The 57,671-nt window shown below is 64.1% G+C and carries 51 protein-coding genes and 1 pseudogene; 24 read left to right on the top strand and 28 right to left on the bottom strand.

The genetic code is table 11. The features are described 5' to 3' along the window. Positions 1 to 136 precede the first annotated feature (136 nt). Complete coding sequence (locus tag B2527_RS17595; RefSeq protein ID WP_293716684.1) at positions 137 to 619, top strand: hypothetical protein; 483 nt, start codon at positions 137 to 139, stop codon at positions 617 to 619. 14 nt (positions 620 to 633) lie between these two features. Then, positions 634 to 909: a DUF4031 domain-containing protein gene (locus B2527_RS17600; RefSeq protein WP_293716685.1), complete on the top strand. Its 276-nt coding sequence runs from the start codon at positions 634 to 636 to the stop codon at positions 907 to 909. Between the two features lie 137 nt (positions 910 to 1,046). On the opposite strand, the gene B2527_RS17605 is transcribed toward B2527_RS17600, so the two are convergent. Continuing rightward, on the bottom strand, positions 1,047 to 1,589 hold the full coding sequence (locus B2527_RS17605; protein WP_293716686.1) for a DUF6630 family protein: 543 nt from the start codon (positions 1,587 to 1,589) through the stop codon (positions 1,047 to 1,049). A 130-nt stretch (positions 1,590 to 1,719) separates the two neighbouring features. Here B2527_RS17605 and B2527_RS17610 point away from each other — a divergent pair, with 130 nt between their 5' ends. Then, the gene (locus B2527_RS17610) at positions 1,720 to 1,968 is read left to right on the top strand and encodes a DUF3297 family protein (protein ID WP_293716687.1); all 249 of its coding nucleotides are present in this window, start codon (positions 1,720 to 1,722) and stop codon (positions 1,966 to 1,968) included. Positions 1,969 to 2,120: 152 nt separating this feature from the next. Here B2527_RS17610 and B2527_RS17615 read toward each other — a convergent pair whose 3' ends face one another. Together B2527_RS17615 and B2527_RS17620 are read right to left on the bottom strand one after the other, a co-directional pair. Further along, positions 2,121 to 3,764, bottom strand: coding sequence for a Na+/H+ antiporter (locus tag B2527_RS17615; RefSeq protein ID WP_293716688.1), 1,644 nt, complete (start codon positions 3,762 to 3,764; stop codon positions 2,121 to 2,123). A gap of 158 nt (positions 3,765 to 3,922) precedes the next feature. Continuing rightward, on the bottom strand, positions 3,923 to 4,735 hold the full coding sequence (locus B2527_RS17620; RefSeq protein WP_293716689.1) for a DODA-type extradiol aromatic ring-opening family dioxygenase: 813 nt from the start codon (positions 4,733 to 4,735) through the stop codon (positions 3,923 to 3,925). A gap of 100 nt (positions 4,736 to 4,835) precedes the next feature. Between B2527_RS17620 and B2527_RS17625 the strand changes: the two genes are divergently transcribed. Next, positions 4,836 to 5,738, top strand: a complete 903-nt coding sequence (locus B2527_RS17625) for a LysR family transcriptional regulator (RefSeq protein ID WP_293716690.1) — start codon at positions 4,836 to 4,838, stop codon at positions 5,736 to 5,738. Here the strand turns inward: B2527_RS17625 and B2527_RS17630 are convergent. Further along, a complete protein-coding gene (locus B2527_RS17630) occupies positions 5,730 to 8,678 on the bottom strand; it encodes a bifunctional diguanylate cyclase/phosphodiesterase (protein WP_293716691.1) in 2,949 nt (982 codons plus the stop codon). The genes B2527_RS17625 and B2527_RS17630 overlap by 9 nt on opposite strands. Before the next feature lie 328 nt (positions 8,679 to 9,006). Between B2527_RS17630 and B2527_RS17635 the strand changes: the two genes are divergently transcribed. Then, positions 9,007 to 11,109 carry a M13 family metallopeptidase gene (locus tag B2527_RS17635; RefSeq protein ID WP_293716692.1) on the top strand — a complete coding sequence of 701 codons (2,103 nt, stop codon included), beginning with the start codon at positions 9,007 to 9,009 and terminating at the stop codon, positions 11,107 to 11,109. A gap of 436 nt (positions 11,110 to 11,545) precedes the next feature. Here the strand turns inward: B2527_RS17635 and B2527_RS17640 are convergent, their stop codons facing one another. After that, complete coding sequence (locus B2527_RS17640) at positions 11,546 to 12,463, bottom strand: oxygenase MpaB family protein (protein WP_293716693.1); 918 nt, start codon at positions 12,461 to 12,463, stop codon at positions 11,546 to 11,548. A gap of 321 nt (positions 12,464 to 12,784) precedes the next feature. Between B2527_RS17640 and B2527_RS17645 the strand changes: the two genes are divergently transcribed. Both B2527_RS17645 and B2527_RS17650 read left to right on the top strand, forming a co-directional pair. Beyond that, complete coding sequence (locus B2527_RS17645; RefSeq protein ID WP_293716694.1) at positions 12,785 to 13,387, top strand: hypothetical protein; 603 nt, start codon at positions 12,785 to 12,787, stop codon at positions 13,385 to 13,387. Positions 13,388 to 13,541: 154 nt separating this feature from the next. Then, positions 13,542 to 14,018, top strand: coding sequence for a hypothetical protein (locus tag B2527_RS17650; RefSeq protein ID WP_293716695.1), 477 nt, complete (start codon positions 13,542 to 13,544; stop codon positions 14,016 to 14,018). A 78-nt stretch (positions 14,019 to 14,096) separates the two neighbouring features. Here B2527_RS17650 and B2527_RS17655 read toward each other — a convergent pair whose 3' ends face one another. The 10 genes from B2527_RS17655 to B2527_RS17700 all read right to left on the bottom strand — a co-directional run bounded on the left by B2527_RS17655 (position 14,097) and on the right by B2527_RS17700 (position 24,249). Further along, a complete protein-coding gene (locus tag B2527_RS17655) occupies positions 14,097 to 14,423 on the bottom strand; it encodes a hypothetical protein (protein ID WP_293716696.1) in 327 nt (108 codons plus the stop codon). A gap of 27 nt (positions 14,424 to 14,450) precedes the next feature. Further along, positions 14,451 to 15,224 (bottom strand): LytR/AlgR family response regulator transcription factor, encoded by a 774-nt coding sequence (locus tag B2527_RS17660; RefSeq protein ID WP_293716698.1) that lies wholly within the window; start codon positions 15,222 to 15,224, stop codon positions 14,451 to 14,453. Further along, a complete protein-coding gene (locus B2527_RS17665; protein WP_293716700.1) occupies positions 15,214 to 16,548 on the bottom strand; it encodes a sensor histidine kinase in 1,335 nt (444 codons plus the stop codon). Before B2527_RS17665 ends, B2527_RS17660 begins: the two co-directional genes overlap by 11 nt. Before the next feature lie 238 nt (positions 16,549 to 16,786). After that, complete coding sequence (locus B2527_RS17670) at positions 16,787 to 18,751, bottom strand: hypothetical protein (RefSeq protein ID WP_293716702.1); 1,965 nt, start codon at positions 18,749 to 18,751, stop codon at positions 16,787 to 16,789. 553 nt (positions 18,752 to 19,304) lie between these two features. Further along, positions 19,305 to 20,954 carry a M28 family metallopeptidase gene (locus B2527_RS17675; protein ID WP_293716704.1) on the bottom strand — a complete coding sequence of 550 codons (1,650 nt, stop codon included), beginning with the start codon at positions 20,952 to 20,954 and terminating at the stop codon, positions 19,305 to 19,307. A 141-nt stretch (positions 20,955 to 21,095) separates the two neighbouring features. Then, on the bottom strand, positions 21,096 to 22,370 hold the full coding sequence (locus B2527_RS17680; RefSeq protein ID WP_293716706.1) for an RNA polymerase sigma factor: 1,275 nt from the start codon (positions 22,368 to 22,370) through the stop codon (positions 21,096 to 21,098). A gap of 153 nt (positions 22,371 to 22,523) precedes the next feature. After that, positions 22,524 to 22,880 (bottom strand): DUF1428 domain-containing protein, encoded by a 357-nt coding sequence (locus tag B2527_RS17685; protein ID WP_293716708.1) that lies wholly within the window; start codon positions 22,878 to 22,880, stop codon positions 22,524 to 22,526. 65 nt (positions 22,881 to 22,945) lie between these two features. Continuing rightward, a complete protein-coding gene (locus B2527_RS17690; protein ID WP_293716710.1) occupies positions 22,946 to 23,350 on the bottom strand; it encodes a VOC family protein in 405 nt (134 codons plus the stop codon). A gap of 3 nt (positions 23,351 to 23,353) precedes the next feature. Next, positions 23,354 to 23,791, bottom strand: a complete 438-nt coding sequence (locus B2527_RS17695; protein ID WP_293716712.1) for a VOC family protein — start codon at positions 23,789 to 23,791, stop codon at positions 23,354 to 23,356. 26 nt (positions 23,792 to 23,817) lie between these two features. Next, on the bottom strand, positions 23,818 to 24,249 hold the full coding sequence (locus tag B2527_RS17700; RefSeq protein ID WP_293716714.1) for a YciI family protein: 432 nt from the start codon (positions 24,247 to 24,249) through the stop codon (positions 23,818 to 23,820). Positions 24,250 to 24,412: 163 nt separating this feature from the next. Between B2527_RS17700 and B2527_RS17705 the strand changes: the two genes are divergently transcribed. Continuing rightward, the gene (locus B2527_RS17705; RefSeq protein ID WP_293716716.1) at positions 24,413 to 24,772 is read left to right on the top strand and encodes a YciI family protein; all 360 of its coding nucleotides are present in this window, start codon (positions 24,413 to 24,415) and stop codon (positions 24,770 to 24,772) included. Positions 24,773 to 25,082: 310 nt separating this feature from the next. Then, complete coding sequence (locus B2527_RS17710; protein ID WP_293716718.1) at positions 25,083 to 28,100, top strand: TonB-dependent receptor; 3,018 nt, start codon at positions 25,083 to 25,085, stop codon at positions 28,098 to 28,100. A 78-nt stretch (positions 28,101 to 28,178) separates the two neighbouring features. On the opposite strand, the gene B2527_RS17715 is transcribed toward B2527_RS17710, so the two are convergent. Further along, complete coding sequence (locus B2527_RS17715) at positions 28,179 to 30,260, bottom strand: gluconolaconase (RefSeq protein WP_293716720.1); 2,082 nt, start codon at positions 30,258 to 30,260, stop codon at positions 28,179 to 28,181. 87 nt (positions 30,261 to 30,347) lie between these two features. Here B2527_RS17715 and B2527_RS17720 point away from each other — a divergent pair, with 87 nt between their 5' ends. Next, entirely contained in the window at positions 30,348 to 30,815 is a 468-nt protein-coding gene (locus B2527_RS17720) for a hypothetical protein (protein ID WP_293716722.1), read from the top strand. 169 nt (positions 30,816 to 30,984) lie between these two features. On the opposite strand, the gene B2527_RS17725 is transcribed toward B2527_RS17720, so the two are convergent. Beyond that, on the bottom strand, positions 30,985 to 31,758 hold the full coding sequence (locus B2527_RS17725; RefSeq protein WP_293716724.1) for a lytic transglycosylase domain-containing protein: 774 nt from the start codon (positions 31,756 to 31,758) through the stop codon (positions 30,985 to 30,987). 121 nt (positions 31,759 to 31,879) lie between these two features. Here B2527_RS17725 and B2527_RS17730 point away from each other — a divergent pair, with 121 nt between their 5' ends. Then, the gene (locus tag B2527_RS17730) at positions 31,880 to 32,188 is read left to right on the top strand and encodes a hypothetical protein (RefSeq protein WP_293716726.1); all 309 of its coding nucleotides are present in this window, start codon (positions 31,880 to 31,882) and stop codon (positions 32,186 to 32,188) included. Positions 32,189 to 32,580: 392 nt separating this feature from the next. Here B2527_RS17730 and B2527_RS17735 read toward each other — a convergent pair whose 3' ends face one another. After that, a complete protein-coding gene (locus B2527_RS17735; protein ID WP_293716727.1) occupies positions 32,581 to 33,651 on the bottom strand; it encodes a chitinase in 1,071 nt (356 codons plus the stop codon). A gap of 188 nt (positions 33,652 to 33,839) precedes the next feature. Further along, on the bottom strand, positions 33,840 to 34,775 hold the full coding sequence (locus B2527_RS17740; protein WP_293716729.1) for a hypothetical protein: 936 nt from the start codon (positions 34,773 to 34,775) through the stop codon (positions 33,840 to 33,842). A gap of 186 nt (positions 34,776 to 34,961) precedes the next feature. Here B2527_RS17740 and B2527_RS17745 point away from each other — a divergent pair, with 186 nt between their 5' ends. Beyond that, entirely contained in the window at positions 34,962 to 36,710 is a 1,749-nt protein-coding gene (locus B2527_RS17745; protein WP_293716731.1) for an acyl-CoA dehydrogenase family protein, read from the top strand. A gap of 111 nt (positions 36,711 to 36,821) precedes the next feature. Here B2527_RS17745 and B2527_RS17750 read toward each other — a convergent pair whose 3' ends face one another. Beyond that, a complete protein-coding gene (locus B2527_RS17750; RefSeq protein ID WP_293716733.1) occupies positions 36,822 to 38,315 on the bottom strand; it encodes a SulP family inorganic anion transporter in 1,494 nt (497 codons plus the stop codon). A 299-nt stretch (positions 38,316 to 38,614) separates the two neighbouring features. Between B2527_RS17750 and B2527_RS17755 the strand changes: the two genes are divergently transcribed. The 3 genes from B2527_RS17755 (at position 38,615) to B2527_RS17765 (ending at position 40,601) form a co-directional block, all read left to right on the top strand. Next, positions 38,615 to 39,457, top strand: a complete 843-nt coding sequence (locus tag B2527_RS17755; protein WP_293716735.1) for a class I SAM-dependent methyltransferase — start codon at positions 38,615 to 38,617, stop codon at positions 39,455 to 39,457. Positions 39,458 to 39,637: 180 nt separating this feature from the next. After that, the gene (locus B2527_RS17760) at positions 39,638 to 40,279 is read left to right on the top strand and encodes a CDGSH iron-sulfur domain-containing protein (RefSeq protein WP_293716737.1); all 642 of its coding nucleotides are present in this window, start codon (positions 39,638 to 39,640) and stop codon (positions 40,277 to 40,279) included. 25 nt (positions 40,280 to 40,304) lie between these two features. Then, positions 40,305 to 40,601 (top strand): hypothetical protein, encoded by a 297-nt coding sequence (locus tag B2527_RS17765; RefSeq protein ID WP_293716739.1) that lies wholly within the window; start codon positions 40,305 to 40,307, stop codon positions 40,599 to 40,601. A gap of 53 nt (positions 40,602 to 40,654) precedes the next feature. On the opposite strand, the gene B2527_RS17770 is transcribed toward B2527_RS17765, so the two are convergent. From B2527_RS17770 to B2527_RS17780, 3 genes and pseudogenes are all read right to left on the bottom strand, one after another. Beyond that, positions 40,655 to 41,905, bottom strand: a complete 1,251-nt coding sequence (locus B2527_RS17770; protein WP_293716741.1) for a serine hydrolase domain-containing protein — start codon at positions 41,903 to 41,905, stop codon at positions 40,655 to 40,657. Between the two features lie 560 nt (positions 41,906 to 42,465). Beyond that, a complete protein-coding gene (locus B2527_RS17775) occupies positions 42,466 to 43,521 on the bottom strand; it encodes an SDR family oxidoreductase (protein WP_293716743.1) in 1,056 nt (351 codons plus the stop codon). 347 nt (positions 43,522 to 43,868) lie between these two features. Further along, positions 43,869 to 44,342: pseudogene (locus tag B2527_RS17780) on the bottom strand (phospholipase D-like domain-containing protein); the annotation flags it as partial. Between the two features lie 56 nt (positions 44,343 to 44,398). Between B2527_RS17780 and B2527_RS17785 the strand changes: the two are divergent. The 4 genes from B2527_RS17785 to B2527_RS17800 all read left to right on the top strand — a co-directional run bounded on the left by B2527_RS17785 (position 44,399) and on the right by B2527_RS17800 (position 46,559). After that, entirely contained in the window at positions 44,399 to 45,037 is a 639-nt protein-coding gene (locus tag B2527_RS17785) for an EAL domain-containing protein (protein WP_293716916.1), read from the top strand. 219 nt (positions 45,038 to 45,256) lie between these two features. Continuing rightward, entirely contained in the window at positions 45,257 to 45,466 is a 210-nt protein-coding gene (locus B2527_RS17790) for a hypothetical protein (RefSeq protein ID WP_293716745.1), read from the top strand. A gap of 6 nt (positions 45,467 to 45,472) precedes the next feature. Beyond that, a complete protein-coding gene (locus B2527_RS17795; protein WP_293716747.1) occupies positions 45,473 to 45,760 on the top strand; it encodes a hypothetical protein in 288 nt (95 codons plus the stop codon). Positions 45,761 to 46,022: 262 nt separating this feature from the next. Continuing rightward, complete coding sequence (locus B2527_RS17800) at positions 46,023 to 46,559, top strand: hypothetical protein (protein WP_293716749.1); 537 nt, start codon at positions 46,023 to 46,025, stop codon at positions 46,557 to 46,559. Positions 46,560 to 46,706: 147 nt separating this feature from the next. Here the strand turns inward: B2527_RS17800 and B2527_RS17805 are convergent, their stop codons facing one another. The 3 genes from B2527_RS17805 to B2527_RS17815 all read right to left on the bottom strand — a co-directional run bounded on the left by B2527_RS17805 (position 46,707) and on the right by B2527_RS17815 (position 48,797). Further along, positions 46,707 to 47,309, bottom strand: a complete 603-nt coding sequence (locus B2527_RS17805; protein WP_293716751.1) for a hypothetical protein — start codon at positions 47,307 to 47,309, stop codon at positions 46,707 to 46,709. Positions 47,310 to 47,611: 302 nt separating this feature from the next. Beyond that, positions 47,612 to 47,857, bottom strand: a complete 246-nt coding sequence (locus B2527_RS17810) for a hypothetical protein (protein WP_293716753.1) — start codon at positions 47,855 to 47,857, stop codon at positions 47,612 to 47,614. Between the two features lie 316 nt (positions 47,858 to 48,173). Continuing rightward, the gene (locus tag B2527_RS17815; RefSeq protein ID WP_293716755.1) at positions 48,174 to 48,797 is read right to left on the bottom strand and encodes a lipocalin family protein; all 624 of its coding nucleotides are present in this window, start codon (positions 48,795 to 48,797) and stop codon (positions 48,174 to 48,176) included. A 463-nt stretch (positions 48,798 to 49,260) separates the two neighbouring features. Here B2527_RS17815 and B2527_RS17820 point away from each other — a divergent pair, with 463 nt between their 5' ends. Then, complete coding sequence (locus tag B2527_RS17820; protein WP_293716757.1) at positions 49,261 to 52,182, top strand: bifunctional diguanylate cyclase/phosphodiesterase; 2,922 nt, start codon at positions 49,261 to 49,263, stop codon at positions 52,180 to 52,182. Positions 52,183 to 52,299: 117 nt separating this feature from the next. Here B2527_RS17820 and B2527_RS17825 read toward each other — a convergent pair whose 3' ends face one another. Beyond that, complete coding sequence (locus B2527_RS17825; protein ID WP_293716759.1) at positions 52,300 to 53,217, bottom strand: magnesium transporter CorA family protein; 918 nt, start codon at positions 53,215 to 53,217, stop codon at positions 52,300 to 52,302. A gap of 339 nt (positions 53,218 to 53,556) precedes the next feature. Here B2527_RS17825 and B2527_RS17830 point away from each other — a divergent pair, with 339 nt between their 5' ends. Beyond that, entirely contained in the window at positions 53,557 to 55,047 is a 1,491-nt protein-coding gene (locus tag B2527_RS17830; protein ID WP_293716761.1) for an FAD-dependent oxidoreductase, read from the top strand. Between the two features lie 103 nt (positions 55,048 to 55,150). On the opposite strand, the gene B2527_RS17835 is transcribed toward B2527_RS17830, so the two are convergent. Next, positions 55,151 to 55,513 (bottom strand): hypothetical protein, encoded by a 363-nt coding sequence (locus tag B2527_RS17835; protein ID WP_293716934.1) that lies wholly within the window; start codon positions 55,511 to 55,513, stop codon positions 55,151 to 55,153. Between B2527_RS17835 and B2527_RS17840 the strand changes: the two genes are divergently transcribed. From B2527_RS17840 to B2527_RS17850, 3 genes are all read left to right on the top strand, one after another. After that, complete coding sequence (locus tag B2527_RS17840; RefSeq protein WP_293716918.1) at positions 55,418 to 56,806, top strand: SDR family oxidoreductase; 1,389 nt, start codon at positions 55,418 to 55,420, stop codon at positions 56,804 to 56,806. The genes B2527_RS17835 and B2527_RS17840 overlap by 96 nt on opposite strands. Continuing rightward, positions 56,787 to 57,260, top strand: a complete 474-nt coding sequence (locus B2527_RS17845) for a DUF2269 family protein (protein WP_293716763.1) — start codon at positions 56,787 to 56,789, stop codon at positions 57,258 to 57,260. The genes B2527_RS17840 and B2527_RS17845 overlap by 20 nt, the downstream gene beginning before the upstream one ends. An 83-nt stretch (positions 57,261 to 57,343) precedes the next feature. Further along, complete coding sequence (locus B2527_RS17850) at positions 57,344 to 57,517, top strand: hypothetical protein (RefSeq protein ID WP_293716765.1); 174 nt, start codon at positions 57,344 to 57,346, stop codon at positions 57,515 to 57,517. Positions 57,518 to 57,671 lie beyond the last annotated feature (154 nt).

A 57,671-nucleotide genomic window follows, 5' to 3' on the forward strand; every position in this document is an offset into this window, starting at 1 on the left:
CATGCTCGGCAGGGGGCTTTCCCAGCCAACAGCACCCCTCCCCAACCCTCCCCCTTCGCTACGCGAAAGGGAGGGGGTAAACGCCAAATCCGCCAGGTGCCTACAATAGGTACCGTTTTTCCATCAGCCAGAACTCATGTCCAAGCTCTCCAAAGCCAAGCGCGACAAGCGCAAGAAGCAGGCCCCGCGCCGTCCGTTCGCTCGCCTGAATGCCCAGCAGCAGGTGCAGAACCACGCCGTGCTGGTCAACGAAGAAGGCCAGGTGGTTGCCGCCATCGGCCTGCAGCGCAACGAATGGCTGCTGGCCATCGGTGGCCAGACCATGGGCAATGCCGACAACCCGGTGCCGATGCTGGCCATGCTCAAGCACCTGGCCAACGTGCAGGAGAAGGAAGGCCGCAAGGTCACCTTGGAATACTCCGCCGCCCTGCAGCAGATGATCGACGACCTGGCCGCCGACGAAGGCAAGACCGCCGACGATTACCTGGCAGGCCTGGTGGCCGAGTTCGAGGGTGTGGAAGGCGAAGAAGCCGTTGACGCCGCCGAGGAGCCCGTCGCCATCGCCGAGGAAGTGCCCGAGGCCGGCGCCGCCGACAGCAACGACCAGCCCAAGGCCTGAGCCACAGGCCTGCCGTGACGGTCTATATCGACGATGCCGTACACCCCTGGCGCGGCGAGCGCTGGGCGCATCTGATGGCCGACACCTTGCCCGAGCTGCATGCGCTGGCGCAGCAGCTCGGCATCCCCCGCAGGGCGTTCCAGAACCGCCCCAGCGGCGTGCATTACGACGTGCCCGCACCGCTGCGCGAGCAGGCCATCGCACTGGGCGCGCAGCCGATATCGCGGCACAGCGATCGCGCCCTGGTACGCCGCGTGATCGCCAATGCGCGAGCGTTGTACCAGCCCTGATGAATGCACCGTAGTGCCGAGCCATGCTCGGCAGAAGCGTTACCGGTAGAACCCTGCCGAGCATGGCTCGGCACTACATATTGGTTTATCGGTACCCCCCCAGCCGAGCATGGCTCGGCTCTACCGTTGCTGCCGGCTTAGAACGGGTCGCTGCCCGGGCGCACTTCCACCCCCAGCAGGGAACAGAGCGCCAGCATGGCCTCGTCATCGCGGCTGAGCGCGATCCAGCCGGCATAGGCATCGCCACCGGTGTTCCAGTTCCACACCGAGTAGCCGTGCTCGCGCAGGCGGTCGTAGGCGGTGCTCATCAGCGCCGGCACATCCAGATCGTCGGCGAAGTCCTCATCATCCAGATCGCCGCCCCAATCGATGCGCAGGTTCCAGCGCGCGGCCATCTCCTCGAGTGCGGCGACGAAGGAGTCGGTGTCCTTCCAGTCCACGTAGAAGCCTGAACGCCAGTCGATGGCGTCCTTCAGGTCCCACAGCCACTGCTCGTCGCTGCCGTCCTCCTCGGCGCCGGCGCGGGCTTCACGCCAAGCATCGAACTGCTGCAGCGCCGCGTCCTCGTCGCCGGGGTTGATCAGCCACAGCAGGTTCCAGACCCGCGCGGGATGGTCGTCTTCGTCGAAGTCCGGTTGCAGTTCGTCGGAATCTTCGTAATCGGCGCTGTTGTCGGGCATGGGGCGGTTTCCACTACAGGTTTGGCGCGCATTCTGCCGCCCGCGGCGTGACAGCGAAAGCCTCAGGCCGTCACAGCGGTTATCCTTGCGCCCCGAAGAGGGCCACGGTGGCCTTCAGTGAAACACTGATATGAGCGATACCCCTCCCGATCATCTGGCGGTCAACCCGCAGAGCCCGTTCCACAATGCCGAAGCACTGCAGCGCGGTGTCGGCGTGCGCTTCAACGGCATCGAGCGCGATGACGTCGAGGAATACTCGGTCAGCGAAGGCTGGATCCGCGTGCAGGCTGGCAAGGCCCGCGACCGCCGTGGCAACCCGATGACCCTGAAGATCAAGGGCGCGGTGGAGCCGTATTTTCTTGAGTTGAAGAACGCTTAAGGGCTGACGGCCTGCCCTCACCCCAACCCCTCTCCCGCAGGCGGGAGAGGAGCTAGTGCACTGGCAGCCGTCACGATCCGAGCCCCTCTCCCGTTTACGGGAGAGGGGTTGGGGTGAGGGCAGGCTCTGCGAGCAAAGCCCGCAACAGCCGCTCAATCCCGCTGCCGGCTTTCCAGCAGATCCAGGTTGCGGATCAGCTTGCGGGCGATCTCATCGGATACCTGGCCGCGCCGGGTCAGCCGGAACAATTCCTCACGCTCGGCATTCAAGCCGGCGGTACGCAGGCTGCGATAGGCCTGCTCCATGCGCCGCACTTTTTCCGGGTCTTCGTCCGGACTCTGCCCCTTGTCCAGGTTGCGCTGGTAAAGCAGGCTGACCCGCGCCGCCGCGTCGTTGAGCAACTGCACCGCGCCGGTGGACTGCCCTTCCACCAACTGCTGGCGCGCCTTTTCCACCGCTGCCAGCGCCGCCTTTGACGAAGCCTTGCGGGCCAGATCCTCCTCGCGCCGGCTGCTGTCGTCCTTGGGCAGCTCCAGCCCCTTGAGCAGGCGTGGCAGCAACAGGCTGGCGGCGATCAACGAGACCAGGATCACCGCCGCCGCCAGGAAGATCACCAGGTCGCGCGCAGGGAACGGCTCACCACCGGGAATCATCAACGGCAAGGTCAGCACGCCGGCCAGGGTGATGGCACCGCGCACGCCGGCCACCGACATCGCCAGCACCACCCGCCACGATGTCACCGTCTCCTGCTCGCCACGCATGCGGGCCTTGAGCAGGTTCCAGCGCAGCGACAACCACACGAACGCCAACCGCAACGCGATCAGCATGCCGTTGATGGCCAACACGTACACCAGCAGCCACCATGGGCTGTGGTGACCGGTGACGTTCATGGTCTCCACCGCGCGCTCGACGATGCCCGGCAACTGCTCGCCCAGCAGCACGAACATGATGCCGTTGAAGGTGAACTGCACCATGTTCCAGACCGCGTTGCGCTGCACGCGCATGCTGCCGCTGATGCGGCCGGTCAGTTCCACGTAGCTCATGGTGATGCCGGCCGCCACCGCCGCCAGGATGCCCGAGGCCTGCAGTTCTTCGGCCAGCAGGTAGGCGGCGAAGGGGATCAGCAGGTTGACCAGCAACGCCGCACCCGGCTCCTCACCGAAGCCGCGCCATAGCCACCGCTGGAAGGTGGACACGCCCCAGGTGACCGCCACGCCGATCGCCAAGCCGGCAAAGGCCACCCACAGGAAGGTCAGCGAGGCCTGCGCGAGCGAGAACGTGCCGGTCATCACTGCCGCCACCGCAAAGCGGAAACAGACCAGGCCGGAGGCGTCGTTCAACAGCGACTCGCCTTCCAGGATGTGCATCAGCCGCTTGGGAATGGGCGCGCGCGAGGCAATCGCACTGACCGCCACCGGGTCGGTTGGCGAAATGATCGCCGCCAGCGCAAAGGCCACCGCCAGTGGCATGGCCGGAATCAACCAATGGATCAGCAGGCCGGCACCGACCACGGTGAACACCACCAGGCCGAAGGCCAACTCAAGGATGGCGCCCTTGTCACGGAACAGGCCCTGCTTGGGAATGCGCCAGCCATCCAGGAACAGCAGCGGCGGCAGGAACAGCAGGAAGAACATGTCCGGTTCCAGCGCGTGGCCACGCTTGAAAACACCGGATATCAACGCGCCCAGGCCAATCTGTACCAGCGGCAGTGGCAGTGAAAACGGCAGGATCCGGACCAGATAGCCACTGGCGACAACGGCTACCAGCATCGCCAGGACGACTTCGATCGTATGCATGTGTGTTCCAGAAATCGGCGCGGGCATCAGCACCGCGCCACAGACCCGGAAAAACTAGCACAGCGTGCGTACGCTGCGGATGTTGAATGAATGCGCGCAGGCCTCAAGCCCAACGCGCATTCATCACCTCACCCCTGCTGCTGCGGGCCGGCCGCCACTCAGGCCGCAGCCTTCACTGCCTGATCGCCGTCGAAACGGTAGATATCCATGGCCAGGAAGCCCATGTCGATGCCGGCATCGATGCGCTGTGCTCCCATGTCACCAGAGCCGGCCGCGCCCATGGCGAAGTACAGCGGCAGCAGGTGTTCATCGGTGGGATGGGCCTGCGCGGCGAACGGTGCCTGCTGGCGGTAGTCGAACAGCGCCGGCAGGTCATCGTCACGCAGTTTCTGCTCCATCCATTCGATGAACGGACGTACATACGGCGCCTCCTTGCCCTGCGCGTAGTTATGCCAGTCGTGCAGGTTGTGGGTGATGCTGCCCGAGCCGATCAACAGCACGCCCTGCTCGCGCAGCGGCGCCAGTGCACGGCCGATCTCGAACTGGTGCCGTGGCCCCAGCATCGGTTGGACAGAGACCTGCAGCACCGGGATATCAGCCTGCGGGTACAGATAACGCAGTGGCACCCACGCGCCGTGATCGAGGCCACGATCGGGGTCGATCACCGGCCGCAGGCCGGCCCTGGCCAGCCGCGAGGCCACTTCCTGGGCCAGTACCGGAGCACCCGGCGCAGGGTACTGCAACTGGTACAGCTCCTCGGGAAAGCCGCCGAAATCGTGGATCGTCTGCGGTTGTGGGGACGCGGACACCATCGGCGCCCGCCCCAGCCAATGTGCCGACGCCATCACGATGGCGCGCGGACGTTGCAGGCCGGCGGCCAGTTCGGCCAGACGCGGACCCACCTGGCCCGGCTGCAACGCCGTCATCGGCGAACCATGCGAGATGTACAGGGACGGCAGCGGCGTGCTCATGGCAGGCTCCCAGTGGAAAGAAGACGGTGCACAGCTTATTGCGCGGGGTGTGGACAACAAATAATCTCGGCGTCAACGTTTTATTGCGGAAACGGAAACAATGGACACCATCGATGCCATGCGGGTGTTCGTCGCGGTGGTCGAGCGCAACGGCTTCAGCGCCGCAGCCGACGCCCTGGACCTGTCCACCGCCGCGGTGACCCGGCAGATCGCCGCGCTGGAAAAGCGGCTCTCGGCGCGCCTGCTGAACCGCACCACGCGGCGGGTCAGCCCGACCAGCATCGGTGCCATGTATTACCAGCGCTGCGTGCAGTTGCTGGCCGAGTTCGATGCCATGGAGGCCTCGGTGGGCGCGCAGGCACTGCAGCCTTCCGGACGCCTGCGGATCAATGCACCGGTCAGTTATGGCATTGCCCGGCTGGCGCAGCTGCTGCCCGGTTACAGCGCGCTGTACCCGCAGGTGGAACTGGACCTGCAGCTTTCCGATCGTCTGGTGGACATGGTCGAGGAAGGCTTCGACCTGGCCATCCGCATCACCCGCCAACCGGCCCCCAGCCTGATCGCACGGCGCCTGGCCGAGGCCCGCATCCTGCTGTGCGCGGCACCGGCCTATCTGGCCCGCCGCGGCCAGCCGGCAGGCCCCGAGGCACTGGCCGAGCACGATTGCCTGTCCTATACCTACCTGGCCGGCGGCGAAACCTGGAGCCTGCAGGGGCCGCAAGGCGAAACAAGCGTGGCGCTTCAGCCACGCATGCGGGCCAACAACGGCGAAGTGCTGCGGGAGGCCGCCATTGCCGGCATGGGCATCATCAGCCAGCCGGATTTCATCGTCGACCAGGCATTGGCCGACGGCCGCCTGGTGCCGGTGCTGCCGGGCTGGGAAGCCGCCCCCATCGGCATCCACGCGGTGTATACCAGCCGCAGCCATCTGGCGCCGAAGGTGCGCAGCTTCATCGACTATCTGGCGCAGCACCTGGACAACGGCAACGAAGGCTCACTCTGAGCGGCGGCTGCGGTCCAGTACGGTGAGGATATCCTGCAACGGCATCGGCCGCCCCAGCAGGTAACCCTGCACCTGGTCGCAGCCGTGTGCGGCCAGCCAACGGTGCTGGCCATCAGTCTCCACGCCCTCGGCAATCACCGAAAGACCCATGCTGTGGCCCAGCGACAACAGGGCGCGGCAGATGGCGGCGTTGCGCGGGTTGGTTTCCACGTCCTTGACGAACACCCTGTCGATCTTCAGCGAATCCAGGGGCAGGTGCTGCAGGTAGGACATGCTGGAGAACCCGGTACCGAAATCATCCAGTGCCACGCCGATGCCATTGGCATGCAGGTACCCCAGGGTCTGCAGTGCCTGGGTCGGGTTGCGCATCAGCACGCTTTCGGTCAGCTCCATCTGCAGGGCTCCCGGTTGCAGGCTGAACTCCTGCATCGCACGGCTGAAGTCACCCACCAGGTCGCTGTTGAACAACTGCACCGCCGAGACATTGACCGCGATCGGCAATTGTCCCCAGCCTGCACTTACCAGCTGCCGCTGTGCCCGTGCCGCGGCATGGATCACCCAGCGCCCCAGCGAGATGATCAGGCCGGTGTCTTCGCACAACTGGATGAAATCGGTCGGCGCGATGTAGCTGCCGTCGGCCTGCGGCCAGCGCAGCAGTGCCTCCAGCGCGGCCGGGCTGCCATCGGCGGCATGCCGGATCGGCTGGAAGTGCAGTTCGAACTCGCCATGGTCGATCGCCATGTGGATGCGGCCGGCCAACTGCAACCGCTCGGTGTAATGCGCAGCCATGCCCGGTTCGAACCGAAGCAGGGTCGCCCCGCTCTCGCGGGCGGCATGGGCGGCCTGCGCGGCGCGGCCCAGTACCTGCTCGGCCAACTCGCCATCGGTCGGGCAACTGGCCACGCCCACCCGCGCTTCCAACTGGTGCAGGGTGTCGCGGCCACGCACCGGCTCGGCCACTGCCGCCAGCAAGGTATCCAGTACCAACTGCACGTCGGCACTGCCCTGGATGGCCAGCACGAAATCCTCGGCCGGCTGGTGCGCCAGCATGCCGTAGCGGGCCGCAAGACCGCCCAGCCGCACCGCCACCGCGCGCAGCACGTCCTCGCCGGCCTCGCGACCGAGGGTGTCGGTGATCATCTGCAGGCCGCGCAGTTGCACATGCGCGATCGTGTAGCCGTTGTCACCGGCGTCCAGCTTTTCGGCCAGGGCGCGCACGGTCAACAGGCCGGTACCGGCATGATGGCTGGCCCGGTAGGCCAGCTCGCTTTCATAGCGCAGGCGCTGGCTGACGTCCTCGGCCAGCACCAGGCTGGCGTTGCGGCCGGCAAACTCAAGATTGGCGAAGTGGCTCTGCACCTGGAAGGCGGTACCGTCCTTGCGCAGATGGGTACTGATGTTGATCCCCTCCTGCTCACCGCGCAGCGCGCGCGCCACGCTCTGCCGCACTTCCGTCCATTCTTCCGGTGGGCGGATGTCCAGTATCGACATTGCCAGGAACTCATCACGGCTGTAACCGTACTGCGCCACCGCCGCCTGGTTGACCTCGATGAAGCGCAGGGTGACCAGGTCGAAGATCCAGAACGGCGCCGGGTTGCGGTCAAATACCAGGCGGAACTGGCGCTGCGCCTCCAGTGCACGTTCCTCCATCTGCACGCGCTCGCTGACGTCCACCACCACGCCCGCCAGGCGACGCGCCGAGCCCTCGGTACCCACCAGCTCACCGCGCGCGGACAGCCAGCGCCACGAGCCATCGGGCAACTTCAGGCGATAAACGGCGTTCAGCGCCCCATGGCCGGCCTGCGCCGACTCCAGCTTGTCCTTCAGCGAGGCGCGGTCGTCTTCATGCACCAACGCCAACAGCTGCTCCGGCGAGGCACTGTTGCCCTTCAGGCCAAGCATCTGCCGGGTCAGCTCCGACCAGACCAGCCGCGGCGGCAGCCCCTGCACCGACCACGTCCCCACCTTGCCAACCTCGTACGCCAATGCCAGTTCCGCATTGCCCGCGCGCAGTTCCTCGGCCAACCGCGCCTGATGCCTGGCGCTGCGGTCCACCGCGTACAACAGGAAGGCCAGGCCCAGCAGATAGATCAGGTAGATGCCGATCGCCGCGTAAAGAAATACATACCAGCGCGCCATCACTTCCTGGTAGGACAGCGCGGTATACAGGATCAGGGGGTAATCCGGCGGCACACTGATCGCGGCAATGCGCAGCTGTCCATCGGACGGGCTGGTCACCACGCCCCCCGGAATCACCTCGGTGGAGGGCGGCACCATCACCATCGGCGTGGGCAAGGTCCTGCCCACCAGGCGACCCGGGTCGCGGCTGTGTGCCAGCAATTGCCCATAGCGGTTGCCGATTGAAGCCACGCCGTCGCGGCCCAGGTCCAGGCCGCTGACTACTTCCTGGAACGTGCCCAGCCTTACCCGTGCCAGCAACCACTGGTCCGGCTGCACCGGCAGGGCCGTGCGCACCGTCCAGTGCCCGCCGGGCAGTTCTTCCAGCGCACCGACATACAGCTCACCGCTGAGCACCCGGTTCTGGGTGGTGACCCATTCCGGCAGGGTCGGGTCGCCGCGTCCGGACAACAGTGGCCGCCCGCGGCCATCGACCAGGGTGATCGATACCAGGTCGTGGTTGCGCTCAAGCACACCGCGGATGCTGGCATCGAACAATGCCGGGGCCTGTTCCGGCACCCGCGCGAACAGCTCGCGGCCGTCGTTGGCGGTACCGCGCAGGGCGCGTTCCATGGTGATCAGCTGCGCCCGCAACAAGCGGTCGCTACCACTGGCGATCGCAATGCTCTGCCGCTGCGCCGCCTGCAGGCGGGTGTTGCGGTCGTTCCACAGCATCGACGCCAGCGCCACCGCCAGCAGCACCGCCACCAGCACGCCGGCAACGGCGATCACCCGCACCGGATGGGCAGGCGTCCGGGTCACCGGAACTTCCGGAGCAGCAGTGGGCGACGTTCAGTGTTCACGGTTGTTGATCCAGCTACTACTTCGGCAACAAGGGTGTCGCCGGCTGGGGACCGACGACGACATCACGCAAACGTGGCACCCCCGCGCTGCCAACGCCTCCCCAGACGTCACCTGCAGCGGGTTGCGTGCAAGCATGCAGCACAATGGCCTCTGCCGTGAAGAGTTCGTGATAAAAAAAATGGCACCGGCACAAGCAGACACGCAGAGCAAGTGCCAGAATCGGTATCTGCCACGGCGTTGGCACGGGTCTAGACTTGGCAGCCTGACTCTTTACCTGGAAATTGCCATGGCTTTGCAACGTTCCCTGCTGATGCTCGCAATCGGCGCCGCCGTCGCACTGAGCGGCTGCGACAAGGACGGCACGGCGCCCACTGCCGCCAACGCACCCGAAACGCCCGCCCAGGCCGCTGCCAAGGCGCAGCTGGGCAGCTTTGGCTTCGATGCCAGTGGCATGGACCGCAACGTCGCTGCCGGTGACAACTTCTTCGACTTTGCCAACGGTGGTTGGGTACAGCGCACCGAAATCCCGGCTGACCGCTCCAGCTATGGCAGCTTCAACGTCATCGCCGAGAAGACCCTGGCCGACACCCGCGCGATCATGGAGGAAGCCGGCACGTCCGATGCCGTCGACGTCCGCCGGATTGGTGACTATTACGCGGCGTTCATGGATGAAGCGGGCATCGAGGCCCGCGGCGTGGCACCAGTGCAGCCGCAGCTGCGGGCCATTGCCGGCATCGCCGACAAGCAGGCACTGGCGCGCACCCTGGGCACCACCCTGCGCGCCGACGTGGATCTGTTGAACGCCACCAACTTCTACACCCCGCACCTGTTCGGCGTCTGGGTGTCGGTGGACCTGCTGCAGCCAGACCGCAATGCGCCCTACCTGGTGCAGGGTGGCCTGGGCATGCCGGACCGCGACTTCTACCTGCAGGACGGCCGCATGGCCGAGCTGCGCACCGCCTACCAGACCTATGTGGCCAAGCTGCTGGAACTGTCCGGTGACAAGGATGCCGCCGCCAAGGCCACACGCATCGTCGCCCTGGAGACAAAGATCGCCCGCGCCCACGCCACCCAGGAAGAGACCAACGACGTGCAGAAGGGTGCCAACGCCTGGAAGCAGGCGGACCTGGCAGGCAAGGCACCAGGTATGGACTGGAACGCCTTCCTCGATGGCGCCAACCTGGGGGCGCAGCAGGATTTCATCGTCTGGCAGCCCAAGGCCGTCGCCGGCCTGTCCAAGCTGGTCGCCAGCGAGCCGCTGGAGGTATGGAAGGACTATATGCGCTTCCACGCCCTGGATGAGGCCGCCGCCTACCTGCCCAAGGCCTTCGCCGATGCCAGCTTTGCCTTCCACGGCACCACGATGAGCGGCACCCCGCAGCAGAGCGAGCGCTGGAAGCGCGCTGTCGCCGATACCAACACCGCGGTTGGCGAAGCGGTTGGCAAGATCTATGTTGAACGCCACTTCGACGCCAACACCAAGGCGCGCGCCGACGAGATGGCCAGGAACATCATCGCGGCCTTCGCCAAGCGCATCGATGCGCTGGAATGGATGTCGCCTGAGACCAAGGCCCGCGCCAAGGCCAAGGTTGCCGGGCTCAAGGTGGACATGGGTTACCCCAGCACCTGGCGTGACTACAGCGCGCTGGAAGTGAAGCGCGACGATGCATTGGGCAATGCCCAGCGCGCGTCGCTGTTCGAGTACCAGCGCAATATCGCCAAGCTCGGCAAGCCGGTGGACCACAGCGAATGGGCGATGCTGCCGCAGACCATCAATGCGATGAACGTGCCGCTTGAGAACCGCCTGGTCTTCCCGGCGGCCATCCTGCAGCCGCCGTTCTTCGACGGTGCGGCTGATGATGCGATCAACTACGGCGCCATCGGTGCGGTGATCGGCCACGAAATCAGCCACGGCTTCGACAATGCCGGTGCGCTGTTCGACGAGACCGGCAAGCTGCACAACTGGTGGACGCCGAATGACCTGAAGCAGTTCAACGCCGCCGGTGATGCGCTGGCGATGCAGTTCGACAGCTATGAGCCGTTCCCCGGCGTACACGTCAACGGCCGCCTGACCCTGGGCGAGAACATCGCCGACGTGGCCGGCCTCGGCACCGCCTACGATGCCTACCGGCTATCCTTGCAGGGCAAGCAGGAGCAGACGCTGGAAGGCTTCACCCCGGACCAGCGCTTCTTCCTCGGCTTTGCCCAGGCCTGGCGCAGCAAGGCGCGTGAGCAGGCGCTGCGCAATTCGCTGCTGACCAATGTGCATGCGCCGGGCCAGTTCCGCGCCTTGACGGTGCGCAACATCGACGCCTGGTACCCGGCGTTCGAGGTCAAGGACGGGCAGAAGCTGTACCTGACACCGGACAAGCGGGTCAAGGTCTGGTAACAGGGCCGGGTTCGGGTTTGGGAAACAGGCGCCGTTGGCGCCTGTTTCTTTTTGGGGGAGCTATGCCCCCTCCCTTTGGCCGCAGGCCAAGGGGAGGGTTGGGGAGGGGTCGCTTTTGGCGCTGGCTGGTAAGGCCCCTGCCGAGCATGGCTCGGCACTACAACGCTCCCTCCCTTTGGCGGAGCCAAGGGGGGTGAAGAAGGCCTGCTTGCACGCCACCGGCGTGCGCCTGATGAACGACCGAAGGCCATGCCTTCGGGCCGGGCGGGCTGGGGAGGGGTGCTGTTGGCGTTCGCTGGTAACGCCCCTGCCGAGCATGGCTCGGCACTACAACGCTCCCTCCCTTTGGCCGCAGGTCAAGGGGAGGGTTGGGGAGGGGTGCTTTTGGCGCTGGCTGGTAACGCCCCTGCCGAGCATGGCTCGGCACTACCGCAGGTCAGGGCCAATGCGCCAGCAGCGCCGGGTCCTGCCCTACCCGTTTGCAGGCCCGCGTCGAAATGCCATCGTTCAAGGCAATCCGGAACAAGGGCGCAACACTGCGCAGCACGCGCGCGGCCACCACCGACTGCAACTGCTGGCCACGGCTGCGTCCCAACAACTGCACCGCCCAGTCCGGCAGCAAGGCGGCACCTGCGGCCAGGAACACATCCCGCGACACCCCCGGCAGGGGCACCGGCAGGCGGACCTCGCTGAGCACCTCCAGTACCTCGCGTGAGCGCGCATCCATGCACAGCTGCGATTGCTGATCCTGGAAATAGGCCTGCACCTGCGCCTCACTGGCAGGCACATCGCGCGCACCCAGCGCTTCGGCCACGCGCCGATACTCAGCGTAGTAACGATCGGCAATGGCTACCGGCACCTCACGGCAATAGCGCCGGCAGCCCTCCAGGAAACCGTAGGCCTCGGTGACATGCACCCAGGTAAGCAACTGCGGATCATCGGCGGCATAGGTACGCCCATCCGGCAACGTGCCCACCACCTGGGCGTGGATGCGCCGTACCCGAGCTACCAGCTTGTCCACCTCCGCCGCCGGCGCATAGCTGGTACCGGCCACGAAACTGGTGGTGCGGCGCAAGCGGCCGACCAGGTCCTCACGGAAATTGGAATGGTCGTAGACGCCGGCCAGCGCACGCGGATGCAGCAACTGCAGCATCAATGCACACAGGCCGCCGGCAAGCATGCCCGGGAACTCCGAATGAATACGCCAGGTAACGCTGTCCGGGCCGAACCATCCCGGATCGCCCAAGGGCGCGTCATAGGCGACGCCGCTCTGGTCGCGTGGAAAGGCATCCAGCACCCAGCGGCGGATCTGGGCGGTGGCGGCAGAGGAAACAGGTCTGAACAGGGACGACATGGCGCCTATCCTAGCGGCAGTGCTGCGCAACTGAGCCCTGTCAGGCCCCTGCCTGACTCCGCTGGCGTTCATCCAACGGTACCCTGGGCGGATTTGTGCACCCGCAACATGTTTTTGCTGCAGCCCCCTCAACTTCCGCAACCTGCATGATGCTGCGGCGCAAAACCGCGGTACCTAAAGCGTACCCGTCAACCCGGTGCACGGCACTTCTTCGCAACTCCCCCATTGCCAAGCACGGTGAAAGTGCTAGAACTTGAGTCGCCTGACCGTTCCACGCTGCATCCGTCGCTCGTTCCAGAAAGTTACTGCAAGGAGCTCAACATGATCGCGTTGTTCAAAGGTTTAGGGTTGTTGCTGGAAGACAACGAGCTGTACCACAGCCCGTTTGAAAAGCAGGTTGACCACTGGAAAAAGCTGAGCGACCAGCAGATACGTGAAGAAGTAAGCCTGTTGGCCAAGGCCAAGTGCCAATGGCTGATTGCCTCGATCGTGCTTTGGCAGGCCTCATCGCTGCTGATCCTTGGGCTGATCACCAACTACCTGTGGCGTGATGATTTCCATATCACCTTTACCCGGGTAGTGATCGTGGTCGGCTCCTGGGTCTCGATCCTGTTCGTGATCTGGTTCATGGCCAACATGTTCGACCGCACCGCCGGTTTCGAGCGTTGGATGAAGGCGTTCAACAGCCGCGCGCGCATCAGCTCCGACGCTGACAGCGTGGACGAAGTGGCCGAAGCGCTGGAGATGGCCAAGCACTATCCGGAAGTACTGGACTACAAGCAGGCGGTCACCGCCAACCGCGAACTGCGCCACGAAGACATCCGCATCATGCGCGAGCTGGGCCGCATGCGGCAGCACTCGATGCTGGTCGGCGAACTGAACCACATTGGCGACGATGGGCTGCGTCTGCAACCTGCGTTCTGACGTCACATCCCTTTGTTGCTCCTCATCGCCGCGCTCCGTCGCGGCGATCTTTTTTTGCGCCATTGCGAAGCTGGAGCCCACTCCCGCAAAGGGAAAGCAACGTAGCCCGGGTAAGCGCAGCGCACCCGGGAAACGAGGACTTACCGGCCTGGCAATGCCCGGCGACTACGAGTTGCCCCGGGTGCGCTGCGCTTACCCGGGCTACGTGGCGCGTGAGACCGCGACACGCTTGCTGCTACGGGCCAACCTGCTGCGCTACGAAGACTGGCTGACGATGCTCTGCGACTACGGATTGTCCCGGGTGCGCTGCGCTTACCCGGGCTACGTGGCGCGCGAGACCGCAATACGCCTACTGCCACAGGCCGACCTGTTGCGCAACGAAGACTGGCTGACGATGCTCTGCGACTACGGGCTGCCCCGGGTGCGCTGCGCTTACCCGGGCTACGTGGCGCGTGAGACCGCAACACGCCTGCTGCTACGGGCCAAGCTGCTGCGCAACGAAGACTGGCTGACGATGCCTGCGACTACGGGTTGTCCCGGGTGCGCTGCGCTTACCCGGGCTACGTGGCGCGTGAGACCGCAACACGCCTGCTGCTACGGGCCAACCTGCTGCGCAACGAAGACTGGCTGACGATGCTCTGCGACTACGGGTTGTCCCGGGTGCGCTGCGCTTACCCGGGCTACGCGGCGCGAGACCAGAACGCGTCTGTTATTGCAGGCTGACCTGCTGCGCGTAGCCGGCCGGCAAGCCCTGCAACTGGCGGGTGGCGCCCACCACCACCACAAAATCACCCAAGGCTTCGCGGCGACACACCTGGGCGTCGTCCGCGCCACTGCAGTGCTCGCGATACAGCAGATAGCTGCAGCGGCCGGTGTCACTCTGCAGGCACTGGAAACGGCTGACGTCGTTGACCACGGTGGTGCGGCTGAGCAGGCTGTGCTCGCCACGGATGCGGGTAATCGAGGTCTGCCCGGGGGATTCATGTATGCCCAGCATCGACAGCAGGCTGCCGAGCAGAACGGTGAGGTAATGCATGGCGATTCTCCGGCGAACGGGGCGGCATCACATGCCGCGGAAAAGACTCATGAACGGCTGGCTGACCACCAGCGTCTCGGCACGCTGCTTGAGCCGCAGCACGCCGCGACCGCTGTCATCGCGACTGACCGCCGCCACCGCCTTCATGTTGACGATGGTGCCGCGATGGATCTGGCGGAAATTAGTGGTATCCAGCGCCGCGGCGAGCTCGCGCAGCGAACTGCGCAGCAACAACTCTTCCTCCGCGGTGACCACCACGGTGTACTTGCTGTCGGCGCGGAAATACAGCACCTCGTCCAGCATCACCAGGCGCGTTTCACGGCCATTGCTGGCGGTGATCCAGGCCAGCGGCGGTGCCGCAACGGCGGCGGACGGCTGCCGCGCCAGTTGCTGCAGCAGCCGCTCCAGCAGGGCCGGGTCCGGCCCGCCACTCTGGCGGCGGGCCAGCACGCGCTGGCGGGTAGCCAGCAGACGCTCATCGCTGACCGGTTTGAGCAGGTAGTCCACCGCGCCCTGCTCGAATGCACTGATCGCGTACTGGTCATAGGCGGTGACGAAGATCACCTCGGTCTGCGGGCTGAGCTGCTGCAACGCGCGGGCGACATCCAGGCCGGTGATGCCGGGCATGCGGATATCCAGGAAGGCCAGGTCGGGCTTGTGGGTATCCAGCGCCTCCAGCGCGGCGGCACCGTCCTCGCATTCGGCAACGATGCGCAGCTCCGGCCACAGCCGCTGCAGCTGGTCCAGCATGGCCTGGCGCAGCAGCGGTTCGTCTTCGGCGATCAACGCATCAAGGTGCATGGGGCAGCTCCGGTATCGCAACGGCACTGCGCTCGGTGGCAGGCACCGGCGGCACGCTGGCCGGCGCAGCAGTGGCTGTCGCCGCAGCCGCGCGCCGTGTCAAGCTGATGGTGGCCGCCATGCCACTGGGGAAATTGGATACCAGCGCCAGCGTGGCCTGCTCGCCGCAGCTCAGGCGCAGCCGTTCGCGCAGGTTCTTCAGGCCGATGCCGGTGCCCCTGTTGTCGGTGCTGATGCCCTGGCCATCATCGGCGACGGTAATGGTCAGCTGGCCGTCCAGCTCGCGTGCCAGGATCCAAACCGTACCGCCGCCGCTCTTGGGCTCCAGTCCATGCTTGATCGCATTCTCTACCAGCGTCTGCAGCGACATCGACGGCAGGCTGATGCCGTGCAGGGCTTCGGGCACGTCGATCTGCAGGCTGAGCCGTGAGCCCATGCGGATGCGCAGGATCTCCAGATAGGCCTGTACCCGCTCCAGCTCCTGCCCCAGCGTGGACACCGATTGGTCGATGCCCGGCAGCGAACTGCGCAGGTACTGGATCAAGTGACCCAGCATCTGTTCGGCACGGACCGGGTCGCTGCGGGTCAGCACCTGTGCATTGGCCAGGGTGTTGTAGAGAAAATGCGGCTCCACCTGCGCATGCAGCAGGTTCAGCCGGGCCACGCTGAGCTCCTTCTCGGCCTCGGTGCGCGCGGCGTGCTCGCGTTCCTCGCGGCGCTGCTGCGCCACCTTGCCACTGAGCGCATGGGTCACGGCCTCGGCGTTTTCGTAGTTGCTGCCTTCGTCCAACAGCAGCAGGTCCACCCAGGCACCGGCATCGGGTTCGAAGAACAGGGTGACGCTGCTGGTATCGGCACCAGGGGTGACCCGTGCGGTGATCTGGTTGTGCTTGATGGCCAGCCGCGCCATCGGGTTCCAGCGTGACGGCGGGCGCTCGCCATAAGGGTCGGCGCGGCGCTGGGTGGCGCGCAGCTGCAACGTGCCGACCGAACGCTCCAGCTGCTCGATGCGCGGCATCTGCCCGATCACCTGTTCCAGCAGGGCGAAGGCGGTGGGCGCATCCAGCGGCAGTTCCACCTGGCGGCGGTGGCGATTGGCCAGCGTCTGCGAATCCAGGCGGTCGGCGATCAGGGTGAGGCGACGGATATGGCTGGCCACCGAGGTAAGTGCAAACACCATCAAGGCCATCGCCGCCAGGCCGAAGATCCAGCCCGGCGACTCGTCCATGCCGCTGAACAGGCCACTCCACAGGAATGCCGCCACCAGGATCGTCAGCGCCCAGGCGGCGAGGATGCGGAAACCGAGAAACAGGCTGGCGAACATTGGGGCAGTCACCGAAGGGAATGGAGGTGAGCATAGGCGTCGCCCGGCGAGCCGCAAGCACGCTGCGACGAAACCCGGAAAACGCCGATCAAACCCGGATTGGCAGGAGTGGAATGGCAGCCCTCCTGTAGTGCCGAGCCATGCTCGGCAGGGGCCTTACCGGAAATGGTCTGGCATTGGCGGTTGGCTTGGAAAGCTTCTGCCGAGCATGGCTCGGCACTACGGATGGCTTGGGACCTCACCAGTTGGTTGGCAGCGCCCAGCGGGCTACGCCGTCGCCGCACAGACCGACCAGGGCGCCGCCTTCCGGTGCCCAATGCAGCTGGCGCAGATCCCAACAGGCCGCCCGGCTGGGGTTCAAGCTCAGCGACTGGCCGGTCTGCAGGTTCCACACCACCAGCACCGGATCGCCACCGTTGTTGCTGCCCAGGGCCAGCAGGCGACCGTCCGCCGACGCGGTGGCAGCATTCAGGGATTGCCGGCCAGGCAAGGCCAGCGAGTGCCGCACCTGGCCGCTGGCGACATCAACCACATGCATGCCCGGGTCGCGACGCGATCCCTCCATCAAGACAAAGCCAACCGCGATCCAGCCACCGGCCGCCGACCCTATCGGTTGCGGCACCCATTGCGCCATGCCGGCATCGTCCTGCGTGTCGGCCTGGCCAAACCGGCGCGGCAACGCCAGTACCCGATTGACCCGGCCGGTGCTGGCATCCAGTTCGGTCAACCCGGCCGGGTCTTCGATCCAGAAGCCCTGCCCGGCGCCGTCCCAGCGCACCGGCTTGATCCGGGTGTTGCCGGGGTAGCCGTCCACCACGCCCTGGCGCGGTGCATCGAAACGCTGGGCATACACCCAGGCCTGGCCATCGGCCAGGGGCGTTGCCTGCGGCTGCAGCACACGCAGCACATCGCGGATGCCGCCCTGCCCGTTCAAGGCATGGTCGTAGGCCACCGGCCTGCCCTGCGCGTCCCAGCTCCACTTCCAACCACCGCTGATTGGCTGGCGTACATCGGCGGCCCAGCGCAGCGGGTGGATGACCGTGGTGGACTGGTCCACGCTGTAAACGATGATCTGCTGCTGCAGCGCCAGCCATGCGTTGCGGCCCCGCGGGTCCACGCTCAAACCCGCGCGGCCCGCATCGCCGTTGGCCTGCCACAACCGCTGGGGCGTGTCGCCCATGCCCGGTGCCCAGCGCCATAGCGCATCCGGGTAGGCACTGAGCAACAACACGCTGCCATCGGCCAAGGGCCGCATGTCGTAATACTGGCCGCTTTCGCTGCGCAACAGCCGTTGCGCCGGCGTCGTGTCCTTGCCGCTGCCGGGGGTGCTCAAGCGCGGCTCGACAATCCGCGGATTGGCTGGCAACGGCGGCAGCCAGTCCGCCGCGCCCACGCCGATCTGTGTTGCGGCGCCGGGCAGCTTGCGCACGGCGTCATGGACTGGCGTGAACACCGCTTCTGGTACACCGCGACGGCTCAGGCGTGGCGAGGGACCGCCCCCCATCACGTTGAATCCGCGCAACTGATCGACGAGGCCACCATCCGGGTTGGGCCAGTCATCCGTACGGCTCAGCGTAATCACCGTGGCGGGCCTGCCCAGGGCCGCGTCCACCTGCATCACCCGCACCTCGATCGTGCTGCTGGCACGGCCCAGCACACCATGCTTCTGCCTGGCGCTGGCCTGCCAACTGGCAAACTCAACCCGCAATTCCTCCATCCTGTCGCTCAGCGCATCCACGCTGGGATCGCGCTGCAGGCGCTGCTCGCGCAAGGGCAGTTCCTCGGCCAGCAGGGCCCCTTGCTCCACCGCTTCGTGCAGCTTGGGCATGCGGTAGCGGTGGATGAACTCGGCCTTCAATTGCGGATGGCGGGCGATCAGTACATTGCCCCAGCCGTGGTCCATATAGGCCACGCGGGTACGTTGCACGGGGGCATTGAAGTTGCCCAGGGGAGCCAGGCTGGCCTGCACCACCGGCAACACCTGCTCAAACGGCAGCGACACCAGCAGCTCGACCTGGCCTAGGGCGCGTTGGTTCTTGGCCAGCAATGGTGTCTGCAGCGCCGAGGGGAGGCCTTTTTCCGCCTCCTGCTGTGCCGGGGGCAGCATTTGCCAGTTGGGCGGCAGCGGCGTGGCGATGGCCGCTAACGGCGGCATCATGATCGCCAGGCACAGGATTGCGCGGCAGGCGCGGAAAGGTGTCATGGGTCTTCCTTGGGGGCCATACAGGGATTCTGCGGGCACCCTGTGTATTTGGGGTGCCGGGAGCCTCACCGCAAGCCGTGTTCTTGCGCTGGCGGGCAAGCGAGCGAGATGTAGTGCCGAGCCATGCTCGGCATGGGGCATCACCTGTAGCGCCACAAGCGCTGCGTGGTTGTGCTGGAAACAAGAGCTGCCCTCACCCCAACCCCTCTCCCGCTTGCGGGAGAGGGGCTCTGCTCCCGGACCTTGCGCTGGCGCAAGACCGTTCGAATGGCTGCGAACCTTTGGTGCGCAAGCAATCCTTCTCACCCCGCAGGCGGGAGAGGGGGCAGCTCCCTCCCTTTGGCCGCAGGCCAAGGGGAGGGTTGGGGAGGGGTGCTTTTGACTTGGCTGCGCAAAGCTGCCCTCACCCCAACCCCTCTCCCGCTTGCGGGAGAGGGGCTCTGCTCCCGGCCCTTGCGCTGGCGCAAGGGCGTTCGAATGGCTGCGAACCTTTGGTTCGCAAGCAGCCCTTCTCACCGCGCAGGCGGGAGAGGGGCTTCAAGGCCTTCAGGACTTAATTGCGCTCTGCAGCGCTCGCATCACGGGTGGCGCGGAAGCTTTCTTCCGGGCTCCAGTTCGGCCAGTCGCGCGAGTTGGCCAGCTTTTCGCCCAGGGTATAGAGCACTTCCAGGTCGCGCGCGGCACCGGCGAAGGTCCAGTCCGGCTGCCACTCATCACCCTGCTGGTGATAGCGGTTGGCGGTGTATTCGTCGGAGGCCTTCTTGCCCGCTTCCACGCCGCCATCGATCCAGTCCTGCCCTGCGCCATAGGACAGCGCCGGCACGCCACGCTTGGCGAACGGGAAGTGATCGGAACGGAAGAACAGGCCGGCTTCCGGCTTGGTGTCCGGGGTGTAGCGGATGTCCCAACCCTTGGCCACGTCCTTGAGCTGGTCCAGCAGCTCCACCTTGGCCGAGCCGTAGATGCCGAAATCACGCGACGGGCTGTACGGGGACATGCCGTCCATGTTGATCACCGCAACCGTCTTGGACAGTGGATACAGCGGATTGCTGGCGTAGTACTCCGAGCCCAGCAAACCCTTTTCCTCGGCGGTCACCGCCAGGAACACCACCGAGCGCTGCGGCTTTGGCTGGGTGGCAAACCCACGTGCCAGCTCGACCAGCGCGGCGGTGCCGGAGGCATTGTCCATCGCACCGTTGAAGATGCGGTCGCCGCGTGCATCCGGCTCACCCACGCCGATGTGGTCCCAGTGGCCGGAATAGATGATGATTTCGTCCGGATGGGTGCTGCCCTCCAGGCGCGCGACCACGTTGTGCGACGTGATCACCTCGGTCTTGACCTGGTAGTTGGCCGAGAAGGTCTCGCCCTTCAGTTCCACCGGCTGGAAGTCGCGCGACTGCGCCTGCTTCTTCAGGGTCTCGAAATCCAGACCGGCGCGCTTGAACAGATCGACCGCCAGGTCGCGCTGGATCCAGCCTTCCAGCGCCGGGTGCGCCTCGGCCGGGTTCTGCCGGACCACGTCGAACATGGTGTTGGTATTGGAGCCGGCCACCGTCGCCCAACCATAGGAGGCCGGTGCGGTCTCATGGACGATCAGCACGCCGGCGGCGCCCTGGCGCGCGCCCTCTTCGTACTTGTAGGTCCAGCGCCCGTAATAGGTCATGCCCTTGCCGTCGAAGTCACCGCTACCGGTCTCGAAATCCGGGTCGTTGATCAGCACCACGGCGATCTTGCCCTTCAGGTCCACGCCCTTGAAGTCGTCCCAGTTGCGCTCCGGCGCCTTGACGCCATAGCCCAGGAACACCAGCGGTGCATTGCTGATATCCACCGCGCTGGCACCGTTCATGGCCGCGCGCACGGCGATCTCCTGGCCCTGGGTCAGGGGCTGTGGCTTGCCCTGGCTGCTCAGCGACAGCACCGGCTTGCCGACGATGTCGCCCTTGAGCAGCGGCACCGCCTGGGTCCACAGGCGCTGGCCGTCCTTCAGGTCGCCGCCGGGCTGCATGCCGGCAGCAGCGAACTGCCTGCTGAGGAAGGCAATGGTCTTGTCCTCGCCTGCGGTCGCTGGCGAACGGCCTTCATAGGCGTCGGAGGACAGCTCCTTGACGTCTGCCGAGATGCGGGCGCCGTCGAACTTGGGCGGGGCGGCCATCAGGGCGGTGGACACGGACATCGCCAACAGGCTGATAACGACTCGTTTCACGCGGGTACTCCAGTGGTAAGGCAACCCTGCGAGTGTAGCCAGAGCCGTCCAGCACCGTGCAGTGTCGTTGTGCACGGTCGTGCATCCGGGCCGCAGGGCTTATCTGCACCGTCGCTGCCGCACGCGTCACCCGGCCCCGCCTCAGTCGCCAAGCAGACGCTGCGCTGACGGCACCGCAGCCGCGCGCGCCAACAGGCTCTCACGTTCACGGGCATTGCTGCTGAGCGCCGCGGCTTGGCTGAACGCAACCGCTGCCTCCTCATGCCGCCCGAGCCGCGCCAGCAGATCCCCGCGCACCGCATGCAGCGGCACATAGCCCTGCAGCTGCGGGGCGTCCAGCAACTGCTGCAACAAGGCCCATGCCGCCTCCGCGCCCTGCGCCTGGGCGATGGCAACCACCCGGTTGAGCTCCACCACCGGCGATGGCAGCGCCTGCGCCAGGCGCTCGTACAAGGCAGCGATAGCCGACCAGTCGGTGAGCTCGGCGCGCCGCGCACGTGCATGGCAGGCCGCAATGGCCGCCTGCAGCACGTAGGGATCAGCCCCTCCGCCCAAGGCCTGCGCCTGTTCGAGCAGGGCCTGGCCACGTGCGATCTGCAGCCAGTCCCAGCGGGTGCGATCCTGGTCCAGCAGCAGTATCGCCGCACCGTCCGCGCCCACCCGTGCGCGCAGCCGCGAGGCCTGCAGTTCCATCAGTGCCAGCAGCCCCATTACCGGCACCGCCGTGGGCATCAGCCCGCTCAGGACCCTGCCCAGCCGCAGCGCTTCCTCGCACAGTGCCGGGCGTGTCCAATCCTCACCCGCGCTGGCAGCGTAGCCTTCGTTGAAGACCAGGTAGATCACCTCCAGCACCGCCTGCAGCCGCATTGGCAACGCCTGCCGGCGCGGCACTTCGAACGGCACCCTGCGTTCGGCCAGCAGGCGTTTGGCGCGGACGATGCGCTGGGCAATGGTGGGCTCGGGCAGCAGATAGGCACGGGCAATTTCGTGGGTGCTCAGGCCGCACAGCAGGCGCAGGGTCAAGGCGACGCGGGCATCGGCAGGCAGTTCCGGGTGGCAGGCAACGAACACCAGCCGCAGCAGGTCATCGCCAATGTCATCCAGCTGCTCGGAAGGATCCACACCCATGGCGTAATCCTGCTGTTCGTCGATGACCTGCGCCTGCCGCTGTGCATGCAGGCGCCGTTGCCGCAGCCGGTCGATGGCACGGCGTTGGGCGGTGGCCATCAACCAGGCGGCGGGATTGTCGGGGATGCCCTGCCGGGGCCAGTGCTCCAGTGCCGCGACCAGCGCGTCCTGGGCCAGTTCCTCGGCGCTGTCCAGCTCGCCCAGCATGCGCGCCAGGCGTGCGATCAGCCGTGGCGATTCCATCCGCCACAGGGTATCCAACAGTTGCTGCAGGTCAGCGTCGGCCATAGCGCGTGATCAAAACACCGCGCTGCCCGCGCCGCAAGCAAGGCGCGGGGCCCACAGTAGCCGTGCCAGCTTCCAATACCGAGCTGCCTTGAGTAACGCTGCCCGCATTGCCAGGCACTTACTGCCCGGCAAGCGGACGCCCACGGAACAGACTCACGCTGCCACGAATGTCTTGAAGCCGCCCCAGAACATGCGCTTGCCATCGAACGGCACGGTCTTGGCATCCATGCCGGCCAAACGCGGATCGGCCATGGCCTTGGCATTGACCCGGTCGCGGTGCGCGCGCGAGCGGTACAGGATGTAGGCGAAGATCACCACTTCATCCGGCTTGAGCTTGACCGCCTGCGGGAACGAGGTGTGTTTGCCTGGTTTGACGTCATCGGCCACCGCCTCCAGATAGGCCAGCGCACCATGCTCTTTCCACACCTTGGCCCCCAACCGGGCCATGCGCCGGTACTCGGCCAGCCGTGCCTGCGGCACCGGCACTACGAAACCATCGACGTAACTCATTGTTGTGTCCTCCACATAGCAATGGGCGGCAGCGGCGACCGCATGGATTCACGGCCGCCTGCCGATCAGCTGGGTTCGCCGTCCATATGGGCGATTTCCCACAAGTGGCCGTCCAGGTCCTGGAAGCCACGCTGGTACATGAAACCGTAGTCGCGTGCCGGCATGGGCTCAGTACCGCCTGCCGCCAAGGCCTTGTCGACCAGGCTGTCGACCGCCTTGCGGCTGTCCGCCGACAGGCAGGTGATCACCTCGGTCTGCCGGCGTGCATCGCAGAGCGGCTGGGGGGTGAACGTCTGGAAGAACGGCTCCACCAGCAACATCACGAAGATGCTCTCGCTGATGACCATGCAGGCGGCATTTTCATCGGTGAACTGCGGATTGAAGCTATAGCCGAGCGCAGCGAAGAACGCCTTGGAAGCGTCCAGGTCGCGCACCGGCAGGTTGACGAAGATCATCTGCGGATGGCCCATGCTTCAGCCCCCCGCCGGCATCGGCTTCATGCAGTTGACCATCCACGGCTTGCCGTAGCGGTCCACCAGCATGCCCCAGCGATGGGCCCAGAAGGTTTCGGCCAGCGCCATCTGTACGCTGCCACCCTCGGCAAGCGCGGCAAACACGCGCTCGGCCTCCTCGATGCTGTCCACGTCCACATTGATGGTGGTGGCGCTGCCATCCCCTGGCTGTGGACCGTCCGCCGCCATCAGCACCGCGCCGCCCGCCTCCACCTGGCAATGCGCGACCTGCTCGGGCTGCGGCATGAAGCCGCCGCACCCTTCAGCATCCATCCCGGCACTGGGCGGCATGTCGCCATAGGTCATCTCCGAGACCACGCTGCCACCCAAGGCCTTGGCGTAGAACGCCATCGCTTCATGGGTCTGGCCGTTGAAGCCCAAAAACGGAATCAGTTTCATCGTCTTGCTCCTGGCTGGGGTCGGGGTCAGTTGTTACGGTCGATCTGCTCGCGCAGACGTTGCTCCTGCGCCTGCAATTCCGGGGTGAAGGCGTCGCCGAAATCCTCCGCCTCGAAGAACGGGCGTATCTCCACCTCCACCGGGCTGCCACCGCCGGCATTGAAGGGCGCACGCTTGAGCCATTCCACGGCCTCCTGCAGCGACCGCACCTGCCAGACCCAGAAGCCGGCCACCAGCTCACGGGTTTCGGCGAACGGCCCATCAATGACACTGCGACCCTCCGCCGCAAACCGCACGCGCGCGCCGTGCGAGCTGGGCTTGAGCCCATCCCCGGCCAGCATGATGCCGGCCTTGACCAGTTCCTCGTTGAATGCCCCCATCGCCGCGATCTCATCGCGCGTGGGCATCACCCCGGCCTCTGTGTCAGCCGTGGCCTTCACCAGCACCATCACCTTCATCGTCGTACTCCGTTGCAGGCGGCATGCCCGCTTCTCAACAGGTACGACGAACCAGAGCCGGCCAACTCGACAGGCCTCCGCGGAATTTTTATGAATCAATTCATGCGGCAACGCAGCAAGTTGGATGCGACATGATGAGCCTCCCTCCGCGCAAGGCCAGGCCATGAAATACCTGTTGCTGATCTACATCGACCCGCAGTTGCTGCAGGCCCTGCCCACGGACGAATACGACACGCTGATGCGCGGCTGCCTGCAGCATGCCGATGCATTGCAGGCAGACGGCACGCTGTTGATGTCCCAACGCCTGCAGCCGCCGGCCACCGCGCAGACCCTGCGCAGCCGCCAAGGCCAATCGCGGGTGCTCGATGGCCCGTTTGCTGAAACCCGCGAGATCCTGGCCGGTTTCAACCTGATCGAAGCTGCCGATGCCGACGCCGCGATGCAGATCGCCAGGCAGTTCCCGTGGGCCGCCTACGGCAGCATCGAGGTGCGGGCGGTGGAGAGATCGAACCCGATTTGCTAAGCACCGGGGTTAGCCTCCACTGCCGCAACTGGCGATATCGGCTACCACAAACACGCAAACAAGTCATCAAATATTTTTTACATCCTTGATACCGAAAAGGGACGAGCAACCCAGCTCGAAACAACAACATTCGCCAAAAAACCAAAAAATACAAACAAAGCAGCGGCTTAAAAGCAAATTAAGCACGTCGAAAAGGCAAAAATTGCAAATCCATTCAGCCGTTGTTACTTTTGTATTAAATCGCTACCAGTCGCGATTCATGAACAGATCAAAAATGACTGGCGACAACCAATTAGCTTAAGGGGAACAGATGAATCGCTTCCAACAACACCGCATGCTGAAGCGCACCGCGCTGGCTGTGGTCCTCAGCGCTTGCATTGGGGCTGCCTTCGCCCAGAGCACCTCCGGCGAAATCTTGGGCTCGGCCTCAGCGGCGGAGAAGGTGCAGATCAAAAATCTGACGACCGGCAATGTACGTGAAGTGTCGGCCGGCGCCGACGGCCGTTTTCGCGTGTCGTCACTGCCGACCGGTGAGTACGAGGTCACCAGCAGCGAAGGCACCACCAAGGTTCGGGTCATCGCTGGCCAGGCAGCAACTGCGAATTTCTCCGCCGGCCGCGCCGGGGACGGCGCCACCTCCTCGCTAGATCGGATCACGGTTCTTGGTCAAGGCCCGAATCAGATCGACCTGAGCAGCGTCGAAACCCGCACCACTTTCACCGCGGAACAGCTCAACACCCTGCCGGTCGGCCGCGACGTCACCAGCATCTCCTTGCTGACGCCCGGCACCGTGGCTGCATCGGGCTACTTTGGCCCGGCCTCATTCGGTGGCGCGTCCGCCGCTGAAAACAGCTATTACGTCAACGGCTTCAACGTTACCAATCTATACGACAGCCTGTCGTTCTCCGAGGTCCCGTTCCAAGCCATCGACCAGCTGGACATCCAGACCGGCGGCTACGGCGCCAAGTACGGCTTCTCCACCGGTGGCGTAACCAGCGTCAACGTCAAGCGCGGCACCAACGAGTGGAAGGGCGGGTTCTCCTGGACTACCGTCCCCGACTCGCTGCGGGAACAACCGGACGACGTGCTGCTGGACGATGGCTCCATCTTCCGCTCCTATGACCGCAACTCTTCCAGCTCCGATGTCTACTCGGCATGGGTTGGCGGTCCGCTGATCGAAGACAAACTCTTCGTATTCGCAATGGGCCAGTACAGCAAGAGCGACATCACCTCGTACGGTGCTCGCGGCGGCAGCACCACCAGCGCAGCTGGTGCTGCAGCCATTAGCAGGAACACGACGTCTTACGACTACAGTTCGAAGACGCCGTACTGGTTGTTGAAGTTGGACTACTACCTCAACGAGAACAACCACTTCGAGTACACAGGGTTCGATAACAGCCGCCGCTACGAGTACAACTACTCCAATGCAGCGTATGCGACCACTGATGCTTCCGCTGAACCGAGCAATACCTCGGCACTGGGCGATCTGGTTGGCAAGAGTGGCGGCCAGACTGACATCTTCAAGTGGACCAGCTACCTGAACGACAATCTGACGATGTCGCTTCAATATGGTCAGATGCGCAATCGTAGCTCGCAGTTCACCGTCAGCCCTGACGGCGTAATGAGCTCTTACAACGGCGACGTCAACAGCCCGATCGGCGCTTGCCCCTATGTCTACAACTACGTTCTCGGCAGTCGTACGGGCTGCGCCGTGGTCAGCTCTGTCGACATGCTGGGCGGCAAGAACTCACGTAAAGGTGGACGCGCAGACTTCGAATGGCAGTTGGGCGACCACAAGGTAACCTTCGGCTACAGCGACGAAACCTGGAACTCCAAGGCAGGTACCTCCTACTCAGCCGGTGCTTATTGGCAGATCCAGAAGGACTACGCCACTTGGATCAACTTCCGCAATGGTGGTGAAGTCGAGATCGACCAGAAGTCCTGGTACATCGACGACAGCTGGCAGATCACTGATAACTTCATGCTCTATGCCGGTATTCGCAACGATTCGTTCAACAACAAGAACGGCGCCGGCGCCAGCTTTGTCAAGCAGGACAACATCTGGCAACCGCGCCTTGGTTTCTCCTGGGACGTAGCCGGTGATGGCCGTGACAAGCTGTTCGCCTCCGTCGGCCGTTACTCGCTGCCGATTGCCGCGAACGTTGCGCTTCGTGCAGCAAGCGCTTCTTACTACACCTACACTTACTATACGTACGACGGCTGGGACCCGGTCAGTGGCGCTCCGAATGTAACCGGTTCCTTCGCCAATGGCGCATATGATGAAGTTGCCAATGGTGAGAACGGCAGCGTTCCCGATCCCAAGGCTGTCGCAGCAAAGGGCCTGAAGCCGTATACCCAGGATGAAGCCATCCTTGGTTACCAGCATCAGTTCGTCTCCGACAACGACTTCCTGAACGACTGGACCGTCGGCCTGAAGGCCACCTATCGCCGTGTCAACAACGCGATGGATGACACCTGCGATGCGCGTGCGGTCTACAACGCGGCTACCAACGCCGGCTTGGATCTGTCGAACTGGGACGACGAGTGGACTGTTCCGGGCGGCATCCCCGGCTGCTACATCTTCAACCCGGGCAAGGACATGACCTTGACCCTGGACGTTGACGGTGACGGTACCCCGGACACCTTCACTGTCCCGGGTTCCACCTTGGGCCCGAAGGCAAAGCGCAGCTACAAGGCACTGACCTTCACTGCTGAGAAGACCACTGACAATTGGTACGCCAGCTTCAACTACACCTGGTCAAAGCTGCAGGGCAATTACGAAGGACTGGTGAAGTCGACCAATGGTCAGGACGATACCGGCACAACTTCTGATTTTGACTTTGCCGAACTCATGTTGGGTGCCAACGGCTATCTGTTCAACGATCACCGCCATAGCTTCAAGCTCTACGGTGGTTACAGCTTCAACGACCAGTGGAAGGTTGGCGCGAACCTGTTGGCCCAGTCCGGTGCCCCAATCAGCTGCCTGGGCGGCGGCAATGGCACCTTCGGAACTGAATACGGCTACGCAGGCGTCTTCCATACCTGCGAAGTTGGGTCGGACGAGATCAGTCCGGTGGGTTCGGCCGGCCGTACGCCTTGGACCTTCAGCTTCAGTCCGAACATTGTCTATACCCCGAATTGGCTGGAAGGTCTGAGCGTCCAGCTCTCGGTGATGAACCTGTTCAATAACGTTAAGCCGGTTCAGGTCTTCGAGACCAAGTACAGCCAGAACTCGGCAGGCACCATCACCAACTACTACAACTACAAGGCTGCCAAGTACTACTCTGATCCGCGCTATGCACGCATCCAGCTGCAGTACGACTGGTAATTGCTTGATCCAGCAGTAAGTTAGACAAAGGCCGCCGATAGAAATATCGGCGGCTTTTTTAGGCCATCAGAGCGGCGCTCACGGGATTTCGATCCGAAGATCCTGGTCAACACTTGCCTGATTACCACTGTAGTCCTTGGCAATGATCCGTAAGGTGTAGTTGCCCGGCTGCAGCTCAGCCATCCCCAGGCACCCTTCGGCCAACAAACCGTCACGCACGGTATTGGTCAGCACATAACGGAAACGCGTACTGCTGCTGCCATGCACGGTGATGCCGCTATCGGCGGCGTAGGCCAGCTTCACCGCCTCACGCTGCGGCGGCATGCGATTGAAGATGATGTTGGTCTGCGGCTGCTCATAGCCGGGCAACGCGCGGCCGTTGCCGTCCAGGATCTGATAGCCCAGGCTGTACAGGCCCAGACGGCGGCGCGGCAGGTTGTTGTCCACCTGGTCCCAGGCTTCCACCACCAGTTGCAGGCCGCCGATGTCGCGCGGCACACGCAGGCGACCATCCACTTTTTCGGTAAGCCGCTGGTTGTTGCCATCAAACAAAGCGATATCGTCGATCTTCGGCGCGACATGATCGGCGTAGTTGGCAAAGCCCAGGCGTACGGCATTGCGCTCGTAGCCCGACGGCCCCACGGCAAGATGCACATGTGCCTGGCTGTTGATGCTGCCCAACGCATCGCCGGGTTGGAAACGGGTGCCGCGACGTACGCGCACACGATCCAGCTGGCCAGCTTCGTTGTATACGAGCTGCATGCGGGCCGGGTCCAGCGCGCGGTTGCCGGCATCACGGCCGACCTTCATGTGGATGTAGTCGAGCTTGTCCAGCGACAGACCTTCGGCCTGGCCGCCCAGTGTCCAGGTAGAGGCCGGGCTGCTGACCTTGGCACTGGCGATGGCCAGCACGGTCTGGCCCACGTCACCACGCACATCGAACCCACTGTGCAAATGGTGCCGGCTCTCGCCGCTGAAATTGCCACGCACCTCGCCCAGAGTGCCAGTGACTTCGTGCCAGCCCAGTTGGGGTGCCAGTGGCCAGCGGCCTTGATTGGCGGGTAGCGGGTTGTCCGGCGACGGTCCCAGTTGCGGCGACGCATCGGCCGCTGTCGCGATGTGTGGCACAAGGTGATGGATGCGATAGGCATCCGCGTCGCTCAACAGCAGGCTGCCGTCCGGTGCCAGCGCCAACCCTGCAGGGCGCGCGAAGCGCTGGGCATCGTTGCCCGCCACGGCCACGATATGGCCGTGTGGTGACAACTGCACCACGCGCCCGCTCAGCCGCTCGCCAACATAGACCACGTCGTCGTGGGTGATTGCCAGGGTCATCGGCCCCCACAGCAGGCGCTCGCCGTCGGGCAGGCCAATCCGGGTGCTGACCATGCCGTCGGCGCTGACGGTACGCAGTGCGTTGTTCTGCAGATCGGCAACCCAGAGGTTGCCGTGGCTGTCGAACTTCAAGTCAGTGGGCGTATCGAAGCGCGCCAGCACCCCCTGCCCGTCCTCCCAACCCGGCAGGGCGCCGCCGGCCAGGGTGCTGACCGTGCCATCGGCAGCGATGACACGGATGCGGTCATTCCAGGTATCGGCGACATAGACACGACCGTCCGCGCCTACCGCGACACCCATCGGTCCATTGAAACGTGCCTGCGCGCCGCTGCCGTCCGCGAAGCCTGGCGTGCCGTCACCGGCCAGGGTAGTGACCTGGCCCTGCGCGGTGATCCTGCGGATGGCATGGTTACCGGTATCGGCCACGTACAGATTGCCCTGGGCATCCAGGGCGATGCCCGAGGGAGTATTGAACCTTGCCGCGCTGCCCTGCCCATCGGCGAAGCCTTCCATGCCGCCGGCCAGCACCTGGAAGGCGCCGTCCAGGCCGCGATACAGGATGCGGTTGTTGTCACCGGCATCGGCGACGAACAGCACACCGCCACCCATCGCCAGCCCCCAGGGATCACTGAAACGGGTTTGTGCGGCCTTGCCGGCACTGTTGCCAGCCACGCCGTCGCCGCCCAGCAAGGCGATCTGTGCCTGCCACCCCAGTGGCGTCGGCGGCGGAGCAGCCGGTGCGGGCGCTTGCGGCGCCCACAGGAAACTGGCGCCCAGCGCGGCACCGGTAACGGCGATGACGGCAATCACCCAATGTTTGCGATCCATGTACACCCAACCAACTGCGGACCCGGCACGATAGACGCTCACGGCCCGCGGCGGAACCGCCGAAAGCCCTGCATGGTGGAGAAACGTATGCAACTGTATCTGCAAGAAGAACTGATCCGCCTGCGTGCCGGGCATAGCACCGACATCAGCCTGCCACTGTCGCTGTCATCGCTGCTGGACGCGGGCCTGCGCCAGTTCCCGCCTTCCGGACCGGCCATGGAGCAGGCCATTGCCAGCACCGAGGACGCCTTGATGCCGTGGATCCCGGCACTGCGCCAGGAGACGCTGGAGGTATTGGAGTGCGCCGATGCGGTATTGGCACCGTTGCCAGGGGTGCTGGGCTATCCGCAGCAGGCAGTGCTTGAGCTGGATATCGAGGAAATCGAACGCGCATTCCAGCAACTGGCACAGGTAGCGGCGGGGATGCCGGCAAAGAGCCAAGGTATTCCGGAACGGGCAGATTTTGTCGCCGCGCTGGTGGTGGTGCGAGAGCTTATGCACCACGTTGGCTGGCAGCAGCTGCGTTTGCCTGGGCCAGCGGTCGGTCTTGATTGAGGCAGGGGCGGTAAAGCCAGGGCAAGAGCACCCCTCCCCAACCCTCCCCTTGCCTGCGGCAAAGGGAGGGGACGAAAGCTGACGCAGCAGCCACAGCATGCGCTGCTCCCTCTCTTGCGCAGCAAGGGAGGGCTGGGGAGCGGTAGGCCGGTTCAACCCGCCAAGCCAACTACAGCGCCGGCCGCTCCGGCCCGGTGCCCATCGCTTCGCGGTAGCGGGTGTACAGGGCCAGCACCTTGTCCACGTACTGCCGCGTTTCCACATAGGGCGGTACGCCGCCGTAGCGCGCGACCACGCCGATACCTGCGTTGTAGGCCGCCGCCGCCAGCGTGCGGTCGCCGTTGTAACGGCGCAGCAGGGACTTCATATAGCGTGCGCCGCCGTTGATCGACTGCGCCGGTGACAGCGGATCGCTCACCCCGTACTCGCTGGCGGTCTCCGGCATCAGCTGCATCACGCCCTGCGCGCCCTTGGGCGACACCGCCTTTTCATCGAAGGCGCTTTCGGCATGTGCGACCGCCCGCAACCAGGCGTCATCCACGCCGGTTGCCTTGGCGGCGGCGCGGAACTGCGGCGCATGCCGATTCAACTGCGGCGTGCCAACCCTGCCCAGGCCCGCGTGCGCGGGCTCACCCGGCGGCGTGGCCACGGTGAAGCGCAGGTAGGGCGTGGACCCCGGCAGGTTGCGGGTGGAGTAGACCTTGCGGCCGTCCTGCTCACGCTCGTACAGGGTGCCACTGAACACGCCGAAGTTGCCCCACAGGTTGGGGGTCTGCACGGCGTTGTCATCAATCACGATGGCCTTGCAGCTGGAGCCGGGTTCCGGTGCGGTGGCCATGCTGACGGTGCCCTTCTGCACACAGCGGTACACGGTGCGCGCCTGCAACGGCGCACACAGCCCGTACAACAGCAGCAACAGCGCAAGCGCAGCCGCGCGTGGCATGGCCGGATCCGGTCAGAAGAAGGATGATGATGCTGAGCCTGCCTGCTTGAACGGCAGGTGATGAAAAATGCGCCAATCGCGCCCAGAATGAATGGACGCTTTCTTACCCTGCTCCAGGCCCATGACCGCGCCCCTGCTAGGCTTCGACAACCCCCGTTTCCATACCGGTCGCAACACCAGCGTACGGCGCGGAGCGCGCTGGCATGGGGTGGCGCAGGCCTGCATCGAACTGGCGGATGGCCGCCAGTTGGGGCCGCTGGCACTGCAGACCGAACTGCGCGGTTTTGAGGCATTGGAGGAAGCGGATCTGCGCGATGAGCATGACCCGGCCTGTCGCACGCCTGCCGGCCTGTTGCAGGTGATGCAGCAGCTCTACCCCGGGTTCCGCAGCGATGAGCTGGTGACCTTGGTGCATTTCTGGATGGAGTGAGCGCGCGGCAAGCGGGTATGACTGCGGCCGCTATGGCTTTGGCTTTGGCTTTGGCTTTGGCTTTGGCTTTGGCTTTGGCTTTGGCTGTGGCTGTGGCTGTGGCCGTGGCTTCTGCTTTGGCCGTTCCCTTCTCCCGTTCACGGGAGAAGAGCCTGTCCCCGCGAAGGCGGGGATGCCCGCAGGGCGGATGGGGGCGCTGTTGCTTCCTGACTTGCTTGAAGCTTGGAAAGCGATTTTTCCCAGGTACCGCTATGCAGTCCTCGCTGCGCGGGGGTTGATTGGTTGCTCGTTTTGTCAGGAGCAGGAGCAAAAGCTGCCCTCATCCGCCCTGCGGGCATCCCCGCCTTCGCGGGGACAGGCTCTTCTCCCGCATGCGGGGGAAGGGACAGCATTCAGCGCGCCTGCGCAGCCCGCAGATGTTCCCCCACCGGTGCGGAGAACGCACGGCCGTCGGATACATCCCAGTTGATCGACCAGGTCATCACCCCGCGGAAATCCGGATGCGGCTGGCTGGGCTTCACCTCATCGCACTGCGTGGCCGTGGTGAGGCAATCAAAAGCGCGATTGATATCCGCCGGCGTCGCATAACCATTGCCGGCAGCACGCAGCCCCGACGGCAAGGCCAACGCCACCTGGTCGGCACGCAGGCCCTCGAACCGCCCCTTGCCGCCGGCCAGGTCAAAGCCTTCGATAAGCATCTTCGCCGAGCCCACCATCATGTCCACGCTGCCACCCGGATACTTCTCGGCGCGGTACGGCGTGGGCAGGCCACCGTTGTTGTAGAGCTGCACATGCAACAGGTCCAGCTCCTCACGCAGGCCATCGATCAGCGGCAGGTAAGCACCCCAGATGCCTTCCATCGACACAAAGCCGCCCTGCACATACGGGTGCTCCGGCGCCATCGACACATACAGGTTCGGGTACATGCCATGCAGGCGCTTCACCGCCGAGATCAGGTGCGGGGTAACCGGCGCACCGTGCACCACACCGGCGATCTTCTCCAGATCCACGTCGATGCCATCAAAGCCGAAGGTGTTGATCGCTTCGGCGGTGGTGCGCACGAAGTTGTCTTCGTCACGCTGCGTGTTCAAGGTCACCGTGCCCAACTCGCCACCAAAGGACAGCACCACGATCTTGCCCTGCGCACGCTTGGCGGCAATGTCGGCAATCAACTGCGCGCGGTCCAGGGCAGGGTCCGGATTGAACGTTACCTTGCCCTCGCCCATGTCATCGGCAAAGGCCAGCACGATCACGTCCCAGCTGTCGTCGACCTTGCCGACTGGCAACAGCCCCTGGCCGTTGTCGAAGTTGTGCAGATAGCCGACCAGGGCGTGCCTGGGCAGCGCATGGCTATGACCGGGGGCGACGCCAGCCACGCTGGCAGCTGCGGTCGGGGACGCTGCACTGCAGCCGAACGTGGAAGCAAGCACAGCGGCGGACAACAACAGACCAATCGACTTCATCGCGATACCAGAATGGGAAGACGCCCGATTCTAGGCATGCAGAAGCATCAAAAAGCCATTCAAAGACAACAACTTATAAATGTCGTCCTGTTTTGTCCCGGTTTGTCTGGCAGATGGCGCGGGACGCAAGCGGCAAGCACGCCCGATGACAGCGGCAGGGCCGGTAACTGGCCTGCGATGACCGCCGCTCAAGTGCACATTTTCATGCGCCGCTCGGCATCCCACAGGGCGCGCCGGGCCAGGTCATAGGCGCTGTCGGCGGCGCTGAGCAGGCTGTGCTCGGCCTCCACCGGGTCTGCGCCATTGTTGTAGCGATACTCCACCCGCTGCAGTGCCTCCAGGTGCTGCTGCGCGATGCCCAGCCAGCGCCGGCGTTGATCGGCATTGCAGCGCGGGTAGCGCTGCTCCAGCGCGCCGATCGCCACGCGGATGCGGCGGCTGGCCTCGCCCTTCATGTCCGGCGCCTTCTCGTAGCGGATCGGTGCCGCCTTGTAGGCATCGCCCGTTGCTTCACTGCCCAGGTCGGAGGGGCGCTCATGCAGGCGCGGATTGAAGGCGATATCCGGCGGTCGTCGCGCTTCAGCAGCCTGGATGTCCTCGCCATAGAGCAGGCGCTCGGAGCGTTTCTGCCGCGTTCCCGCACGTTCGCCCGAAAACAGGTTGGCAGTCGCGCGCTCTCCCACCTGGGTGGCCAGCTCGTCACGATGCTCGAACACGCGCTCAGCTGCGCTCTTCTGGTGCGTATCGGTGGCATCCGGGATGGCGAGCGTGCCGTCCTTTGCGTATAGCCGCTGCGACCAGGCGGCCTGCGGGGCTGCCGCCGTGGGAGCTGGTGCAGCCGGGACAACCGGAGCCACGGTGTCGGATGCGGGTGAAGTACTGGGTGCACGCTTGGAATCCACGGGCATTCCGGGCGCGACTGCGGTCGTAGACTGCGGCACGGCCAGATCCTGCGTGGAGGCATCCGGCGAGAGCCACCACAGCTGCACACGCGTCTGCTCGCCGCCCGTGTTCAAGGCGGGCACCTGCAGCATCAGGCGCGTTACGCCGAGCATGAACGCCAATGCAACCACGGCAGCGGTCACGCGGGTCCACAGCGGCTCGGCAGAACGGTCAGATCGCATGCAGCTCCATCGGAAACATGGCCCGGAAGGCATCAACCGGCCTTGGTGAAGTACAACCCCAGCATGCAGAGACCGACAAGGGCACACCAAGTTCAACAATTGTGTCCCACGAATAGGTGAACCTGTGGCAAGACTGGGCCATCATCGGTCAGACGCCGTCATCGTTCGCAGCACAAGGAGCCGTTCGTGAATACCGTTGCAGCACAGAATCTGGATGAAAGCATCGCCAAGCAGCTGTTCTTTGGCCATATCGCCGAAGAGGTGTTGTTCCCCTACCCGCAGATCCGCGAGCGTGACCGCGAGATGCTGGGCGCGATGACCGATGCCATCGACCAGTTCCTGGCCGACAAGACCGCCGACCTGCGCCAGTACGACCGCGATGCCGAGCAGCCACCGGAGTTCATCCAGGCGCTGCGTGACATGGGCCTGTTCGGGCTGATCATCCCCGAGGAATTTGGTGGGCTGGAGCTGTCCAACGGCGCCTATGCGCGCGTGCTGGGCCAGACCAGCAGCCATGACAGCTCGGTGTCGCTGACCATCGGCGCGCACAGCTCGATCGGCATGAAGGGCCTGCTGCTGTTCGGCAACGACGAGCAGAAGCAGCGCTACCTGCCCAGGCTGGCCAGTGGCGGGATGATCGCCGCCTTCTGCCTGACCGAAGCCGGCGCCGGCTCCGACGCCGCCGCCATCCGCACCAAGGCGCATCGCAACGATGACGGCAGCTGGACGCTGAGCGGCGAGAAGATCTGGATCACCAACGGCGGCATCGCCGATTTCTACACGGTGTTCGCGCGCACCGACACGGCGGAGGGCAAGGTCACCGCCTTCATCGTCGAAGCCGGCTGGGACGGCGTCAGCCATGGCCCGCACGAAGACAAGATGGGTATCCGCGCGTCGTCCACCACCACCGTCGCCTTCAACGAGGTGCGGGTGCCGGCCGCCAATGTGCTGGGCCCGGTCGGCAAGGGCTTCAAGGTGGCGATGAACATCCTCAACAGCGGCCGCACCGGCCTGGGCGGCGGTGCGGTGGGCGGCATGCGCGCCCTGATCCGCATGGCCTGTGCGCAGGCCAGCGAGCGCAGGCAGTTCGGCCAGGCCATTGCCGAGTTCGGCCTGGTACGCGAGAAGATCGCGCAGATGACCGCCGACTGCTTTGCTGCCGAAAGCACGGTGTGGATGGTGGCGCACCTGATCGACAGCGGCCGCACCGACTATTCGGTGGAAGCGGCGATGAGCAAGGTATTCGCCAGCGAGGCGGTGCAGCGCAGCTGCTACGAGGCGCTGCAGATTGCCGCCGGCAACGGCTTCATGCGCGAACTGCCGTACGAGCAGATGACCCGCGACACGCGCATCCTGTCGATCTTCGAAGGCACCAACGAGATCCTGCGCCTGTACGTGGCGCTGAACGGCCTGAAGGGCGTGGGCGCGACGCTGAGTGAACTGCAGAGCGCGGTGGGCGGTATCTTCAACGACCCGATCAAGGGCTTTGGCGTGCTCAGCGACTATGCCGGCCGCCGCATGCGCGAGGCCACCGGCTACGGCACCGGCCGCATCCGCGCACCGCTCGACGATGCGCTGCGGCCGCTCGCGCGGCTGTGCGAGAAGTACACGGTTGAGCTATCCAAGGCCTCGGACCGGCTGCTACGCAAGCACGGCAAGAAGATCGCCGACCAGCAGCATGCGCAGAAGCGCGTGGCCGATATCGCCATCGACCTGTTCGTCGGCCTGTGCGTGCTGTCGCGGGTGGAGAGCCTGCTGCAGGCCAAGCACCCGGCCGCCGATGACGCGGTGAAGATTGCCCGTCTGTTCGCCCGCCAGGCACGCCGGCGCATGGCGCGCAATGTGCGTGGGCTGGAGCGCAACGAGGACGAGATCGTCGAATCACTGGCCGCCTCGGTGCTGGAGCGCGGCGGCTACGCCTGGGACGTGATGTAAGCACCTTGTTTGCGGGCGCCGCGGAAGCGGCGAAGCCACCACCCGGGGAATCTGCAATTGCAGATTCCCCGCCCACCGGTTCCTGCCTCAGCTTCGCAGCTGATCCCGCTGTTACAGTGCCGGGTCTTCCACCGCCAGCTCGCCCTCGCGCAACACCCGCCGCAGCAATGCCCGGCCCTGCCGATCCAGGCCCAGCACGCGCGGCTTCACGCCGTGATGGCGATAGCGGCTGACCACCTTCTCCAACGCCGCCACGGCGGTGATGTCCCACAACTGCGCGCCGGACAGATCAATCACCACCGTACGCCCCTCGGCCACACGCGGATCGAAGGCATCGATGAAGGCATCCGCCGAGGCAAAGAACACCTGCCCGCGCACCGCATAGCGCAGGCTGCCGTCGGCCGATTCATGCGGCTCCACCTGCAGCAGCCGCGCCACCTTCAACGCGAAGAACACCCCACTCAACAGCACGCCGACGCCAACACCGGCGGCCAGATTGTGCGTGCCCAGGGTCACCGCCACCGTCGCCAACATCACCACGCCGGACAGGCGCGGATGCCGCACCAACGCACCGAGGCTGCGCCAGTCGAAGGTGGACACGCTGACCATCACCATGATCGCCACCAGCGCGATCACCGGCACCTGCCCTACCCAGGGCTTCAGCAACACCATCAGCACCAGCAGGAACACGCCCGCAAACAAGGTGGAGAGTCGGCCGCGGCCACCGTATTTCACGTTGCCAACGGTCTGCCCGATCATGCCGCAACCGGCAATGCCGCCGAACAGGCTGGCGGCGATATTGGCCACGCCAAGGCCGGTGCATTCGCGGTTCTTGGAACTGGGCGAGTCGGTGAGTTCGTCCACCACCCGTGCGGTCATCATCGATTCCAGCAGGCCGACCATCGCGATGGCCAGCGCCGGCATGGAGATGATGCGCAGGGTGTCCAGATCAAACGGCAGCGCGGGCAGGCCCATCCACTGCGGCAAGGCCTGCGGCAACCTGCCAAGATCATCGACAGTGGGAAGATCCAATTTCAGCCACCACGCCAGCACGCTAAGCACCACGATGCAGATCAGCGGTGAGGGAATCGCACGCACGCCGGGCAGGGGCAGGCGCGGCAGCCCGTAGATCACCAGCAGGCCCAGCGCCAGCATCGCCCAGGTGGCGGTGGTGGCGCCGTGCAACTGCGGCAACTGCGCGGAGAAGATCAGGATGGCCAGCGCATTGACGAAGCCGGTACGTACCGAGCTGCTGACAAAACGCATCAACACCCCCAGGCGCAGCACCCCGAACACGATCTGGATCACGCCAGCCAGCAGCCCGGCCGCGAACAGATACGGCAGGCCATGCGCACTGACCAAGGGCGCCGCCACCAATGCCACCGAACCGGCGGCGGCAGTGATCATCGCCGGCCGGCCACCAAACACCGCGATCACGATGCTCAGAACGAAGGAAGCGAACAGGCCGACCTGCGGGTCCACCCCGGCCACGAACGAGAACGCGATGACTTCAGGGATCAAGGCAAAGGTGGCCACGGCACCGGCCAGCATTTCGCGCAGGGGATTGGCGCGCCACTGCGCCAGTTCAGAATGCAGAAAGGACATACGGGCAGATCGCCGGTGCTGGCCCGCAGGGGCGGAAGCGCAGGCGCAATCGAGGGAAGGGGGGCGAATTATGCCTGTTGATCGTTGACCGGCGCGGGTTGGATTTACAGCAAGGCGCAAACGTCCAAGGCTACCCCTCCCCAACCCTCCCCTTGCCTTCGGCAAAGGGAGGGAGCTTTTGGCCCCCTCCCTTTTGCGGAGCAAAGGGGAGGGCTGGGGAAGGGTGCTCTTCGCGCACAACCCAACCCCCAAAACCCAGCTGCGGTAGCATTTCCACCCTCGCACCACCAGCAGCCCCCATGCCCCACTACACCGGCCCCCTGCTCGCCCGCGCCTTGCTCGAGCAGCTGCACAGCGCCCTGAAGAAGGGCAGCAGCGAAATCAGCACCTCGCTCGACCTGGGCCGCAGCCAGGAAACCGTTGGCCTCGGCAACGACAGCTTTCAGTTCCGCGGCCAGCAGTACCCGTGGCCGGCCAAGCTCAAGGACCGCACGATCTATTACTGGGATGGCGAGGAGTTCAGCGCCGCCTCGCGCTTCGGCAGCGGCCTGTACAAGCTGGTACCTACCGACTGGGGTATCCCCACGTTCGAGATCGACGGCATCAAGATGCTGGTCAGCGCGCAGATCTCGCCGCTGGACGACGCCCGCCGCAAGGTGGCGCTGGTGGAACCGCGCGGCAAGCAGATTCTGGACACCTGCGGCGGCATGGGCTATTTCGCCGCCTGCTGCCTGGACGAAGGGGTGGCCGGCATCCGCTCGTTCGAGAAGAGCCCGGAGGTGCTGTGGCTGCGTACCCTAAACCCGTGGTCACCGGACCCTGACAGCGCCGCTGCGGGCGGCCGACTGCAGCTGAAGCAGGGCGATGTGTCCAAGGAAATCGAACACATCGCCGATGCCTCGATGGACGCCGTGTTGCACGATCCGCCGCGCTTCGGCATTGCCGGCGAGCTGTACTCGCAGGTGTTCTACGATCAACTGGCGCGCGTGCTGCGCAAAGGCGGCCGCCTGTTCCATTACACCGGCGCGCCGAACAAGCTCACCAGTGGCCGCGATGTACCCCGGGAAGTGGCCACACGCTTGCAGAAAGCCGGCTTCAAGGCCGAGCTGGCCCTGGATGGCGTGCTGGCCGTACGCAGATAGCCCGCTTCTGCAGGAGCGGCGCTAGTCGCGAAGCGCGTACCCCATCAAGCCTGGGCCCGATGAAAATCTCATTGCCCCCGGCTTCGCAACTCACGCCGCTCCCACAAACCCACCCAACTGTATACGCCCGGCCTTAACGTCTTCCGCGCGACACTGCGCGTTCCGAAGCGGAGGCAGCCCATGGCAACCGAAACCGTACGCGGCAAGACCGTCACCATCCGTTTCGATGGTGAACGTTGCATCCACTCACGCAACTGCGTGCTCAGCCACCCGGACGTGTTCGTGCCCAATGTGGTGGGCGAATGGATCCACCCCGATGCCGTGTTCCCGGAGGAAGTGGCGCTGATCGCGCGCAACTGCCCGTCCGGTGCAATCCGCTACGAGTACAACGACGGCAGCCACGCCGAACCCGCACCGGTGGTGAACCTGGTGCATGTGCGCGAGAACGGCCCACTCGCCTTCAACGCACCGCTGCTGATCGCCGGCAGCGACGAAGGCATGCGCGCAACCCTGTGCCGTTGCGGCGAGTCACATAACAAGCCCTTCTGCGACCACCGCCATGTCGACTGCGGCTTCACCGCCAGCGGCGAGCCGCCGGAGCAGAAGTCGGCAGCACTGGCACAGCGCGACGGCCCACTGCAGGTGAAGCCCACCCGCGACGGCCCTTTGCACGTCATCGGCAACCTCGAGGTGGTCAGCGGCACCGGCCGAACCGTCGACCGGGTCACCGAAACCTGGCTGTGCCGCTGTGGCCACTCCAACAACAAGCCCTTCTGCGACGGCAGCCACAACAAGGTCGGCTTCCAGGCCGACGGCGAGTAACCCTGTCCCATACAAGGAGAACCCCATGGCAAACCTCGAATTCCGCCTCACCGCCGACGACGGCGTGGCCCAGGCCATGCTCGACATGCTCAAGGGCATGGACGATGTTGATTGGGCCGAGGACGTGGCCGACCTGGAACCGGGCGCGGACGATGAGGACAGCAGTTCGGCCGGGCTGAGTGACAACGAAGGCCCTGGCTTCCACCTCATCCAGGTGGAGACCAACGACGACGACAGCGTGGAACGCGTGGTGGACGCCGCGCAGGCCCTGGCCGAGCGCCTGGGTGCGGTGCTGGAATTCGAGCGCGGCGAAGACACCTGAGCCATTGGCTGGCAAGCGAGTGCCCGCCGCCACTGGAAGCGCCACTGCACGCCTTACAGGTCGTAGGACAGCAGGTCGTAACCGGTGGCCGCACGCACCACGCGCTGGTGCACGAACGCCCCACTGCCGCCATTGGTCAACACCACGATGCCGCGCCGGCGCTGCGCGTCGCCCAATGCGAAGTTCTTGAAGATGCCGCTGTTGCTGCCGGAGTGGTAGAACATCGGCCCGTCACGGGTCTGCTCCATGTTCCAGCCCAGGCCTTTCTCGGTCCAACGGCCCGGCAGGCTGATCTGCGGCGTGAGCATCGCCCGCCGGGCCGCATCGCTGAGCTCCCATGAAGCCCGCTGCCGGCCACCCATCATCAGGCAGAGGAAGCGCGCATAGTCGCTCACCGTGGTCCGCAGGCTCGCCGCCGCATTGGCCAGGATATCGCCGGGCCAGCTGACCAAGCCCGGCGGCGCCAGCGCCAGCACTTCGGGCATTGCGCGCTGCGCATCCTCGTAACGCCAGGCAGACAAGGGCTTGCCCCAGCGCTGCGCAACCTTCTGTGCAAGCTCCCATTGCTCGCGCAGCACCTGGCGGGGAACGTCGCCCCCGGCGCGATCATGAGCCGGATGACCATGCACGGAGCGCGCCGCAAGATCCGCGTTCCAGGTGTAGCTGCTGTCGCGCATGCCAGCCGGGCCAAACAGGTGCGCCTGCATCGCAGCGTCCAGGCTTTGCCCGGTGAGTTCTTCAACCACCAGCTGCAACCAGACAAAAGCCTCGCCGGAATAGGTGACGCGCGTGCCGGGCTCGAAGGCCGGCACCAGCTTCTCCGTGGCCGGCGACCTGCGCCAATCCGGCAAGCCGGTGGTGTGGCGCAGCACATCGCGCACGGTGATGCGCGCAAGCCACGGATGATCGCCAAGATAATCCGGGCGCCGGTACTGCAGCAGCGGGACATCCAGCGCCATCCGCCCTTGCTCCACCAACTGCATCACCAGATAGGCGAACACCGGCTTGCTCAACGATGCATCTTCAAACACCGTTCGCGCATCTATGGGGGCCTGCGTCTGCGCGTTGGCCATGCCAACCCCGCGGCTCCAGGCCACCGCGCCGTCCTCGACCACCGCGATGCCGACACCGGGCACCGCGAACGCCTGCATGATCCGCGGCAGCTCGGCGAGGAACGCATCATCGGGAATCCAGGACCTGCCCTTGCTGTCCTTGCATGCAGCAGTCTGTGCATGCACCGGCGGCAGTGCGGTAAAAAGACCCAGCGCTGCAGAGCCGGCAAGAAAGCCACGACGACCAGACACCATGCGACTCGGCATTGCCAACAGCCTCCGTAATGGATGGCCCAGCATAGCGGGTGTTTCGAGCACCTATCGACGCATGGAATGAAGCGAATCCCGCCGCGATTTGGCACGGGCGTCAAGAGATTCGAAACGGAGTGACTTGGCGGCTAAAACCACCGCAAAGCACTGGCATAGATGGTGGGCCCACCATCAACCGAATTAAGACAGCAACCTATTGAAATTAAATAATATTACAAATTTCAATAAGATCTGTTACTCACACCGTTACTCACATCAAAAAAGTGACCTGGGTTCGAAGCCTTCAGACCTGAAGAACCCTCTTTTGAGCGCGAAGCGCCCCCCAGATGGGCACCGCGAGCGGTTGCCCCCCCCCCCACGGCAAACGAGAGCAGAGGTGTTCATGGCTACTATGCAGATGAGTTGCTCCCCAAGATGGCTTCAACATGATGGACATGCCGCAAGCGCCATCAAGGCGTTCCACAATGAACCTGCCAGAAACAGATTCCCTACTCCCAAAAATAACGACCGGTCATGAAAGGGTTGGGGCTGGTCCACGCACATCACCCATGCGCGCCACCCATTACCGGTAGCACCACCCCACTGATGTAGCTGGCGGTAACTGGAGAGGCGAGGAATACGTATGCCGGTGACAGCTCCTCAGGCTGTGCAGGTCGCTTCATGTCACTGTCGGCGCCGAATTGAGCAACGTCATCGGCTGCTTTATCAGCAGGGTTCAGCGGCGTCCATACCGGGCCTGGGGCAATACAGTTCACACGGATTCCGCGCGGCAACAGCTGGGTTGCCAGCGCCTTGGTGAAGGCATGAATAGCACCCTTTGTCGTGGAGTAGTCGATCAGCGATGGGCTGCCGAAGATTCCGGTTTCCGAGCCGGTATTGATGATGCTTCCACCCTCCTCCATGTAGGGCAGCACGGCCCGCGCCATATGGATGTAACCGGCTATGTTGGTCTGCAGCGTCTCCTGCAGATGCTCATCCGCGAGATCTTCCAGCCGACGGCAATGTAACTGGAACGCGGCATTGTTGACCAGAATGTCGACCCCACCGAACGCCTTGGCGACTTTCTTCACTGCCTTGTTGCAGAAGGAAGGATCACGCAGGTCGCCACTGATGGCCAGGCTACGGGTGCCCTCCGTCTCGACCTTGCTACAGGTCAGCTTCGCATCCTCGTGCTCGCTGAGATACAAGACGGCGACATCTGCGCCCTCACGCGCGAAAAGAATCGCCACTGCCCTGCCTATGCCCGAGTCACCACCGGTGATGATCGCGCGCAGGCCTCGCAATTTCCCGCTGCCCACGTAGTCGGGCGCCATGTAACGTGGGGCCAGATCAAGCTCGCCTTCCGCGCCGGGCTTTCGGATGCTCTGAGCGGGCATGCGGGTTGGTTGCTGGCGTGTACCCGCTTGAACCGGCGCCGGTTTATCAGGCTTGCCGGCTTTGGCATCCAGCTGGTTCGCCCTGCTCTGAAGTTTCCGCTGCCTCGCCGCCGTACTCTGGGCGTCTTCATCCTCACCGCCCGTCGCAACGGGCTTTGTTGGATTCTTCTTGGGCAGCTTTTTTGTGGCTGATTTGGCTGCGGATTTCCTGGATTCAGACATAACTTGGCCTTCTAGGCATCAGTTGGCAAGCGTCCCGGAATGGGTTCAAGTTGTGCTGTCTTTGTCTGGTTGATCCGGTATTGGAGGCCCTCTCTCCGGATCAACGGGTGGCAAATCGGGGTTGTCGTTGCCAGGCAGATCGGGGTTTGGGCGATCAGGATTCCGAGGATCACGCATTGGGTCTGGTGTTCCTGGTTCGCGGGGCGCATTCGGGTCGGTTGGCGTGGGAGTGCTCACAGCTCACCTTATGTAACGGCGCAATGGTGGTATCGCAGCCCTTACCTTGCGCACGCCAACGTTAGTCTGCAGTCATGCAATGTGAAGAAAACTCACTGCAGTTCGCCTTGTCACAGCTGCGACTTGATCGGCAGAATGAACTTCTCGATCATTTTCTCCTTCATCGGCCGCTGCTCCCACATCGCATAGGTGTACTTGATCGTCGGTTTCAGTTCGGCCTCGAATACCTAGGTCATCCGTGCAGCGAACACTGCGTCGTAGACATTGAGGCTCGCTTCATCGTTGAGCCGGAAGCTTCGCACGTCGAAGTTCGTGGAACCCACCGACCTCATTATCCCGTCCACGATCAGCAGCTTGTTGTGCGTCACCGTAGGCTGGTACTCGTAGATTTCGATGCCAGCCAGCAACAGCTCCCCCCAATGTGCTTTCGAGGCCAAGCGAACCGTCTCCGAGTCAATGAGTTTCCCAGGCACCGTAACGCGAACCCGCACCTCTCGCTGTCGTGCAGTGATCAGCGCCTTGATGATCAACTCGTCGGGAACGAAGTACGCCGCCTGCAGGTCGATGCTGTGCTCTGCTGCTGCTTGACTACCAGGAAATCATCTCCCTCACCGGTACGGACACCGCTACCAACATCGAACTGCTGCTGCGCCTGGGTGATGAAGATGGCAGCATCGTGCTGCCGGGCGTATTTCTACCTGCCGCCGAGCGCTACGGCTTGATGCCTGCCATTGACCGATGGGTGATCCGGAAAGCGCTGTCAAGCTTCAACAACCTCCATCCCACTGCTCAGGCACTTGGTAGCTGTGCAATCAATCTATCAGGCGCCAGCGTCGAGGCCGAGGGCTTGGCGGACTTCATTCTTGGCTGCATCGCAGAACACGGAGGTCCGCCTCAGCAGCTTTGCTTTGAGGTCACCGAGACCGTCGCAGTTCGCAACCTGGTCAAGGTAGCGAGCATCGTTGAACGCCTGCGTTGTGCCGGCTGCAGCATCGCCCTCGATGACTTTGGTGCTGGCATGTCTTCTTTTGGCTATCTCAAGAACCTCCCCTTGGACCGGATCAAGATCGACCGCAGTTTCATTATTGATCTGGATACCGATCCGATCAGCCGTACCATCATCAGCGCCATCACCAAGATAGGCCACCAGCGCGGCCCCAAGGTCGTGGCCGAAGGTGTGAGTTCCGGGCATCTGTGTGTGGCGGCGCGTTCCTTAGGAGTGGACTACGCCCAAGGCTTTTGCCTGCATCGGCCCGAACAGGTGGCGTTCCAGCGTTAGCCTTCACCCATTGCTTCGGTGGCCGCCGCGACTTGTGAAGATGTGTTCGCAAAACAGAGGCCGTCGGGGACGAGCGCTTAACTCCGCGCTTGGCAACATGCTGCTAGACCCGCACGGAGCCAGCACCATGATCGCTACACGGACTCTTCCGCGAAAAGCCGCCCTGTTATGCTTCGCAATCGGCGCAGCTTTGGCATCGTTCATTCAGGCGGTCTGATCATGGAATTCTGCGCACAGGTGATTTCAACCGAACAGTGGATGCGCCTGAATGCATCGCACGAACGGCATGGAAGCGGGCCAGAGTTCTGGGGGGCCTATCGCGACATACTGGATACTGTCTCGCAACACGTTGACGGGGCTGCCGCTGCCAATGAGCTGGCCAGGCTTGCCCTGCAACTCGGCGTCACCGAAACCGAACTCTTTGTCTAAAGAGCCATGGGTGACGAACTGCTGACAGAAAGCGTGGGTTGGGCGGCTTCGGTGATCCTGCTCGCCACCTTGATCCGGCAGATCGTCAAACAGGCCCAGGCTGAGCACCCGGAAACCCTCTCCACCTGGCTGTTCGTTGGGCAGGCAGCGGCTTCAATACTGTTTGTCATCTACTCCGCGCTGGTAGGCAACACGATCTTCGTAATCACCAACAGTTGCCTTCTACTTACCGCGCTGGCGGGGCAGTGGGTGTCGCGCCGCAAGCGCAGGCGCGCCACGTCCGCTGGGAACTGACGGCTCCGCGAACTCGGACACTGCCTCAGATCACGACATGTCCGCATGGCTCTGCATCATCGGCCGCCCTGCAGAATGGCGCCGGCATGCGGAGCCGTTCATGGATCCGGCGCCGACGAACGCGTGCACGAACGACCCAATGGGCGCTCTGCGTCCAAGCAGACAATCCACGCCTGGCTACGCTTCCTCCCCGATATCGGGTGGCTGCACGCGACGCTCGCGGCTGTTGTCCTGATCCTGCGCCATTCGTCCCTGGCGTCGCGTGGGCTCTGCGATCACCAGTGATTCCCAGTTATCGGAAGCGAGCAAGCTTGGGGTTGTTTCCAGGGGTGTTGTCATTGTCGGCATCCTGATTCATGGGCAGCGTTCCCGAAAGCAAACAACCACGAGCTGCGAGGAATTCCTGTCACGAAATGTCAACGGCGCGTACACAATCACTACTGCGATTGAAGCCGAACCTCGCGGGAAAGCCTTCAATGAACAGGGGCCGCAGCGTGCGAGCACTCTTCACAACTTGCTGGCAGCCCTGCACGCGCTGCTAGCAACACGTGGATCAGATTTACTGTTGCCAGCACGGCCACATCAATGCCGGCATCGTCCAATTCCACGAGGCACGAAGATGATACGAGACCGCAAGGATCCGCCCGAGCCTTCCGAGGAGCGCGACTGCCCCGAGTCAAGCCAACAGCGTCGCCAGCGCAAAGAGCACGAGAGTTCCAATCACGACGAAGCGCTGGAAGAAACTTTCCCCGCCAGCGACCCGGTGTCGCCTTTCGTCCCTGCCAAGGCGCCAGACTGACCAAGCGTGGGCTGGACCGGCATTCCGGCCACGCCACGCCCTCAGGGTCGGTCACTACGTGCGTTTGCTGCCGTGGCAGGCAACATGCACACATACACCGGTGCTCGCATCTGGCCATCCCCTTGCCGCCGCGCAATCCCGGCAGGCTCAGAGATAGTCTTTGCGGGCCTTTTCCGCGCGTGCGGCACCGATGGCGGTCTCCACATCCTTCTGCTCCTCGGGCGGAGGCAGAACCGCCGGAATGCCAAGACTCTGCAGCCAGAGCTCGCGGGCCCAACCGGCGGTGTGGTAAAGGTGATGGTCTTCCTGCTTCTCAACGGCCTCATAAGCCTGCTTGAGTATTTTTGCCGAAGCGCCGCCCTGTTCTGCAACCTTGCCTATCAACTCCCAATTCTGGTGGTCCTTGGTTTCCGCCAACACAACGCATTCGGCTGCAACCAACTCGGCTGCGGCCGGCGTGTCGTTCTTGATTGCCATTTCGATGGCGGCTACCAGCGATTTGCCATGATGGGCAACTACCTGCCGGCCGGGACTGGCCATCTCGGTATCAAGGCCGAGCTCCTTGAAAACCCGCGTAAGTATTTCTTCATGGCCACGGGTTTCTTCGAGATAGCCCTCCCACTCTTCACGCAGGTCGTCGTTCTGCACCGCCTTCAAGGCGGCCGTATAGATCTTCTGCCCACCGCGCTCGGTCTCAAGTGCCTGAAGCAGCAACTCGGTGACCTGGGCGCTATCTGTCTTTCTGGCCATGACGGCTCTCCTGAGGGACGAACGTGTGGTGTAGCGGCAGCGGCGATAGCGATGCGTGAGCGCCCGTGAATGCAATGCGAACACGCACCGGCCATGTGTGCAGCAGGTACGGATAACATCGCCAGTCGCGGAGCCCCGTGCTGGCGCATGTCAAAGTCAAATGGCGAACTACGGATCTGCGCGTAATCGTGCTATTGCGTTGCCGTCGCGGCAAAAAGAACGCGCAATCCGATCAATCAGCATAGGACAAGCAGATTTCCACGCGAACCCATGGCAGCGGGTACCTACGCCAAGGCTGATCGTCAACCGACCATCAAGGCCCAAGGGGCTTTGGATCCGGAAAAATGGTAACGCAACCCTTCGTGGTCCACCTGCGTGGCGATGTTCCCCAAGTTGTCGATCATTACATGCAGATCAATCAAGGCTGCCGCCGCCCTGCTTGCCGGATGGCGCAGTAAGTCATCAAGTGGTACGCGTTCAGTACGCAGCAACTTCACCGCGCGACGTTCCAGTCCCGGACCTTCCAGGAACATGTTCAAACCGTTCAAAATACTTCTCCCTTTGCGGGACCCACCCTGTACTAGCCTTACTCGTATACAGCAAACCAACGCCTGAATTGGCAACTCGCCTTCACACCTCCTGCGGGGCTTCAGCTGGTGGGTACCGCCGCCACCTTGATGGGCTGGCGTGCAATCGCCCCAACACCGGACGCCAAAACGTATGCGGATGCCTCCCGAGCCACCGCCATGCGCAGAGCGTAAAGCCTGCTGCAATGTGATCAACAGCGCGGGGCTGGAATCTCAAAATCCGAGTTGATTGGCCACACCAGGTTCGATGTGCTGAAACCTTGAGCCTCGCCGATTTTCAGCCACGCTTCGGCGATTGCGGGTTCAACAACCGGCTTCCTGTACAACAGACACATATGCTTCCGGTCCGGCTCCCCAGCAGCGCGATCTGCCCAGCGACGTCGACCTTGATGATGTAGATTTCACCCCGAAAGAAGGGCATCGAATGAACTGTTCCGGGATAGTCCACTTTCCATCTTGAGTTCGCGCTGTCAGTTGCAGTCGCCTCCCCATGGAAGACTTTTTTGCCCAAGGTACTGTGCGTATAGGTACTCACGACATCGATGAAGCCATCCTCGCGTAGCGTGTAGTCGCGGAACACGTCCCGCATCTGCAGATCATCACCGCTGGTTGGCGTCCGTACGACCTCGTACCAACGTCCCATATGCGCCTCGACATCCACATAAGGCGCTCGCCATAGTTCCGGTTTCATTTTCGTCGCGTCCATAAGGGAGGTATGCATGGGCATCATTAAAGCCACTTGGCGCGGACGTTGGCCGTGAAGGCTGACGAAAGGGCTTTCACGCTGCAGTGCGGGATCGGAACGCTGATACCTGCTGAAACCAGCGCGCACGGCAGCAACGAACCAGCCTAAATCCGCGAAGCTCAGAAAACGGAAATGAGCCACGCCCTCGTCGTCCACGACGGCGTGCGTCGCTCCTGCGCAATGTCTGGTCGGAGATGGTTTCTGCGTGCGTCGCACTGCCGTGCGCGATCTCCAACCAGCCGCGTCAATGCCGCGCCAGTCATCGCTGTGCCGCAGGTTCGCCCATGACGACCGCCATGGTCGCCATCGCATCCTCATAACGTTTGCCTGCGTAATACGAATAATGCGCTCGCGGGCTCAATCATTGACCTGACAACCGGATTGCAAAGAAGATCGGGAAGAAGTCCCGCGCCATGCGCGTGGATACTTCGACGCGCTTCCCGGTGGCGGGGCTGTACGCCCGCTCCGCGCCAGTCGCACTATTCCAACAACGCGTGCCGCTACTGGCGGGGTTGCGATTGCTACCTGGTCGCTAGTGCGGCAGTAACGGTATTCTTCGGCGCGGTGCCCCGCCTGTGCACGGGCGGGCTACGGCTTATTCGATTGAGTGGAGGGATTGATGACAGCGGGTTCCACAGCAAAGGTCGGCTCCTCATCGGTAATGCGCTGGGTGGGAACGCTGCTGGGTCTGGTGCTGAGTGCAGGCTTGCTGTCAACGATTCTCCAGGACCGCTCAGCGCGTCTGCAGGCAGCGCAACACCAGAGTGCGGCGATAGCCCAAGGCGTTGACCGGCTGCTCCGCTACGAGATACGCAACCTGGAAAGAGCATTGAACGGCATGGCCGCCGAGGCCGACGGCTTCGCAGCCGATCCTTCCCATTGGGATCTGCCCGAAACCATCCGCGGTGTCATTTCACGTAATGGCGAGCTCCAGGATATCGATGTGTTCGGTGCTGACGGCCGCTTGCTCCACGGCGGCGTGAACGCGCCTACCGCGGCGTCAGCCGTACTGCAGCCATCACTTCAGACCGGCCAGTTGGGTGTGGGCGCGTTACTGAAGCAGGGTCGGGCGCAGCCTGTCGTGCAGCTGGTGGTACGCACGCCGCACGGGAACTGGCTGGTGGCACGGCTGCGCACGTCGGAGCTGCAGTCGATGCTGGAGGACGTCGATGTGGGCAGTGACGGTGGCACCGCCATCATGACCCCCGCCGGTGTCGTGCTTGCGCACCAGGGTGCAAGCCTGGACTACGCAGACCTGCCCAGCGGCCTGGCAGAACAGCCGCCGCGACTGCATGCAGGCGCTGATGGCGATCTGCTGACCAGTCTGTCGTCCAACAGCGGGTATCCGTTCGTGGTGGCGGCGGCCCTGTCCAGGAACGAGGCAATCAAGCCCTGGAGAAACTACACAGCATTCGCGGTATCGCTGCTGATGTTGTATTGGTTTGGCATGTTCTACCTCATGCGGCGGATGGCGGCATCGGAGGCGGTACGTCACAACGTGCATGTTGAACTGCAGCGTCACGCGGACTGGCTCGGCAAGGCGCAGGAAGCCTCGCGCGCGGGAGTCTGGGCGATGGATACGGGCTGCGACCAGGTACGCGCCTCCGCCCACGCGGCAGAGCTGTTTGGTTTCCCGCGTGCCGAAGGCATGCTGCCCCTGAAGGAATTCTTCAACCGCATGCATGACGCGGACCGGCCACGGGTCGAGCAGGCATTCGCGCAGGCGTGGGAAAGCGGCAGCCCCTTCCGTGCCGAATACCGCATCATGCTGCCCGATGGGCAGCAGCGCTGGATAAGCGCGCGCGGCGCTCCGGTGCATGACCACGACGGGGTGCTGCGCATGACCGGCACCATCATGGATATCACGGTCCCCCGGCTGCAGCAGAGTGACCTGGAACGCGCCGAATCACAGTTCCGCGAACTGTTCGAGCGCAATCCACTTCCGTTCTGGGTATTCGACATCCAATCGCTGCGCTTCCTTGCGGTAAACACGGCGGCGGTACGTCGCTATGGCTATTCCCATGAGGAATTCCTGGCGATGACCATTCTTCAGATCCGGCTGCCCGAGCAGGCAACGGCGGTACAGGAGTCGGTCGATGATCAGGCCGAGCCCCGTGATTCGCAGCCCATCTGGTTGCATATGACCCGCGACGGCCGCCGCATGCACGTTCGCGTCTACAGCAGCAGCATCCGTTTCGACGGCCATGACGCACGCCTGGTGCTGGCTGAGGATGTCAGCGACCGGGTGGCCTATGAAGCCGATCTGAAATGGCGTGCCGCGCATGAAGAAAGCACCGGCCTTCTGCACGTGCGTACGCTGCTGGAACGGGTGGATGCAGCCCACAAGGGAGCGGCCACCAGCAGCCCTTACGCCATCATCCACATCCAGCTCCGTGACCTGGAACTGATGTCCTCCACCTTCGGGCGCGGAACACGGGACGCCCTCATCCGCAGCATCGCGCGACGCCTGCAGCGGATAGCCGAAGGCCACGGCCACCTGGCCTATGCACCGGCGGATGCGTTCGTGCTGGCGGTCACGCAGGGCGAGAACTGGAACGATCTGGTGGATGCGCTGGGCGCGGCCTTTACCGAGACCATCGAGTCGGTGACCGGCGTGCACCGCCTGGAAGGCTGGATCGGCGTTGCCTTCCAACAGCCTGAAGAACTGGCCGAGCAGGTAGCCGGGCACGCCGTTCTGGCAGCTTTCGAGGCGCGCGCGCAGAACCTGCCAACGATGCATTACTCACCGCGCATGGCCGAGCATGCGGCGGACCGGCTGGCGACGGTGCACCGGCTGCGCAGCGCCTTGGCCAACGCCGAGTTCGAGCTGTTCTTCCAGCCCATCAAACGGGTGCGCGATGGAAACATCATCGTCGCCGAAGCGCTGCTGCGCTGGCGCACCGAGGACGGCTATGTCTCCCCGGCCACCTTCATTCCGCTGTGCGAGGAATCCGGGCTGATCGTGCCACTTGGCGAATGGGTGATTGACGCAGCGGCGCGTGCGCGCCAGACGTTGGGCGCGCGGGGCCATGACGGCATCGCCATCGCCATCAACGTGTCCGCCGTGCAGTTCATGTCCGGCACGGTGTCGAGCATGCTGCGCGATGCGCATCTGCGTTACCACCTGCCGCGTGGCGCCCTGCATGTGGAGCTGACCGAAAGCGCGATGCTGCAGCGCCCGGAGATGGCAGAGGCAACGATGGAGGAGCTTCGGCGGGACGGTGTGTGCGTTTCGATAGACGATTTCGGCACCGGCTTCTCCAGCATGAGCTACCTGCGCGACCTGCCGCTGGATCACCTCAAGATCGACAGGAGCTTCGTGCAGAACGTGCACAGCGACCCGCGCAATGCGTCCATCTGCAATGCACTGGTCGCATTGGGGCATGGTTTGGGGCTGAGCATTGTTGCCGAAGGCGTCGAGAGCCCCGCCGAGTTCGAATGGATGGCCACGCATGGCGTTGATTGCGTGCAGGGCTACTACATCGCGCGCCCCATGCCTCTGCAGGCGTTCATCGAGTGGCTGGAAGCCAACGCCGCCTAGCCGCTCAGGTGCCGCCAGCGAGAAACGAAAGCAGCAGGGACAGGCCGTTGCGGCTGAAGAACCGAACCGTGCGTGTTCAGTCCTCACCTTGTTCCGCTGTTTCTGCGCGCTGCGCTGCTAGAACCAGCGGCGGCGCCGGCCTAGCAAGGTCATCGCTACCGAGAACAGCAACAACCCGACCACGATCGACCAGAAGCCCGCATCGCGCGTCTGGAACAGGCTGGCTTCAAAATTCATGCCCAACGCGCCGACGAAAGTGGCCAGCACACCGGCGATGACGGTGACGAACGTCAGTACCCGCATCGAACCGTTGGTGCGCAGCGCGACCTGGCCACTGAACAGCTCGAAGCTGCCGACGACCAGTTCGCGCGCGTTCTCGATCATGTCCATGGCCCGTTCGAATCGTGTGTCCAGCGCGACGAAATGACGCTCTGCATCCCTGCTCTCCGATGGCCGGAAATCAGGGCGCGACAAAGTGCCGAACACAGCACGGTGCGGCGCCAGCATTCGACGCAGGCGCGACGCCCAGCGCCGCAACCGCTGCAGCTCCTGGAGGTTGGCTTCGATGTCATTGCTCGACATGTCCGATTCCAGGTGCTCGACGGCACATTCGAAATCGCTGACAGCGTCGAAGTACCCGGACAGCTGGCGGTCCAGCAGCGTGGCGACGAAGCTCTCTGAGGACAGGCTGCCGATGACGGCGCCATGCGCAGCTTCACGCAGGGCGGCCAGAAACTGGATTTCCTCAGTGTGGCAGGTGATCACACGGTTGCGCCCCGCCACACAGATCAGTACGGCACCACTCACCAGCTCGTCGCCCTGTGCCCGCGCCACGGCGACGGCGCGCGCCCAGAAGTACTCTCCCTCACGTTCCACCAACGGCGTACTGCCAGATTCCAGCAGCGGCCGTACAAGCGCGGGCAGTTCGCAGGCGCGCCACAGGTTATCCAGCGTCTGCTCGTCGGGTGCCGACAGATCTACCCACAGCAACTCATCTTCCGTAGGGAGGCATTCGCCCATGTCGGCCAGGCTCAACTCACGTGGCGGTGCATTGGATCGGAACAATCGGGCAAAGAAGCCCGGCACGGCGGCCCTGCTTTCCATCTACCGCTCCTCCTTCAAACACAGGCAACCATTGGTGGCGGTACGTTGTGTCCTGTCGCACCCCAGCGGGGCATCGCAACGCTGGGAACCCGCTGCGGCTGCAGCTGCCTGTGGTGTAGCCAGCCTGCCGATAACGACGCGTGAGAACGCGTGAAGCGACCGCAGGCGTGTTGTATCGGCATGCATCAACACAGTGTGTTCACACAAATCCACGGACTACCAACGACCGTACATGGAGCATGCAGATCAACTCAGAACGTGGTGATGAGCATGACCAGCATCTGGATGGCCTCTCATCCCTTCGTTCCCACCCCACAAGTACTGAGCGGTGACATCAATGCCGACGTGGTGGTTGTCGGTGCCGGCATTACCGGCCTGTTGACGGCGTGGCGGCTGTGCGACGCCGGCTACCAGGTGGTGGTTCTGGAGGCAGGGCTGGCCGGGCAGAAGAACACCGGTGCATCCACAGGCAACCTCTATGGCGCCACGTCGCAGATGGCAGGCATGCTCGACAAATGGGGTGAGGATGTCGTGCGTGAGGTGGTTGCCGCACGCATGCACGCCATTGCCGGGGTCGAGACACTGGTCCAGCAACAGCTGATTGAATGTGGTTTCGCGCGCGCGCCGTTGCAGTGGGGTATCGAAGGCAGCGGCCAGACCGAGTTGCAGGCGTATGAGCGGGAGCTCGCGGCATACCAGACTGCCGGCCTGAATCCGCAGACGGGCCGGAGCAGCAGCCTACCCTTCCCGTTGACCGAATCGTTCAACGTGGAAGCACAGGCGCAGTTTGACCCCTACCAGTTCTGTCGCGCCTTGCTTGCCCAGCTGAGCCAGCACGCTGCGGTATTCGAGCAGAGCCAGGTCACCGACATCGATGCCCGCGCGGGCCGGGTGAGCACGGCCAACGGGACGGTGCACGCCACCCACATCGTTCTGGCCACGCATTCACCGGCGGGGTTCAACCTGCTGCAGGCGGAAATGGAGGTGTATCGCGAGTACGGCATCGCCGTCCCGGTCGAGACGCCGTTTGCCGAAGGCATTCATTGGGTGACCGACAGCGGCCGCTCGCTGCGCTCGGTACCGGGGCGGCAGTCGCCGTTGCTGGTAGTCGTCGGCGAAAAACATCGCACCGGCGAATGGTCTCCTGCGCAGGACCCTGTCGGCCGCCTGCTTGACTATGCGCAGCAACGGATCGTGGTGAACGGCCCGGTGGCGGCAAGCTGGTCAGCCCAGCAGTTCAAACCCGCTGACGGGCTGCCCTATATCGGCAGCAGCGCACATGAAAATGTGTGGGTCGCCACCGGTTTCCAGGCCGATGGCTTGACCTGGGGCGCGCTTGCGGCCGAGTTCATCGTCCAGGGTATCGAAGGGCAGCAGCCCAGCGATCTGGCACATCTGCTCAGTCCGCTACGGATAACGCCGATCAAGTCGGCCGCTGGCTGGGCCAGAACCAATACCACGGTTATCAAGCATATGGTGGGCGACCGCCTGAAGGCGGGAGCCGACGATGGCACCGAGATCGCACCGGGCTCCGGACGTATCGTGGGCCGTGGCGAGAACCGTTGTGCCCTGTATCGCGACCCAAGCGGCATGTTGCATGCAATGTCTCCGGTCTGCCCGCATCTGAAATGCATCGTGCAGTGGAACGGCGAAGCCAGCAGTTGGGACTGCCCGTGCCACGGCAGCCGATTCAGCCCCACCGGTGAACTACTGGAAGGCCCCGCATTGACGGGACTGGGAAGCAAACGAACGCCTTCCTAGCCCTCACTCATGCACGCGCAGCCGCGCGTGTGAGAAACCACGGCAAGACCAGGCCCATGCCGAACGCTGCGTAGATGCAGAACATGTCCGCCGGTTGCAGCCGTCACTCGAAGCCCGGCGTCATCCGCGAAGGTACGACCTTGTAATCGACCAGATACGCAGTGACAGCTGTTGCTGCCGCCAGCGTCACAACCGGCTGCGGTGAGCAGCGGCCCCGCCGCAGGGTTTCATACCCCGATGCCCAGAACACGGAGGACGCATGATGGATCAGATACCCCGTAACGGTATGGCGAATGCTCCAACCTGTGCGACGGTGCGTCTGGCGCGGCCAGATCCATTGGCTGGTGGCATTGGTGCCGGCGGCAGCCGCATGGCTGCGGCGGTAGCTGAACCACGAGACCAACACGCTGGACACCACACTGGCGCAACTTCCGGAACACAGGGCGCGCACGAACAGCTGCTTCACCGTGCGCCGCTGCGTGTGTTCATCAGCGGCGGCACCGGTTTGATCGGCAAAGTGCTAGCGGAGCGACTTGAGCGTTATGGACATGGGGTCATCCTGGGAGTGAGGGACGAAGCCGAAGCTTCACGCAGTCAGCCGGGTGCGCGCTTTGTCCAACTTGATTTCACCGGCCGCCCCGATCCATCCGTTGCGCTGCTGGCCGGCGTGGACGTGGTGGTGAATGCCGCAGGCATCTTCAATGAGACCTCCACGCAGAGTTTCGACGACGTGCATGTGAAAGGCCCGTGCACTCTGTTTGACCTTGCCGCGCAGGCCGGTGTGAAGCGCATCATCCAGATATCCGCCCTCGGCGCGGAGCTGCATGCTGACACCCGTTATTGGCGAAGCAAGGCCCGGGGTGACCGCTGTGCGAGCGCGTTTGCAGGAACCGTCGTGGTGGTGAGGCCTTCGCTGGTGTATGCCGGGTTGGGCGCCAGCAGTGTACTGTTTCAGCGTTTGGCAGTGCTGCCGTGGCTGCCGTTGCCGGCCACCGCCGGCGAGGTGCAACCTATTCACCTGGATGACCTGGTCGATGGCCTGGTCGCGCTGGTGCAGCACCCGCAGCCGCCGCAGCTGGTTGCTGCCGTAGGCCCGGTTGCGCTGGGCATGGATGCCTATCTGCGGGCGCTGTCTCCAGCAGCGGTCAAGCACCGTATCGTGTGGCGCATTCCAATGCGCGTAGCGCTGCCGTTGGCAAAATTCCTGCAGAAGCTTCCCGGCAGCACCGTCAGTGCGGATGCGCTGAAGATGCTCGCCCATCCAAACACCGCCAATGCTGCGCCATGGGCGGCCCTGGTCGGCAGGCCGCTGCGGCGGCCAGACCAGTTCGTCGAACCAGCGCGTCGCCAGCAGGCCCATCAGCTGGCGGTGCTGGCCAACATGCTGCCGGTACTGCGGCTGAGCCTGTCACTGACGTGGCTGATCACTGCGTGGGTGTCGGCCTTTGTTTACCCGCAGGCGGCCAGCCTCGACTTGCTGGTACGCGCGCAGGTTCCGCTGGTGCTGGCACCAGTGGCGCTGTACACGGCCGCCCTGCTCAACGCAGCACTGGCATTGGCAATGTGGGTGCGGCGCTGGCGACGCGGTGTGTATCTGCTGCAGATAGGCCTGATGCTGGTGTACAGCGCGATCATCAGCCTGTGGCTGCCCGAGTACTGGGCCCACCCCTACGGGCCGATGGTCAAGAACCTGCCAATGCTCGCATTGACCGCACTGCTGCTCTGGTTGGAGAGTCCGCATGGACGTGGTACTCGTTAAATACCTGCATATTCTTTCCTCGACGTTCCTGTTCGGAACCGGCGTGGGCACTGCGTTCTACCTGTTGTTGATCAGCCGCCAACGCGACCCCGCCGTGGTTGCGCCGGTTGCACGCCTGGTGGTGATTGCCGATTGGTTGTTCACCGCCACCACCATCATCCTGCAGCCGCTGTCGGGACTGTACCTGGCCCACCGCATGGGCATAGCACTGAGCACGCCCTGGCTCTACTGGTCGGTGGTGCTGTTCATCCTGGCCGCGCTCTGTTGGTTGCCGGTGGTCTGGCTGCAGATGAAGCTGCGCGACATCGCCGAGGCAGCCGCAGCGTCCGGGCAGCAGCTGCTACCGCTGCGCTACTACCAATATCTGGGCGCATGGGCCGCGCTGGGCGTGCCGGCCTTGATCTCGTTCCTGATCGTGTTCTACCTGATGACCGCCAAACCCGCGCTTGGCTGAAACCACGCTTATGCAATCGAAGGATGGAACACTTGGAGGTGACTATGGAAAACACTACGCACTATCTGTCAGACGATGAGCGAATGAGCTTTCAGACCGCGTACCAGCTGCACGGGAGCGGCGCCGAATTCTGGGAGACCTACCAGACGCTGCTGCGCCTGGTCACTACACGGACGGGCGACCACGCCAATGTCGCCAACGAGCTGGCAAGCCTGGCTGTACAGATAGGGGCCACCGACGAGGCGCTGTTCGTCTGAGCTATCGGGCCGATCGCAATCGTGAGCCAATGCGGGAATGCGGTCCCACTCTTTGCCGGCTCATCCCGTCGCGCAGGCGACTGTGGACGACATCATGCCGACGGTATCGCCGACGTTTTCGGCAGGGGCACTTCCACCACGCACTCCACGCCTT

The sequence above is a fragment of the Stenotrophomonas sp. UBA7606 genome (assembly GCF_002477705.1).
Lineage (GTDB): Bacteria > Pseudomonadota > Gammaproteobacteria > Xanthomonadales > Xanthomonadaceae > Stenotrophomonas.

Bases quoted from the DNA above. Each gene is read 5' to 3' on its own strand.
- B2527_RS17595 (WP_293716684.1), top strand. From the start codon at position 137: ATGTCCAAGCTCTCCAAAGCCAAGCGCGACAAGCGCAAGAAGCAGGCC.
- B2527_RS17605 (WP_293716686.1), bottom strand. From the start codon at position 1,589: ATGCCCGACAACAGCGCCGATTACGAAGATTCCGACGAACTGCAACCG.
- B2527_RS17610 (WP_293716687.1), top strand. From the start codon at position 1,720: ATGAGCGATACCCCTCCCGATCATCTGGCGGTCAACCCGCAGAGCCCG.
- B2527_RS17615 (WP_293716688.1), bottom strand. From the start codon at position 3,764: ATGCATACGATCGAAGTCGTCCTGGCGATGCTGGTAGCCGTTGTCGCC.
- B2527_RS17620 (WP_293716689.1), bottom strand. From the start codon at position 4,735: ATGAGCACGCCGCTGCCGTCCCTGTACATCTCGCATGGTTCGCCGATG.
- B2527_RS17625 (WP_293716690.1), top strand. From the start codon at position 4,836: ATGGACACCATCGATGCCATGCGGGTGTTCGTCGCGGTGGTCGAGCGC.
- B2527_RS17635 (WP_293716692.1), top strand. From the start codon at position 9,007: ATGGCTTTGCAACGTTCCCTGCTGATGCTCGCAATCGGCGCCGCCGTC.
- B2527_RS17640 (WP_293716693.1), bottom strand. From the start codon at position 12,463: ATGTCGTCCCTGTTCAGACCTGTTTCCTCTGCCGCCACCGCCCAGATC.
- B2527_RS17645 (WP_293716694.1), top strand. From the start codon at position 12,785: ATGATCGCGTTGTTCAAAGGTTTAGGGTTGTTGCTGGAAGACAACGAG.
- B2527_RS17650 (WP_293716695.1), top strand. From the start codon at position 13,542: ATGCCCGGCGACTACGAGTTGCCCCGGGTGCGCTGCGCTTACCCGGGC.
- B2527_RS17655 (WP_293716696.1), bottom strand. From the start codon at position 14,423: ATGCATTACCTCACCGTTCTGCTCGGCAGCCTGCTGTCGATGCTGGGC.
- B2527_RS17660 (WP_293716698.1), bottom strand. From the start codon at position 15,224: ATGCACCTTGATGCGTTGATCGCCGAAGACGAACCGCTGCTGCGCCAG.
- B2527_RS17665 (WP_293716700.1), bottom strand. From the start codon at position 16,548: ATGTTCGCCAGCCTGTTTCTCGGTTTCCGCATCCTCGCCGCCTGGGCG.
- B2527_RS17670 (WP_293716702.1), bottom strand. From the start codon at position 18,751: ATGACACCTTTCCGCGCCTGCCGCGCAATCCTGTGCCTGGCGATCATG.
- B2527_RS17680 (WP_293716706.1), bottom strand. From the start codon at position 22,370: ATGGCCGACGCTGACCTGCAGCAACTGTTGGATACCCTGTGGCGGATG.
- B2527_RS17685 (WP_293716708.1), bottom strand. From the start codon at position 22,880: ATGAGTTACGTCGATGGTTTCGTAGTGCCGGTGCCGCAGGCACGGCTG.
- B2527_RS17690 (WP_293716710.1), bottom strand. From the start codon at position 23,350: ATGGGCCATCCGCAGATGATCTTCGTCAACCTGCCGGTGCGCGACCTG.
- B2527_RS17695 (WP_293716712.1), bottom strand. From the start codon at position 23,791: ATGAAACTGATTCCGTTTTTGGGCTTCAACGGCCAGACCCATGAAGCG.
- B2527_RS17700 (WP_293716714.1), bottom strand. From the start codon at position 24,249: ATGAAGGTGATGGTGCTGGTGAAGGCCACGGCTGACACAGAGGCCGGG.
- B2527_RS17705 (WP_293716716.1), top strand. From the start codon at position 24,413: ATGAAATACCTGTTGCTGATCTACATCGACCCGCAGTTGCTGCAGGCC.
- B2527_RS17710 (WP_293716718.1), top strand. From the start codon at position 25,083: ATGAATCGCTTCCAACAACACCGCATGCTGAAGCGCACCGCGCTGGCT.
- B2527_RS17715 (WP_293716720.1), bottom strand. From the start codon at position 30,260: ATGGATCGCAAACATTGGGTGATTGCCGTCATCGCCGTTACCGGTGCC.
- B2527_RS17720 (WP_293716722.1), top strand. From the start codon at position 30,348: ATGCAACTGTATCTGCAAGAAGAACTGATCCGCCTGCGTGCCGGGCAT.
- B2527_RS17725 (WP_293716724.1), bottom strand. From the start codon at position 31,758: ATGCCACGCGCGGCTGCGCTTGCGCTGTTGCTGCTGTTGTACGGGCTG.
- B2527_RS17730 (WP_293716726.1), top strand. From the start codon at position 31,880: ATGACCGCGCCCCTGCTAGGCTTCGACAACCCCCGTTTCCATACCGGT.
- B2527_RS17735 (WP_293716727.1), bottom strand. From the start codon at position 33,651: ATGAAGTCGATTGGTCTGTTGTTGTCCGCCGCTGTGCTTGCTTCCACG.
- B2527_RS17740 (WP_293716729.1), bottom strand. From the start codon at position 34,775: ATGCGATCTGACCGTTCTGCCGAGCCGCTGTGGACCCGCGTGACCGCT.
- B2527_RS17750 (WP_293716733.1), bottom strand. From the start codon at position 38,315: ATGTCCTTTCTGCATTCTGAACTGGCGCAGTGGCGCGCCAATCCCCTG.
- B2527_RS17755 (WP_293716735.1), top strand. From the start codon at position 38,615: ATGCCCCACTACACCGGCCCCCTGCTCGCCCGCGCCTTGCTCGAGCAG.
- B2527_RS17760 (WP_293716737.1), top strand. From the start codon at position 39,638: ATGGCAACCGAAACCGTACGCGGCAAGACCGTCACCATCCGTTTCGAT.
- B2527_RS17765 (WP_293716739.1), top strand. From the start codon at position 40,305: ATGGCAAACCTCGAATTCCGCCTCACCGCCGACGACGGCGTGGCCCAG.
- B2527_RS17775 (WP_293716743.1), bottom strand. From the start codon at position 43,521: ATGTCTGAATCCAGGAAATCCGCAGCCAAATCAGCCACAAAAAAGCTG.
- B2527_RS17790 (WP_293716745.1), top strand. From the start codon at position 45,257: ATGGAATTCTGCGCACAGGTGATTTCAACCGAACAGTGGATGCGCCTG.
- B2527_RS17795 (WP_293716747.1), top strand. From the start codon at position 45,473: ATGGGTGACGAACTGCTGACAGAAAGCGTGGGTTGGGCGGCTTCGGTG.
- B2527_RS17805 (WP_293716751.1), bottom strand. From the start codon at position 47,309: ATGGCCAGAAAGACAGATAGCGCCCAGGTCACCGAGTTGCTGCTTCAG.
- B2527_RS17820 (WP_293716757.1), top strand. From the start codon at position 49,261: ATGACAGCGGGTTCCACAGCAAAGGTCGGCTCCTCATCGGTAATGCGC.
- B2527_RS17830 (WP_293716761.1), top strand. From the start codon at position 53,557: ATGACCAGCATCTGGATGGCCTCTCATCCCTTCGTTCCCACCCCACAA.
- B2527_RS17840 (WP_293716918.1), top strand. From the start codon at position 55,418: ATGGCTGCGGCGGTAGCTGAACCACGAGACCAACACGCTGGACACCAC.
- B2527_RS17845 (WP_293716763.1), top strand. From the start codon at position 56,787: ATGGACGTGGTACTCGTTAAATACCTGCATATTCTTTCCTCGACGTTC.
- B2527_RS17850 (WP_293716765.1), top strand. From the start codon at position 57,344: ATGAGCTTTCAGACCGCGTACCAGCTGCACGGGAGCGGCGCCGAATTC.